This window comes from Chloroflexus islandicus, from assembly GCF_001650695.1.
GTDB lineage: Bacteria > Chloroflexota > Chloroflexia > Chloroflexales > Chloroflexaceae > Chloroflexus > Chloroflexus islandicus.
In genome coordinates, this window is sequence record NZ_LWQS01000032.1 from 57,672 (window position 1) to 112,126 (window position 54,455).

At 60.9% G+C, this 54,455-nt stretch carries 43 protein-coding genes (1 of these 43 only partly in view); 22 read left to right on the forward strand and 21 right to left on the reverse strand.

The window, feature by feature from the left end; translation table 11 throughout:
• The 11 genes from A6A03_RS02035 to A6A03_RS02085 all read right to left on the reverse strand — a co-directional run.
• Positions 1 to 999, reverse strand: the 5' portion of a protein-coding gene (locus A6A03_RS02035; protein ID WP_066783080.1) for an NHL repeat-containing protein. Its footprint begins 105 nt before the window's first position; 999 of the gene's 1,104 nt are visible here — the first part of the coding sequence; it begins with the start codon at positions 997 to 999; its stop codon lies off the left edge, out of view.
• Complete coding sequence (locus tag A6A03_RS02040) at positions 996 to 1,853, reverse strand: NifU family protein (protein WP_066783081.1); 858 nt, start codon at positions 1,851 to 1,853, stop codon at positions 996 to 998. The genes A6A03_RS02035 and A6A03_RS02040 overlap by 4 nt, the downstream gene beginning before the upstream one ends.
• A gap of 29 nt (positions 1,854 to 1,882) precedes the next feature.
• Positions 1,883 to 2,242 carry a hypothetical protein gene (locus A6A03_RS02045; protein ID WP_066783083.1) on the reverse strand — a complete coding sequence of 120 codons (360 nt, stop codon included), beginning with the start codon at positions 2,240 to 2,242 and terminating at the stop codon, positions 1,883 to 1,885.
• 219 nt (positions 2,243 to 2,461) lie between these two features.
• Positions 2,462 to 3,685 (reverse strand): tetratricopeptide repeat protein, encoded by a 1,224-nt coding sequence (locus A6A03_RS02050; RefSeq protein ID WP_066783085.1) that lies wholly within the window; start codon positions 3,683 to 3,685, stop codon positions 2,462 to 2,464.
• Complete coding sequence (locus tag A6A03_RS20720; protein WP_066783087.1) at positions 3,682 to 3,993, reverse strand: hydrogenase maturation protease; 312 nt, start codon at positions 3,991 to 3,993, stop codon at positions 3,682 to 3,684. Before A6A03_RS20720 ends, A6A03_RS02050 begins: the two co-directional genes overlap by 4 nt.
• Positions 3,974 to 4,495 (reverse strand): hydrogenase maturation protease, encoded by a 522-nt coding sequence (locus A6A03_RS20725; protein ID WP_066783089.1) that lies wholly within the window; start codon positions 4,493 to 4,495, stop codon positions 3,974 to 3,976. Before A6A03_RS20725 ends, A6A03_RS20720 begins: the two co-directional genes overlap by 20 nt.
• 172 nt (positions 4,496 to 4,667) lie before the next feature.
• Entirely contained in the window at positions 4,668 to 6,305 is a 1,638-nt protein-coding gene (locus A6A03_RS02065) for a nickel-dependent hydrogenase large subunit (protein WP_082908894.1), read from the reverse strand.
• Positions 6,306 to 6,323: 18 nt separating this feature from the next.
• Positions 6,324 to 7,295 (reverse strand): NADH-quinone oxidoreductase subunit B family protein, encoded by a 972-nt coding sequence (locus tag A6A03_RS02070; RefSeq protein WP_066783091.1) that lies wholly within the window; start codon positions 7,293 to 7,295, stop codon positions 6,324 to 6,326.
• A 59-nt stretch (positions 7,296 to 7,354) separates the two neighbouring features.
• Positions 7,355 to 8,047 carry a hydrogenase nickel incorporation protein HypB gene (gene hypB / locus A6A03_RS02075; RefSeq protein ID WP_066783092.1) on the reverse strand — a complete coding sequence of 231 codons (693 nt, stop codon included), beginning with the start codon at positions 8,045 to 8,047 and terminating at the stop codon, positions 7,355 to 7,357.
• Entirely contained in the window at positions 8,044 to 8,388 is a 345-nt protein-coding gene (gene hypA / locus A6A03_RS02080) for a hydrogenase maturation nickel metallochaperone HypA (RefSeq protein ID WP_066783094.1), read from the reverse strand. Before hypA ends, hypB begins: the two co-directional genes overlap by 4 nt.
• A gap of 205 nt (positions 8,389 to 8,593) precedes the next feature.
• A complete protein-coding gene (locus tag A6A03_RS02085) occupies positions 8,594 to 9,457 on the reverse strand; it encodes a helical membrane plugin domain-containing protein (RefSeq protein WP_066783096.1) in 864 nt (287 codons plus the stop codon).
• A 354-nt stretch (positions 9,458 to 9,811) separates the two neighbouring features.
• Here A6A03_RS02085 and hypF point away from each other — a divergent pair, with 354 nt between their 5' ends.
• The 5 genes from hypF (at position 9,812) to A6A03_RS02110 (ending at position 19,449) form a co-directional block, all read left to right on the forward strand.
• Entirely contained in the window at positions 9,812 to 12,154 is a 2,343-nt protein-coding gene (gene hypF / locus A6A03_RS02090; protein ID WP_245668762.1) for a carbamoyltransferase HypF, read from the forward strand.
• 133 nt (positions 12,155 to 12,287) lie between these two features.
• On the forward strand, positions 12,288 to 12,617 hold the full coding sequence (locus A6A03_RS02095; RefSeq protein WP_066783099.1) for a UPF0175 family protein: 330 nt from the start codon (positions 12,288 to 12,290) through the stop codon (positions 12,615 to 12,617).
• Complete coding sequence (locus A6A03_RS02100; protein WP_066783101.1) at positions 12,610 to 13,107, forward strand: PIN domain-containing protein; 498 nt, start codon at positions 12,610 to 12,612, stop codon at positions 13,105 to 13,107. The genes A6A03_RS02095 and A6A03_RS02100 overlap by 8 nt, the downstream gene beginning before the upstream one ends.
• A gap of 60 nt (positions 13,108 to 13,167) precedes the next feature.
• The gene (locus tag A6A03_RS02105; protein WP_066783102.1) at positions 13,168 to 15,795 is read left to right on the forward strand and encodes an Eco57I restriction-modification methylase domain-containing protein; all 2,628 of its coding nucleotides are present in this window, start codon (positions 13,168 to 13,170) and stop codon (positions 15,793 to 15,795) included.
• A gap of 297 nt (positions 15,796 to 16,092) precedes the next feature.
• Positions 16,093 to 19,449 carry an ExeM/NucH family extracellular endonuclease gene (locus A6A03_RS02110; protein WP_066783104.1) on the forward strand — a complete coding sequence of 1,119 codons (3,357 nt, stop codon included), beginning with the start codon at positions 16,093 to 16,095 and terminating at the stop codon, positions 19,447 to 19,449.
• A gap of 172 nt (positions 19,450 to 19,621) precedes the next feature.
• Here A6A03_RS02110 and A6A03_RS02115 read toward each other — a convergent pair whose 3' ends face one another.
• Complete coding sequence (locus tag A6A03_RS02115; protein WP_066783106.1) at positions 19,622 to 20,095, reverse strand: glutathione peroxidase; 474 nt, start codon at positions 20,093 to 20,095, stop codon at positions 19,622 to 19,624.
• Between the two features lie 386 nt (positions 20,096 to 20,481).
• Between A6A03_RS02115 and A6A03_RS02120 the strand changes: the two genes are divergently transcribed.
• From A6A03_RS02120 to A6A03_RS02150, 7 genes are all read left to right on the forward strand, one after another.
• Positions 20,482 to 22,035: a sensor histidine kinase gene (locus A6A03_RS02120; protein WP_082908896.1), complete on the forward strand. Its 1,554-nt coding sequence runs from the start codon at positions 20,482 to 20,484 to the stop codon at positions 22,033 to 22,035.
• 14 nt (positions 22,036 to 22,049) lie between these two features.
• Positions 22,050 to 22,682 carry a metallophosphoesterase gene (locus tag A6A03_RS02125; protein ID WP_066783108.1) on the forward strand — a complete coding sequence of 211 codons (633 nt, stop codon included), beginning with the start codon at positions 22,050 to 22,052 and terminating at the stop codon, positions 22,680 to 22,682.
• 315 nt (positions 22,683 to 22,997) lie between these two features.
• Positions 22,998 to 23,912 (forward strand): DUF4032 domain-containing protein, encoded by a 915-nt coding sequence (locus A6A03_RS02130; RefSeq protein ID WP_066783111.1) that lies wholly within the window; start codon positions 22,998 to 23,000, stop codon positions 23,910 to 23,912.
• A 60-nt stretch (positions 23,913 to 23,972) separates the two neighbouring features.
• Positions 23,973 to 26,450 carry a glycosyltransferase family 39 protein gene (locus A6A03_RS02135; protein WP_066783112.1) on the forward strand — a complete coding sequence of 826 codons (2,478 nt, stop codon included), beginning with the start codon at positions 23,973 to 23,975 and terminating at the stop codon, positions 26,448 to 26,450.
• On the forward strand, positions 26,447 to 27,565 hold the full coding sequence (locus A6A03_RS02140; protein WP_066783114.1) for a winged helix DNA-binding domain-containing protein: 1,119 nt from the start codon (positions 26,447 to 26,449) through the stop codon (positions 27,563 to 27,565). The genes A6A03_RS02135 and A6A03_RS02140 overlap by 4 nt, the downstream gene beginning before the upstream one ends.
• Positions 27,562 to 28,374 (forward strand): lipoate--protein ligase family protein, encoded by an 813-nt coding sequence (locus tag A6A03_RS02145; RefSeq protein WP_245668770.1) that lies wholly within the window; start codon positions 27,562 to 27,564, stop codon positions 28,372 to 28,374. Before A6A03_RS02140 ends, A6A03_RS02145 begins: the two co-directional genes overlap by 4 nt.
• Before the next feature lie 414 nt (positions 28,375 to 28,788).
• Complete coding sequence (locus A6A03_RS02150) at positions 28,789 to 29,964, forward strand: serine hydrolase domain-containing protein (protein WP_066783118.1); 1,176 nt, start codon at positions 28,789 to 28,791, stop codon at positions 29,962 to 29,964.
• Between the two features lie 6 nt (positions 29,965 to 29,970).
• Here the strand turns inward: A6A03_RS02150 and A6A03_RS02155 are convergent, their stop codons facing one another.
• Positions 29,971 to 31,194 carry an ATP-binding protein gene (locus A6A03_RS02155; protein ID WP_066783120.1) on the reverse strand — a complete coding sequence of 408 codons (1,224 nt, stop codon included), beginning with the start codon at positions 31,192 to 31,194 and terminating at the stop codon, positions 29,971 to 29,973.
• A gap of 429 nt (positions 31,195 to 31,623) precedes the next feature.
• On the opposite strand from A6A03_RS02155, the gene A6A03_RS02160 reads away from it, so the two are divergent.
• On the forward strand, positions 31,624 to 33,021 hold the full coding sequence (locus A6A03_RS02160) for a hypothetical protein (RefSeq protein WP_066783122.1): 1,398 nt from the start codon (positions 31,624 to 31,626) through the stop codon (positions 33,019 to 33,021).
• A 33-nt stretch (positions 33,022 to 33,054) separates the two neighbouring features.
• Here A6A03_RS02160 and A6A03_RS02165 read toward each other — a convergent pair whose 3' ends face one another.
• The 3 genes from A6A03_RS02165 to A6A03_RS02175 form a co-directional block, all read right to left on the reverse strand.
• The gene (locus tag A6A03_RS02165; RefSeq protein WP_066783124.1) at positions 33,055 to 34,350 is read right to left on the reverse strand and encodes a site-specific DNA-methyltransferase; all 1,296 of its coding nucleotides are present in this window, start codon (positions 34,348 to 34,350) and stop codon (positions 33,055 to 33,057) included.
• Positions 34,351 to 34,361: 11 nt separating this feature from the next.
• Positions 34,362 to 35,285, reverse strand: a complete 924-nt coding sequence (locus A6A03_RS02170; protein ID WP_216636336.1) for a bstEII — start codon at positions 35,283 to 35,285, stop codon at positions 34,362 to 34,364.
• 110 nt (positions 35,286 to 35,395) lie between these two features.
• Complete coding sequence (locus A6A03_RS02175) at positions 35,396 to 36,772, reverse strand: NAD(P)/FAD-dependent oxidoreductase (RefSeq protein WP_066783128.1); 1,377 nt, start codon at positions 36,770 to 36,772, stop codon at positions 35,396 to 35,398.
• A gap of 238 nt (positions 36,773 to 37,010) precedes the next feature.
• Between A6A03_RS02175 and fni the strand changes: the two genes are divergently transcribed.
• Entirely contained in the window at positions 37,011 to 38,051 is a 1,041-nt protein-coding gene (gene fni / locus A6A03_RS02180; protein ID WP_066783131.1) for a type 2 isopentenyl-diphosphate Delta-isomerase, read from the forward strand.
• A 13-nt stretch (positions 38,052 to 38,064) separates the two neighbouring features.
• Positions 38,065 to 39,243: a DNA replication/repair protein RecF gene (gene recF, locus A6A03_RS02185; RefSeq protein ID WP_066783133.1), complete on the forward strand. Its 1,179-nt coding sequence runs from the start codon at positions 38,065 to 38,067 to the stop codon at positions 39,241 to 39,243.
• Here the strand turns inward: recF and malQ are convergent.
• Positions 39,225 to 40,739 carry a 4-alpha-glucanotransferase gene (gene malQ / locus A6A03_RS02190; RefSeq protein WP_066783135.1) on the reverse strand — a complete coding sequence of 505 codons (1,515 nt, stop codon included), beginning with the start codon at positions 40,737 to 40,739 and terminating at the stop codon, positions 39,225 to 39,227. The two genes, recF and malQ, sit on opposite strands and share 19 nt — an antisense overlap.
• 69 nt (positions 40,740 to 40,808) lie before the next feature.
• The gene (locus A6A03_RS02195) at positions 40,809 to 41,849 is read right to left on the reverse strand and encodes a hypothetical protein (protein ID WP_066783137.1); all 1,041 of its coding nucleotides are present in this window, start codon (positions 41,847 to 41,849) and stop codon (positions 40,809 to 40,811) included.
• Between the two features lie 301 nt (positions 41,850 to 42,150).
• On the opposite strand from A6A03_RS02195, the gene A6A03_RS02200 reads away from it, so the two are divergent.
• The 4 genes from A6A03_RS02200 to A6A03_RS02215 all read left to right on the forward strand — a co-directional run bounded on the left by A6A03_RS02200 (position 42,151) and on the right by A6A03_RS02215 (position 47,030).
• Positions 42,151 to 43,392 carry a BMP family lipoprotein gene (locus A6A03_RS02200; RefSeq protein WP_066783139.1) on the forward strand — a complete coding sequence of 414 codons (1,242 nt, stop codon included), beginning with the start codon at positions 42,151 to 42,153 and terminating at the stop codon, positions 43,390 to 43,392.
• Positions 43,393 to 43,455: 63 nt separating this feature from the next.
• A complete protein-coding gene (locus A6A03_RS02205) occupies positions 43,456 to 44,955 on the forward strand; it encodes an ABC transporter ATP-binding protein (RefSeq protein WP_066783141.1) in 1,500 nt (499 codons plus the stop codon).
• 41 nt (positions 44,956 to 44,996) lie between these two features.
• Positions 44,997 to 46,019, forward strand: a complete 1,023-nt coding sequence (locus A6A03_RS02210; RefSeq protein WP_066783143.1) for an ABC transporter permease — start codon at positions 44,997 to 44,999, stop codon at positions 46,017 to 46,019.
• Between the two features lie 24 nt (positions 46,020 to 46,043).
• Positions 46,044 to 47,030 (forward strand): ABC transporter permease, encoded by a 987-nt coding sequence (locus A6A03_RS02215; protein ID WP_066783145.1) that lies wholly within the window; start codon positions 46,044 to 46,046, stop codon positions 47,028 to 47,030.
• Between the two features lie 73 nt (positions 47,031 to 47,103).
• Here A6A03_RS02215 and glgA read toward each other — a convergent pair whose 3' ends face one another.
• A complete protein-coding gene (glgA, locus tag A6A03_RS02220; protein ID WP_066783147.1) occupies positions 47,104 to 48,318 on the reverse strand; it encodes a glycogen synthase in 1,215 nt (404 codons plus the stop codon).
• Between the two features lie 110 nt (positions 48,319 to 48,428).
• Here glgA and A6A03_RS02225 point away from each other — a divergent pair, with 110 nt between their 5' ends.
• Together A6A03_RS02225 and A6A03_RS02230 are read left to right on the forward strand one after the other, a co-directional pair.
• Positions 48,429 to 49,043 carry a LysE family translocator gene (locus A6A03_RS02225; RefSeq protein WP_245668764.1) on the forward strand — a complete coding sequence of 205 codons (615 nt, stop codon included), beginning with the start codon at positions 48,429 to 48,431 and terminating at the stop codon, positions 49,041 to 49,043.
• Between the two features lie 64 nt (positions 49,044 to 49,107).
• The gene (locus tag A6A03_RS02230; RefSeq protein ID WP_066783148.1) at positions 49,108 to 49,749 is read left to right on the forward strand and encodes a thiamine diphosphokinase; all 642 of its coding nucleotides are present in this window, start codon (positions 49,108 to 49,110) and stop codon (positions 49,747 to 49,749) included.
• A 139-nt stretch (positions 49,750 to 49,888) separates the two neighbouring features.
• Here A6A03_RS02230 and tyrS read toward each other — a convergent pair whose 3' ends face one another.
• On the reverse strand, positions 49,889 to 51,061 hold the full coding sequence (tyrS, locus tag A6A03_RS02235) for a tyrosine--tRNA ligase (protein WP_066783149.1): 1,173 nt from the start codon (positions 51,059 to 51,061) through the stop codon (positions 49,889 to 49,891).
• Between the two features lie 123 nt (positions 51,062 to 51,184).
• Positions 51,185 to 52,507 (reverse strand): response regulator, encoded by a 1,323-nt coding sequence (locus A6A03_RS02240; RefSeq protein ID WP_066783150.1) that lies wholly within the window; start codon positions 52,505 to 52,507, stop codon positions 51,185 to 51,187.
• A 240-nt stretch (positions 52,508 to 52,747) separates the two neighbouring features.
• On the opposite strand from A6A03_RS02240, the gene A6A03_RS02245 reads away from it, so the two are divergent.
• A complete protein-coding gene (locus tag A6A03_RS02245) occupies positions 52,748 to 54,409 on the forward strand; it encodes a DEAD/DEAH box helicase (protein ID WP_066783151.1) in 1,662 nt (553 codons plus the stop codon).
• Positions 54,410 to 54,455: the final 46 nt, after the last annotated feature.

Sequence of the window (54,455 nt, forward strand, 5' to 3'; positions counted from 1 at the left end):
GGCTTGCCAGCGATTTTCGCCGCTATCGGCAAAATTGTACTGGCCGTAGACCGCTTGCGCCGGCAGGCCGGCCCCCACGCGCGGGATGGGTTGCCAAAGCAGCACGCGATTGTTGGCGGTGTCGGCCACAAACAACCGGTCGCCGGCGCAGGCTGCCGCATACGGAAAGCGGAGCCGGTGCGCTCCCTGCGGCACGTGCGGTTGTTCAAACGCACTCTGCAGATCTGCTTGTCCCAGCACCAGATCGGCGGGCCGATCAGTTGTTGGCGGCGGCGTCCATCCCAACACACGATGGTTGCCGGCATCAACGACGTACAACGTTGCGCCATCGCCGGCGACAGCGTACGGCCAACGAAAACTGTTGGCTGCCGGCGGGCCGCCGCGATTTTCGGCGTTGCTGCACGGATCGGGCTGGCCGAGGATGAGGTCGGGCGGCTGGTCGCGTTCCGGCAACCCATGCCAACCCAGCACCCGCCGGTTGCCGGTATCAGCAATATACAACCAGCCATTGATCCACGCCACGCCATACGGCCAGTAGAGCGTTTGCGGGCTAGCCGCGCCGCCGCGGTTCGGCTCGATATCAAGCAACGAGTCTTGCCCGATTACACTATCAGGCGGCGTGCCAGATCGATCGGGAATGCGATGCCAACATAATACCCGATGATGCCACGCATCGGCAAGGTAGATTCTTCCTTCCGCAACGGTCACGCCGGTCGGCAAATGGAAGCCGTTAGCGGGGCCGTGACCGGCAGCGCGCGGCCCTTCGTGGAAGAAATCGGGCTGGCCGAGCACCACATCAGCCGGTTGGTGATCATGGGTTGGAAAGCCGTGCCAGATCAAGACGCGATGGTTGCCCGAATCAACCACAATCAGCCGCTCGTCATCGAGATAGACGCCGCGCGGCGCATAGAGATGGGTAGGGGTCGGATTGGCCGCCGGTAGCGCCAACCCACCCGGCGCTGGCGCACCCAGCCAGCGAACTGTTTTGCTTGCCATCATTGCGGTCGCACCCAAATGATGCCATCAACAACCCGGAGCGGGAACGGCTCAAGCTGCGCTTGCGGCGCAGTTAGGCATTCGCCGCTCTGGACATCGAAACAGAAGCCGTGCCATGGACAGGTCAGCGTGCCAGCGTCAGGGTCAAGCATCCCGCCATCGAGCGGGCGGCCTTGATGGGCGCAGGCGTTGCGGTAGGCGCTCAGCCGGTTGGCCAGATTGACGATCAGCACGCTGCCGCGTTCGGTGGCGAAACTCACCATTTGGCCGGGCGGCACCTCGGCGACGGCAGGGCCGCGCAGCCATCCCTTCTCGATGGCCGGCGCTTCCTGCGCTTCGGTGCGGAGAATGGCCGGGGTCGCTTGATCGTTGATCACTTCGAGGCGGGTGATTTCCGGCACCTCGCGCAACAGCGCCTCTTCGACATGCTTGCGCAAGGTAAAGGCTGAGAGCGAACAGCCGTTGCACGAGCCATGCAAGCGCACATACGCCACGCCGTCGCGCACATCAACCAACTCGGCATCGCCGCCGTGCGACTGCATATAGGGGCGCGCGCCGTCGAGCACGCGGCGGGCGCGGGTGAGCGGGTCGGCGCGCACAATGCCGTGCATCACCAGCAGCGCGTAAACAGCGGGGTCTTCGACCAATTCGAGCAACAACTCTTTGCCGCGCGGGTCTTGCTTGAGCCGGCGAACAATCGTGGTGAGAGCCAGTTTATGAAAGGCCTCAATGGCCTGTTTCAACTCGGTAGCGGCGGTCTGGGCCGCCGGTTCGAGCTTGGCGACGGCAGCCACCGCCGCATCAACCCGCGCAGCGGCTTGTTCGAGTTCATCGGCAACGGTGAGTGATTGGGTCATAAGTATCTCGATATCTCGTCATCGTACCATCAACTGTATCCAATCATCTGCTCAAGCGCCTCTTCGCTGCGCAGCAGCAACAGCTCGGCGAACGCTTGGCGCGCCATCGTTTGCAGCATCGCCTCAATCTTGCCGGCCGGCGGTGACGGCAGCGCGCGTCCGCTCAACGCTTGCAGGACAAAACACGCCCCTGCCGGATTGTCGAGCAAAAAATCTTGGAAGATCGCCGTAACGAACCGATCAAGCCAGATCCCCTCGCCTTGCGGATCGGCGCGCAAGCGGGTCAAGGCCGATTCGGGGCCGGCGCAGCGCTCGACGATCCGCTCGACGAACCGTTCGGTTGCCATCATCAGCAGCAAATCAAATTGTTGGCGTTGGAATGCTTCCATACCCTTCTCAACATAAAGACGCAAAGAGAGCAGAGACGCAGAGATTCTAGAACGCAGAGGCGCAAAGGTGCGCGAAGGTGCGCAAAGGTTTTGGTTTTGGATGTTGGTCAATCAGTACGGCTTGTAGTAAAACTATAAAAAATCTTTGCGATCTTCGCGCCTTTGCGTTAACCACCTTTGCGTTCTTTGCGCCTAATGGAGCCGGACAGCCGTCCGGCTCTACTTTCCGACGGCTTCGTGTTGATCGATATTCGCCAACAACTCGCGCACCGTCATGATCGCCGGCTCATCACCGATCTGGGCAAAGAGTTGCTCGGCTTGCAGCAACCGTTCGCGGGCTTCGGCGAAGATGCCGAGATGAGCGAGGGCATTGCCCAGATTGGCCAAAATGCGGGCATAGCCAGCCGGATCGGCAGCCGGATCGCGCCGCTGCAACAGGTCTTCGTAAATCGCCACCGCTTCGAGCAGATGCTCGGCTGGACGGGCCGAGTGAACGTATTGCAGCGCGTTCGCCAAATTGAGGCGGGCGCTCGTCCACTCGTGCGGATGCTGGTCGGGATCGTAGACGCTGAGCGCCGCGCGCAGCGCCTGCACCGCAATCGCGCCGCGCAACCGGTCGCCGGCTTCGGTCATCGGCATGGCGAGGTAGGCTAGCGCCAGATTGTTCTGGATGAAAGCAAACTCCAGCGGATGGGTCTCGCGCCGGTAGAAACGGAGCGCCTCTTGGTAGCAGCGCACGGCAGCTTGCAATGGCCCGCGCTGGCCATTGGCATGCTCTTGCAGCAGTTGGCCCAGTTGCGCCGCCGCGCGGGCGCGCACTTCCGAGAGGTTTTCAGGCGGAATGTAGTCGATCGCTTGCTGCAACCAGCGTGTGATCAGCGCCAGCTCGCCGCCATGTTGCATCGCTAGCTCGGCCCGGTTGAGCGCGATCTGGCCGGCCAGCGCCGGCGAGACGGGAGCGGCAGCCGCAATCGCCTCGGCAAAATGCCGGTCAGCGGCGGGAATGTCACCCTGCTCGATCGCCGCTGCGGCGTGGGCAACCAGCACCAGCGCACGCACCTCACCGGTCGCGCCAGCGAGCGGCGGCGGTTCGCGGCGATGGCCCATCGTAAAGGCCGCCACCCCTTGCAAGCACGCCAATTCGCCATCGAGCAGGGTATGGAGCATCAAGTCATCAGCGTGGGAGCCGGCCAACACATAGCGGTTGTAGCGAGTCACGAGATCAGTGCTCGGCGGTAATGCCGCTAGCGCCGCCGTGACCTCGCCGGCCAGCGCGTGAGCGTAGAAGCGCCATTCCGGCGGCCATTCAGCCGGGATTTCGCCGCGCAGCAGAGCGGCTAAGGCCGGGCCGGCGGCGGGCTTGTCGCTCGGCGGCAAGACTAAATAGCCGGCAGGAAGGGCGAAAATGCCTAACGGTTGTGGACGCACAGCAAGATGATTCATAGAGTATGCTCCGGTTCTGGCGACAATGCCATCCGCAACACGCCGTGATCGTCATCCCACACGGCGCGGCGCGGGCCGGGCGGCGTTGCCGGCGGCAAAACTTCCCAAATCAAGACACTCCGGTCGCCGCGGGCATTGCGTTGCTTCAACAACAAGCCGCCGGCTGCCGGCCCGCGCAACGGCGCTAGCCAAATTTCGCCATCACGCGGCAACGCCACCAGCAAATCGGCGGGAAAGTAGCGTTGCGCCAACGCCGCCGGCAGATGCAAATAGCCTTGCGCCGTCAATTCAAGCAGCCAGCTCTCCATTGTCTCTGTCTTCATCAACAATGCGATGGCCAAGGTACGGCTGCCACGGGTTGCGGCTCAAGTGCTGGGCCAAATCCTCCATCCGCGCGGCAACCGCTGGGCTCAGCGGCGCGCCGATGGTAAAGTCGGTACCCTCGATTAAATACACCTGCACTGAGCGCGGATACGCATCTTTGAGCAGCCAGCGGCCAAACGCCAGCGCGTGATCCCAGCGGAAAGCGTGCAGGTTAATGCCGGTCAGCGGCGGTAACTGCTCAACAACCGAACCCGGCACCGCATAGATGGTGCCGGGTTCGGCGCCGGTGCAAGCGGCGTCAACCAAAATCACGTTCTCGATCCCGCGCATACGGAAAGCGACATCCATCCCGCTGGTGCCGGCATCGGCTACGCCAACGCCGGGCGGCAGGCCGAGTTCGAGCAAGCGCCGCACCAATACCGGCCCGACCGCATCGTCGCCACGTAACAGGTTGCCACAGCCGATGATCAGGAGTTGTTCATGCATGACATCATGATCTAGCGATAAAGACGAGAGATTTGTCTTTTTGGAGTGCGGCAGTCTAACTGCCGCACTCCATAATCAGCATGTCTATCACTCCAGCCTGAGCAACGCGGGTTCGTCTGCGCCGGCGATTGCCCCAACCACCGGCGCAGACGTCCTTGCGCGCTTGCCCCTGCTACGCGCCTTCACCAATGCGGAACCGTGCCAACTCTTTGCCGGTCTTTTCGTCGTAGGCATGCACCGTACAGACGAGGCACGAGTCGTAGCTCCGCGCCACATGGCCGAGTTCGACCGGATCATTGGGATCGGCAATCGGCGCGCCGAGGAACGATTGCTCCATCGGCCCGTTGACATCGCGGCCATCGCGTGGCCCGATGTTCCACGCTGTCGGCGTCACCACCTGATAATTCTCGATCTTGCCGTCCTTGAGCACGATCCAGTCTGAAAGACTGCCGCGAGCGGCTTCGGTCGAACCAAACCCGCGCCCTTCGGGCAGTTCCTTCGGCTTGATATAAAACTTCTCGTGCAGATTGATCTGGTCAAGCCACTTGCGCACCAGCTTGTAATACTTGGGCGCTTCGTGCATCCGGGCCATCACCCGCACCAACACACTCGGCCCAACCGTCGTCACCGCATCGAGGAAGAGCGGATCGTAGTCTTGCCAATCAGCGGCGCCGGGGCGGCCTGCAATCACCTGCCGGGCCAGCGGGCCGGCCTCGACCGGGTGGCTGCCGACGCCGGGGATGAGGTAGCGCGGCGCTTTGGCCCACGTATACTTACCCTGCCGGCGGCCAACATCGGGGTCGATCGGCTCGGTGCGCCCTTCAAACGGGTGCAGGGCGTGGCTGCCCTCGTAGAACGAGTGGGTCACGTCTTCGCGCACGTTGGCCTGATCGAAATCGTAGAACTGGCCGTTGACATACACGCCGGAGCGCGCGATCAGGGCCGCGTTGCGCCCCTCGATCGTCGGACGGGCATAGATTTCGGGGTGGAAATAGGTGCCGGTGGCAATGTAGTTATTCCAGCCAGCACCATACTTGTCAAGACCAGCGGCCATCGCAAAGCGGATGAAGAAGCCGCAGTCCGAGTTGTAGTGGCGCTCGTTCTCGTGCATCCACTCCATCACATCGGCCCAACTCTTGTTCTGCAGCCAGCGATCGACTGAGCAACCGAGCCACTTCTTCTCCAGCCACTCATCCTTCCAGTATTCGAGGATGGCGATGGCGCGGGTGACATCAGCCAGCGTCGGCGCGCACATCACGCCGCCGGGGATCATGAAGCTGGAGTGGGGCCACTGGCCGCCGAAGATAGCGTAAATCTCGACCGGCTTATTCGAGAGCGTCACACCGTGCTCATAACTGGTGCCGACAAAGGGGGCGAACCGGCGCACCGCCTCATCGTATTCGGGCAGATGGGCGTACTTCTTGTTGGTCAGGTCAATCGCAAACAGGGCGTAGAACCAGCGCGGAATGCTTTGCAGCGTCTCGCAGGCTTGCGCAATATTGCGAATCAGGGTCGCATTGGGCGGCAATTCAGTGTGCCATGCCGTATCGAGGGCATAGACCGCCTTGGTCAAGTGGCTGCCGCCGCAGATGCCGCAGATGCGCGGCGTAACGATCAAGCCGGCCTGCGGATCCTTCCCCTTCAGAATGATCTCAAAGCCGCGAAACATCGAGGCCTCAGTCCATGCGCTGGTCACCACCCCATCGCGGATCGTGACCCGCAAGTCGAGGTCTCCCTCGACGCGGCCAAGCGGGCTGATGCGCAGATCGCGCCCGGTGATCGTTGCCGGATTCTCGATAATATTGACCATTGCCAGCTTCTCCCTAGCTTATACAACAAACATATCCTCTTTTGCCCACTTTGGCGCTGCCACCCGCGCCGCCGCCGCTAGTGCCATATAGCTGACCGGATCGGTGCCGGTTGGCACTTCCTTCGGAATCGCGCCGCTGATCTTTTGGGTCTTGAAGACGGTACCGGGGGCCAGATCGAAGAAGGGGAACTCTGGCTCGGTGCAGCCGGTGCAGGGCATACCGGCGCGGGTCTTCGATGACTGCCGATTCCAAAGGATACGGTTGCAGGGCGAGCGGGTCATTGGGCCGCGGCAGCCAAACTCGTAGAAGAGGCAGCCGGTGCGAGTGCCCTGCCCGAATTCGAGCGTCGATTGCTTGTACTCAAAGAACTGCACGCGGGTGCAGCCAGTTTGGGTGAAGCTGGTGAAGAAAGTCTGCGGACGTTGCAAGTCATCGAGCGCGATGTCGGCAGCGCGGCCACTGGCAACGGCGACCAGAATCTGCGTCACCCAGTCGGGATGGGCAGGGCAGCCGGGAATGTTGATCACCGGCAAGCCGGCCTTCGAGCGCCAGTTCGGGCCAAGGAAGCCGCCGAGTTCGCGCTTGTGGAACTGGAGACCGGTGGACTGGCTAGGGTTGGGAGCCATGGCCGGGATGCCGCCCCAGCAGGCGCAATCGCCGATCGCGACCACAATGCTGGCCTGCGCAGCCAACTCGCGCACCCACTCTTGCATCGGGCGATCAGCGAACATGTTGTAGCGGCCAGTGCCGTTCGGCGCCTGTATCACCGACCCTTCAAAGACAAAGATATCGAGCGGGCGCGTGCCGTTGGCGCAATCGTGGAAAATCCGCTTCGCGTTTTCGCCCAACTCCATGCCCAACGAAGGGTGCCAGAGGATCTCGATGCCGAAATCGGTCACGAGATCGCAGGCGCTGGGTTCCTCGGCGTTCAGGAACGACATCGTGTTGCCGCTACAGGCGCCACCCTGCAGCCAGAGCAATGTTGCCATCGAATCGCCTCCTTATGGTCTTCCTCACTCACAACCAACCACTACGCTTTTCCCCGATATCAACCACTGCTACGCCTCTGCTCCTTTTGCATCGTGACGCGCTCACGCAGCCATGCTAGCCACTCGTCGAGACCACCCTCGCGGCGGGCCGAGGTAGCGATGATCGGCGCGAGCGGGTTGACCGCGCGGATGTTTGCTTCGGCTTGGGCGCGATCAAACCCCACCGGCTCGGCCAGATCCATCTTGGTCAGCAGCACCGCATCAGCGGTCGCAAAGGTAGACGGATACTTCAGCGGTTTATCTTCGCCCTCGGTAGTTGACAGCAACACCACCCGCGTCGCCTCGCCGAGGTCGTAGCCTGATGGGCAGACCAAATTGCCGACATTCTCGATAAACAGGAGATCAAGCTCGTGCAAGTCCCAGCCTTCGAGGTGACGGGCCACAATATCGGCCTCAAGATGGCACATATCGCCGGTCTGAATCTGGCGCACCAAACCGCCGCTGCGCGCCAGCCGGCGGGCATCGTTATCGGTGGCAAGGTCGCCGACCAACGCCGCTACCCGGTACTCGGCCAGCAGTGCGCGCATCGTCGCCTCGAGCAGGCTGGTCTTGCCAGCGCCGGGGCTCGAGAGCAGATTGACCACAAACACACCGGCGGCGTGAAAGCGGCTGCGCAGCTCGGCGGCGAGTTGATCGTTCTTGCTCAATACACCTTGTCGAATTTCGATTAACCGTTTGGCTTCGTAACTCATGGCGTCTCCAATGCCACCAATTCCAATTCACGCCCGTGAACGATCTGGCCGGAGGGTTGGCCACACTGCGGGCAACGGAACAAGCGCGGGTTCGGTAAGGTTACTTCGGTGTTGCAGGTGGGGCAAAAGACCGTCACCGGCACCTCTTCGATGATCAATTCGGCATTCGCCAGCGGAGTGCCTTCGGCGGCAATCGCAAAACTGAACCGAAGCGCATCGGCGACTACACCGGCTAGCGCGCCAATCCGCAAGTGAACAACGCTAATCTCCTCGGCGCCGGCTTCGGCAGCGGCAGTGCTGGCGATATTGACAATGTTGTGCGCAATCGATAACTCGTGCATAGGGTTTGAACGTACAGGCGCAGAGTGAGCAAATGGTTTAACGCAAAGGCGCAGAGCGAGCAAAGGCGCGAAGTTTTTAACGCAAAGGCGCGAAGATCGCAGAGATTTTTTTGGGTTTTGGCTTAAGCATAGCAGTACTCTTACTCAACAAACCCTTTGCGTCTTAGCGTCTTGGCGTTTGATTCCTTAGCGTCTTGGCGTTCCTTCACTTCAACGAACTGCCGAACCGGCGGCCAAATTCGACAATCAGGCCGGCGGCGCGCTGCACATCGGGATCGCGCAAGGCGCGGAGCAGGCCAAACAGACCAACCGGCTTGGGAGATTGGCGCAGCGCCTCGCGGCTGGCGACGAAAGCGTCGCCGGCTTCGCCGACCAGTTGGACGGTATCGGGATGGAAAACGCCGGAGTCGAGCAGCGCATCGAACTCTTCGGAAGCGATAAACGGTTCGATCTTCTCGATCACGCGGATAAAGTTGGGCGCCACTGCCACGAGGCGCGGGAAGTAGGGCAAGAAGGTGATCAGTGCATCGACCAGCTTATCGGGCGTAATTGCGCTGGCAGCCATCACCGCGCGCAACTCTTCGACCGAACTACGGACATTCTCGGTCAACTCATCGCCGCGCGCCAACAGGTGATCGAGCGCGCTGACGAGGAAGGCGAGCAACTCGCTCTGGCCGAGCAACCGGTCAAGCGCCGCGAGGGTTTGCGGTTTGCTGAGGGTGACGAGCAAGCGTTGAAAGGCCGGCTGGCCGGTGAGCGTGGCGAGTTGCTCGACCGTATCGGTCAACTGCGGCAGCGTGCGCGCTAGCCGCACCAATTGGCCGGCCAATTCGCCGCTCTCCGCCGGCAGCGCCGCGCGCAGTTCTTGCACGCTGGCTGCTACATTATCAGCGATCACTTCACCGCGTTGCAACAGGCTGTCAACCGCGCCGGCGGAAAAAGCCAACAACTCGGCGTGGTCAAGCAAGCGGTGTAACGCGGCAGCCGTCTGCGGTTCGTTGAGCCGGTCGAGTAACGCGGCGGCGTTCAGCGGACGGTCGGCATACGTGGCGGCGCCATTGCTGCTCATTGCGCTCCTCATACAAGGGTGACAGTAGCGAAACCAAATTCACAAACACATTGTGGCAAGCAGAGAAACCCGAAGTGTGGCGGCTTGGCCGATGGTGATGCGTAAAACGTGATTGTTGGTACGAATTATAGCGGTCGCGAATCATTAACGTCAAGTGATAACTTCATAACCTTTGGTTATGATAGCGGTGCAAGTGTTCGGAATTATCTTGTGCAAAATGGGGATGCGTGCTACAGTGATAGCGCAAGTGACGTTGCATCAAAATGTTGGGATCGGAGCGATAGCCGGTAGGGCGGGTAGACGGCTGGCAGTTGTGCCCTTGTGTTTTGACTAAACATAACAATGATGGAGCAAATGATAACCAACCCCCAGCAGCGGCGCTGGCGGGTGAATGTACGCGGGATTGTGCAGGGGGTCGGCTTCCGGCCCTTTGTGTTTGGCTTGGCGGAACGTTGGGGGCTGGCCGGGTTTGTGCGTAATGATAGCGCCGGGGTGACGATTGAGATCGAGGGTGAGGAGCGCGCGCTGCACGAGTTTGTGACGGCATTGCAACGCGAAGCGCCGCCGTTGGCCCGCATCGAGCAGGTGAGTATCGAGCCGTTGGCGTTAGCAGGCGAGCGCGCGTTTGTAATTGCAGCTAGCCAAGCGCAGGCCCAGCGCCGCACCCTGATCGCACCCGATACCGCCACCTGCGCCGATTGCCTGCGTGAGATCACTGATCCCGCCGACCGGCGCTACCGTTACGCCTTCACCAACTGCACCAACTGCGGCCCCCGCTTTACGATTGTGCTCGATGTGCCCTACGACCGCGCCAATACCACGATGCGCAGCTTTCCGCTCTGCGAACAGTGCCGGGCCGAGTACGACGATCCGCGCGATCGCCGGTTTCATGCCCAGCCAACCGCGTGCCCGGCGTGTGGGCCGCAGGTGCGGTTTGCGCGGGGAGTAGGGAGTGGGGAGATAGGGAGTGAGACGAGTGATCGTCTTGATCCGTTGGTAGCAGCGGCGACGGCTTTGGCCCAAGGTCAAATCGTAGCGATCAAGGGGTTGGGTGGCTACCATCTGGCGTGCGCCGCCGATGACGAAGCGGCGGTGAGCCGGTTGCGCCAGCGCAAGCAGCGCGAGGCGCGGCCATTGGCGTTGATGGCCCGTAATGAGGCAGCGGCTGCGCAATTGTGTATCATCGATCCGGCAGCGCATGCGTTGCTGACCAGTCCGGCCCGTCCGATCGTGCTGATGCCGCGCCGGCCTGCCGCGCCGGTGGCGCCATCGGTTGCGCCGGGGATGCAGACGCTGGGAGTGATGTTGCCGTACACGCCGTTGCACCATCTGCTGCTGGCCGAGTATGCGGCGGCGGTTGGGCCAGCGCGGGTGGCGGCCATCGTACTGACCAGCGGTAATCTGAGCGATGAACCAATTGCGTACGAGGATGATGACGCGGCCCAGCGCTTGGAGCCGATTGCCGATGCTTTCGTAACCCACAACCGGCCGATTCACATGCGCTGTGACGATAGCGTGGCGCGGGTGGCCGCCGGCGGGCCGCTGCTCATTCGCCGCTCGCGCGGGTATGCACCGGCGCCGATCACGCTCGCGCGCGAACTGCCCGGCCCGATCCTCGCCTGTGGCGGTCATCTCAAGAACACCTTCGCGCTCGCCCGCGGGCGCGAGGTCTTTCTGAGCCATCACATCGGCGATCTTGAGAATCTGCCCACCCTGCGCTCATTCCACGAGGGGATTGCCCATTTTGAGCGGTTGTTTGACATCACGCCGGAGGTAGTGGCGTACGATCTCCACCCCGGCTATCTCGCCACCCAAGCAGCGCTGGCGATGCCGATCGAGCGCAAAATCGGCGTGCAGCACCACCATGCCCATATCGCGGCGGTGCTGGCCGAATACGGCCACACCGGGCCGGTGATCGGGATTGCCGCCGATGGTAGCGGCTATGGGCCGGACGGCACGGTGTGGGGTGGTGAGGTGCTGGTAGCGACCTGCGCTGCCTACGAACGGGTGGGCCATCTGGGGTGGCTGGTCTTGCCCGGCGGTGAACAGGCGGTGCGCCAGCCGTGGCGGGTGGCGGCAGCGGCGCTGGCCCAGCTCTACGGCCCCGATTTCTGGCGGCTGGCGCTGCCGTTTACCCACCAGCTCGATCAGGCGGCTTGGCAGGTGCTGGCCCGTATGATCGAACGGAACCTCAATAGTCCGCGCACCTCAAGCCTTGGCCGGCTGTTCGATGCCGCCGCTGCGCTGGCCGGGATGGGCCAGATTGCCCGCTACGAAGGCGAATTGGCCATTCTCTTCGAGCAGATCGCCGATCCGTGGCAACCACCCTACCCGATGCCGCTGCGCGAGCCGGCCATTGCCGGCGGGCCGTTCACGCTCGACGGGTTGGCGTTGCTGGCGGCGCTGGTCGCTGATCTGCGGGCCGGGATTGCACCGGCAGCGATTGCAGGCCGGGTGCATCACGGCGTGGCGCAGGCGCTCGTGGCGGCGTGCCGGCGGGTGCGCGACGAGCGCGGTCTTACGACCGTCGCTCTCAGCGGCGGCGTGTTTCAAAATGTCTTGCTGCTCGAGACGCTGGCCAGTGCGTTGCAAGCCGATGGCTTCACGGTGCTGATCCCGCGCCTTGCCCCGCCGAACGATGGCGGGTTGGCGTTGGGGCAGGTGGCGGTGGCTGGGGCGATTTGTAGTATGGAATAGCCACAAAAAGACACAAACAACACAAATGGGGTGAGGATTAAGCATTTGAGTTGCCTTCTTTCCTCTGCGACTCTGCGGTCAACCACACCGCCGTGCGCTACAATACTGGCATCTCGCTGAAAGGAGCACGCCGATGCCTGTGACCCTCGCTGAAGTGCAGCAACTAGCCGAACAGCTCACTCCCGCCGAACAGGCCCAGCTCATTGCGCATCTGGCCCGGCGGTTAGCTGAGACGACGCTCATTGAGTTTCCACCCATTCCCGGTTATTCAACGGAAGACGTGCGATCATTGGCTCGCGAGGCGCTAGCCGTGAAATTGTACGCGCAAGGGTCAGTGAGCGCCGGTTGGGCAGCTCAAACGCTTGGTATCTCGCGCCGGGCATTCCTCGATCTCTTAGGTGCGTATCGTGTACCTGAATTTGACGATCAGATTGACGTAGCCGCCGAGGCCCGGCATGAATGATGCGCCGGTCGTTTGCAATACCAGCCCGTTGATTAAGCTGGCCGGTGTAGGTTTGTTGCATTTGTTGCCGCAACTCTACGGTACCATTTTGGTACCTGAACAGGTGCTTCACGAGTATACAGCCGGTATTGAGCCGGATAGTCCAGATCTTCAGGCTTTCCCATGGCTTGTAACCAAACACGTCGCGATTACCCCGTCGTTGCAAACATTGGCAGGTTTGGGATTAGGCGAAGCTGCTGCGATAAGTTTGGCACTTGCCCAGCGTGCGCGTCTGATTCTGCTTGACGATAAACGTGCCCGGCGGATCGCCGTTCAGCAGGGATTGGTCGTTGTTGGAACACTTGGCGTACTGGTGCGCGCTCGTTGGCAAGGTCAGCTTGCTGCGGTACGCCCGGTGTTAGATCTGATGATCGCGCAAGGCCGCTATATCAGTCCGGCCCTGCGCGCACAGGTCTTGCAGGCTGCCGGTGAGAGCGACGTCGATCAGTAATTGCTCGCGTACAGTACCGGTAACTATATCATGCATCGCCCTTCATCCGACAAAAACATCATGCGCATCGCCATTACTCCCTCAGCGCAGATCACGCACCACCTGCAGGTTGAGCAGATTACCAAACGCTTCTACGCTGAATGCAAGCAGCACCACGACGCCTTGCAGGCCCTTGTGCGCGGCATTCCCGCCGAAAGCGACCGGCGCTGGTATGCCTCGGTGATGTTGAATCGCTTGCTGTTTATCGCTTTTCTGCAAGCGAAAGGCTGTTTGAACCAGAACCGCGATTATCTGCGCGAGCGGCTGGCGTGGAGTAAGGAGCATCTGGGGCCGGATCGCTACTATCGCGACGTGTTACGTCCGCTCTTGTTCGAGGGCTTTGCTCGCCCGCCGGCCCAGCGCACTCCGGAAGTTCACCAGCGGCTGGGTACGATCCCTTATCTCAATGGCAGCTTGTTTGCGCCGCATCCGCTGGAAGAGCAGTATGGCGCTGCGCTGGATATTCCCGACAGTGCGTTTGAGCGGTTGTTTGTGTTTTTCAGCAGTTGGCGGTGGCATCTGAGCGAGCGGCCCGGCACGAGCGACCGCGCGATCGACCCCGATGTGTTGGGGTATATCTTTGAGCAGTACATTAATCAAAAGCAGATGGGGGCCTACTATACCTGCGCTGACATCACCGGCTACATCTGCCGCGCGACCATCATCCCAGCGCTGTTCGACAAAGCTGGTCTCTCGCTCGCACCGCTCCGGTTGGCGCAGACGATCACAACCTACCTCTACCCGGCGCTGAAACAGGCCGAGCCGTTGCCAACCGAAACTGCCCGCGAGCAGGCGCAGCGGCGCGCGCAGGTGGCGGCGATTGAAGCCGCGGCGGCGGCGGGCCAGATCGCGACGATCAACGACGCGGTGACGGCGAATCTCGACCTTGAAGCGTTGCTGCTCGACCTCATCCGGCTGCTCGATGCGCCCAAGGTGTACGCGCTCTACACCGCGTTAGCCGGCGATCCGGCACAGGGCCGGTTGCCGCTCAGCGTGCTCGACCCGACCGCCGGTTCCGGCGCGTTTCTGTTAGCGGCGCTGCGGGTGCTCAAGCCGATCTATGCCGCCGTGCTCGACCGGATGGACGAACTGGTTGAGGTGAAGCAGACGGCGGGCTTGCCGTTGCGCACAGTGGTAGCGGAAGCGGATGGGCATGCGAACCGGGACTACTTCATCACCAAGAGCATCGTTGTGCGCAACCTCTACGGCGTTGATCTGATGGCTGAAGCGATTGAAATCTGCAAGTGGCGGCTGTTGCTCCGCATGGTGGCTGACCTTGACGATGCGAACCAGATCGAACCGTTGCCGGATATCGATTGCAACCTGCGGGCCGGCAATGCGCTGGTGGGGTATGCGCAGCCGGAGGAGATTGGCTCGGCTGCGCCTGAGCTGCTGAACGAGCTACAGGCCGTGCAGCGCGAGGTGGCGGCGTATCGCGACGCGCAGCTTCGCTTTAACCTCGATCCGGCGGATGGGAGTGCCACGCGCCGGCGCCTGCGCGAACGGCTCGACCAACTCAATGCCCAGCTCGACCACAGCTTGGAACAGACGGGACTGCTTTGGCGGTTGCCTGCCGGCGGCTACAACACCCAACCGCTGCACTGGTTTACCACGTTTTACGACATCCTCGCCGGCGGCGGGTTTGAGGCAATTGTGGGCAATCCGCCGTATGTCGCCTATAGCAAGGTGCGGCATGAGTATCGGGTGGCGGGGTACACCACCGAAGATGGTGGCAATCTCTATGCGTTAGTGATCGAACGCGCGTTGAGGTTGTTAGCGAAACGAGGCCGCTGTGGCATGATCGTGCCCATCGCTGCTATTTCGACGGATGGCATGCGGTCGTTACAGCGCCTCTACCGCGCCTACACCCAATGGCACAGCAACTACGCGGTGCGGCCCGGCAAACTCTTTGCCGGGGTTGATATGAACCTGACGATAACCCTGCTCACGTCTCCTGAAACCGAACCAACCGTCTACACCACGTCCTACTACCGCTGGTTGAGCGGCGCGCATAGCGACCGGCCCTTCTTGTTTGAAAAGCTGGCGTATTGCCGGTGGGACGGCATCGCGGGCCATGCAAATCCGTTGCCAAAGATAGGCTCGCAGATCGAGGTAGATATTCTGACCAAAATGCATGCGCACCAGCGCAAACTGAAAGATTTCGTGGTGGAAGATGGCGTAACAGTCTATTATCATTCCGGCGGGAGATACTGGCGCAAAGCGTTGTTGGAAAAACTATCGTCCCACTACAAACCGATTGTGATACCCGCGCACCTTCGTCCGGTAGTGGTGGCGTTATTGAACAGCCAACTCTTTTATTGGTATTGGATTATCAATTCAAATTGTATGGATGTGGTCGCGCGCGAAGTGTGGGAACTGCCGGTATTTGATTTGCATCAAATTGACATAAGTATATATCGAGAACTCGAACACGCCTTACTGGCAGCGTACGCCGCACACCGCACCACCCGGCTGCGGCGCGGGACGATCATTCAGACGAGCGAGATCAATGTGGATGTAGCGCAGGCGAAGCCGATCCTCGACCGGATTGACCGCGCACTGGCGACGCATTACGGCTTCACCGATGCAGAGCTGGACTTTATCATCCATTACGACATCAAATACCGTATGGGTGGTGATAACCAGTAACGCCGCACGGCGGTGCGGCGTTACAGTTTATTCATCGTGATAGTGACAAAACTGTCATCGTATTTCTTGCTTGACCCAACATTGCCTTAACACCGATTTCACGTTTTGCGTCTATTATTAGAGACATCTGATTGTTCAACCATTGCGACGTGGTGTACCTCGCTCGTATCCTCGCCTGCCCGCCGCATGGCCGTGTCGCCGTTGAAGTGTCGCCTTCCGATAACGTAGTTCCGCCGGCAACTACGCGCCGGTGCGTTTGCCTGCGGAACAGCGCGCTGAAGCAACGAGGTGGAGGGTATGCGTTCTGCGTTTGGCGGGATTCGCCGTTGGGTAGTGTTGGTACTCGTCGTGGCGTTTGCCTTTGCGCCGCTGGGGGCCGGGTTACCGGTGGCGCGCGCGGTGAGCGCCGATCTGGTGATTAGCCAAGTGTATGGTGGTGGCGGGAATAGCGGCGCGCCGTACACGAACGATTTTGTCGAGATTTTCAATCGCGGGACAACGACGGTTTCGCTGAGCGGGTTGTCGATCCAGTATGCCAGTGCGACCGGCACCGGCAATTTTGGCAGCAACCCGGTAGTGCTCTTGAGCGGTTCGCTCGCTCCCGGCCAGTATTATCTGGTGCAATTGGCCGGCGGCGCGACTGGCGCACCGTTGCCGCCGCCTGACGCGACCGGTGCGATCAACGCCAGTGCTAGCGCCGGCAAGTTCGCCTTGGTCAATAGCACCAGCGGTCTCGCCTGTAACGGCGGTTCGACGCCGTGTACGCCGGCACAGTTGGCGCTGATTATCGATCTGGTCGGTTACGGTAATGCGAACTTCTTTGAAGGTGCGCCGGCGCCAACCCTGAGCAATACCACCGCTGCGCTGCGCAACGGCAATGGCTGTATCGAGACCGATAACAACGCGAACGATTTCAGCGCCGGGCCACCCAATCCGCGCAATACCAGCAGTCCGGCAAACCCATGCAGTGCGCCGCCACCGCCGCCGCCGATGATGGGCAATTGTCCCGATGTGCCGAATCTGAGCCTGATCAGCCAGATTCAGGGCACCACCGACATTTCGCCTTGCGCCACTGAAGAGGTGCTGATCGAAGGTGTGGTGGTGGGTGATTTTGAAGGGCCTTCGCCCAATCTGCGCGGGTTTTATGTGCAAGAAGAGGCTGCCGATTGGGACGCCGACCCGCTGACGTCAGAGGGTATCTTTGTCTTCAACGGCAACAACAATAACGTGAGCCTTGGCGATCTGGTGCGGGTGCGCGGGACAGTCAGCGAGTTTCAGGGCCAGACCCAGATCAGCGCTGCGCAGATCACGATCGTTGGCAGCGGTACGGCTGATCCGGTTGATGTGACGATGCCCTTCTCCAGCGCCGATTACCTCGAACGCTACGAGGGCATGCTGGTGCGCTTCCCGATGAAGCTGGTCGTTACCGAGCACTTCCAGCTTGGCCGGTTTGGGCAAGTCGTGATGTCGGCGGAAGATCGCCTCTACCAGCCGACCAGTCTCTATCCGCCGGGGCCGTTGGCAAATGCGTTACAGGCAGCCAACGACTTGAACCGGATTATCGTGGATGATAATTTGCAAAACCAAAACCCCGACCCGATCCTGTTTGGCCGCGGCGGCAATCCGCTCAGCGCGAGCAATACGCTGCGCGGCGGCGATAGCGTGACCGGGTTGATCGGGGTGATGACCTACACGTGGGCCGGGAATGCGGCCAGCGGCAATGCCTACCGGGTGCGCCCGGTCGGCGATCTGAGCGATCTGTGGCCGGGGGGCGGCGTGCCGGCCTTCGTGGCTGAGAATCCGCGCCCAACTGCCCCGCCGAACGTTGGCGGCAGCATCACCGTGGTTGGGATGAATCTGCTCAACTACTTCAACACCTTCAGCGGCTGCACCAACGGCCTGACTGGCGGCGCGACCGATTGCCGCGGGGCCGAGAATGCGACCGAGTTTGCCCGTCAAACCGCCAAGACAGTCGCCGCGATCGTGGCCCTTAACCCGACCGTGCTGGGTGTGATCGAGATGGAGAATGACGGCTACGGCCCGAATAGCGCCATCGCCGATCTGGTCAACCGGCTCAACGCGGCTACTGCACCGGGAACGTATGCGTTTATCGATGTGGACGCGGCGACCGGTCAGGTGGATGCGTTAGGCAACGACGCGATCAAGGTCGGCATTATCTACCAGCCGGCGCTGGTCACGCCGGTCGGCCAGACCGCGGCGCTCAACACGCCGGCGTTTATCACCGGCGGCGATAGCGCGCCGCGCAACCGGGCGGCGCTGGCGCAAGCGTTTGCCGAAAACGCCAGTGGCGGGCGGTTTGTGGTGACGGTCAACCACTTTAAGAGCAAGGGCAGCGCCTGCGATGCTCCCGATGCCGGCGATGGTCAGGGCAACTGCAACATCGTGCGTACCAATGCGGCCAATACACTAGCGGCATGGCTAGCGACCGACCCGACCGGCGTAAACGACCCGGATGTGCTGATCATCGGCGATCTCAACAGCTACGCCAAAGAAGATCCCATCCGGGCGTTGGAAGCCCAAGGCTACGAGAACTTGATCGAGCGGTTCGGCGGCCCGAACGCCTACTCGTATGTCTTCAACGGCCAGTGGGGCTACCTCGACTACGCGCTAGCCAACGCCAGTCTCGGCGCGCAGATCACGGGAGTAGCTGAATGGCACATCAACGCCGACGAGCCGACGGTGCTCGATTACAACACCAACTTCAAGTCGGCGGGCCAGATCAGCAGCCTGTACGCACCTGACTTCTACCGCACCTCGGATCACGATCCGGTAGTGGTTGGTCTCAACCTCGATGGCGCACCGCCGGTCACGGTAGCTAGCGTCAGCGGCCCGGTCAACCCGCTCTGCCCGGCTGACTGCTACGCTGGTAGTGCGACGGTGACGCTCAGCGCGAGCGATGATCGGTCGGGAGTGGTGGCGATTGCCTATCGCGTGGATGGCGGCGCCTTCCAGCCCTACACTGCGCCCTTCACCCTCAGCGGCGAGGGCAATTATACGGTTGAGTTCTTTGCCCGCGATGGCGCCGGCAACACCGAACCGGTGCAGAGCTTGATCGTGAAGGTGAGTCCCTTTCCGGCTCTACCTACCCTTGATACGTTCAACCGGGCCAACGGTCGCTTGGGAGCCAACTGGAGCGGCACGACCCAGCTTGACCAGTACCGGATCGCCGGCAATGCGGTGACGGTCGAGAAGGGCGGGTTGGCGCTGTGGCGGCCAACCGTGTTTGGGCCGGATCAAGAAGCCTTCATGCGGTTGACCGCAATCAACCCGAATGGCCAGCACCACGCGCTAGCGTTGAAGGTACGGGGGAGCGGCGGGCGGAACGGTGCGCTGCTGGTGAGCTACGACGCGGTGAACCAACAGGTGGTAGTTGAGGCGTTCGTGCCCGGCCAAGGTTTCGTGACCGTTGCCACCTATGCCGCCACCCTTGCCGCCGGCGACACTCTCGGCGCGTGGGCGCGGGCCGACGGCACGGTCGAAGTCTTCGTGCGCTGCGAGCGGATCGGCATCGCCGACACCCGGCCTGCTGCCGGCAACCGCTACGTTGGCACTGGCGGCCAGATCGGCGTCTGGTTCCACAGCACGGCTGGCGCCGGGTTTGACGACTTCGGCGGCGGCGATCTCACGCCGTAAGGTTGGCAACATGATGGAATGCGGCAGTCAACCTGCCGCATTCCCCAATGTATAGTATATGGAGTGCGGCTGTTGGACTGCCGCACTCCATAACGTAATCCAGCCGAACGTGGCGTGCAGTAGCCAAACTGCCACATTCCACAGAAGCAAACCCAACCTGCCCATCATTTCATCACAGCAACTCCACCATCTGGCGCTCAACCGCGCCGACCGTATCGGTTGGTGCAAAACGGCGTACCACGCGCCCGTTGCGATCAACCAGAAACTTCGTGAAATTCCACTTGATCTCACCATCGGGACTTAAACCCGGTTGTTGCTCTTTGAGATACGCAAAGAGCGGATGGGTGTCTGGCCCATTCACATGGATCTTGGCAAACAATGGAAACGTCACGGCATAATTGCGGGCGCAGAAGGATTTGATCGTCGCTTCATCATCCGGTTCTTGGTTGAAATCGTTGCTCGGAAAGCCGAGCACCACCAACCCGCGCTCGCGATAGCGCCGGTAGAGCGATTCGAGGTCACCGTACTGCGGCGTAAGCCCACAGTGGCTGGCAACGTTGACGATCAACAACACCTTGCCGCGATACGTGGAGAATGGTTGAAGTTCACCGTCAATAGTGTGGGCAGAAAATTCGTAGATGCTCATCGGCGTTGGTTAGAATGTTTGAAATTTCAAAAAAGTGAACCTTAGGTAGTATGATCTGATTTCATTGAATTGTCAACCCGTCATGCCAACGGGCAATGTGGTATGCTGATGGCAATAGGGTATTGCTCCCGCTGCCGGGTGAGATAGCTTCGCCGCTCGGGTCAGGGCATCGCGCTGCCCCTCCGCGGCGCGCAAGGACACGGTTTGGCTGTCATTGCGAGGGCGTGCAGCTCCTGAAGCAATCTCCTGCTGCAGCTGGCAGAATGCCTGAGCGGGTGCAACCCGTGCTCAGAGGAGCTGGCTTCGCCGCTCGGGTCAGGGCATCGCGCTGCCCCTCCGCGGCGCACAAGGACAACAGATGTACTCATATTCCGTATCATAGATGTATGACTAATATCAACGACAAACTGGCGCAAACCAATCTTGCCTCTTCCCCTGACCAACCGCCGGCGGCGCCACTGCGCTGGCTGTGGTGGCAGGGTTTGCGCCAGAACTTGATCGCCGTCCCGTTTCGGGTGCGGTTGACCCTGCTCTACACCAGCCTCTTCTCGGTTGCATTGCTGGTTATCGGCATCGGTGTCCATTTCGCCGTCGCGCAAGCGCTCTACGCTGGCGTGCAAAGCGATTTGACCTCAGCAACGCAGCAGGTGCGGGCAATTCTCAATGCCGTTGGCTTGCAAAGCATCCGGACACCGAGCGGGCAACTGCAACTCTATCTGGACCGTGATTTCATTCAACTGTTCACCAATCGCAATATCGGCGCCCAATTCTTTCGTCCTGATGGCACCTTGGTGAGTAATACCCCGAATCTCGAACCGTATATGCTGCCGTTGCCGCCAGAAGCGCTGCAATTAACCTCAACCGATACGAATGGGATCACGCTTGTCCGCGACGTCAACGGCGTGCCGGTCAAGTCATTGATTACGCCGGTTGTCTTGCGTGATGGTCAATTGCTGGGTTTCTTGCAAGTCTCCCGTCCGCTTGATGATGTGGTTGACACATTGACGCTCTTGCAACAAATTCTGCTTGGCGGCGGGATGATTGCCTTGATCGTGACCGGTCTCGGCGCAATGTATCTGTCGAAGCGGGCATTGCGCCCAATTGAGCAGATCACCTCGACCGCGCAGGGTATCGTGCGGGCCGAGGATCTTGGTCGCCGGATTCCCGAACCGGCTCAGCGCGATGAGCTGCACCAATTGACTGTGACGATCAATGAGTTGTTATCGCGGCTCGAACGGCTCTTTTCCACGCAGCAGCGGTTTGTAGCCGATGTCAGCCACGAGTTGCGCACACCGTTGACGGCAATGCAGGGCAATCTCGAAGTGCTCGATCGCGGCGCTAGCGCCGATCCGGCGTTGCTCAAAGAGGTGATCGGTGATATGCGGCGCGAAACGGCGCGCTTGATCCGGATGGTGAATGATTTGTTGCTGCTTGCCCAAAGTGAGACCCATATCGCGTTGCGCCATGAACCGGTTGAGCTGGATACGCTGTTGCTTGAGGTGTTTCGCGAGCTGCGTCCGCTGGCCGGCCAAGTACGGTTACGGATCGGCGCAGAGGATCAAATCCTAGTTTATGGCGATCGTGATCGGATTAAGCAGGCGTTGTTGAATCTAGGGGTGAATGCGCTGCAATACACACCGCCGGGTGGGTTGGTGGTGTTAGGTCTCGAACGCTACGAGCAGTTTGCCTGTCTGAGTGTGGCTGATACCGGTGTCGGCATCAGCGAAGCTGAACTTGCCCATATTTTTGACCGCTTCTACCGGGTGGATCGCTCGCGTTCGCGCCATAGCGGCGGCGCTGGGTTGGGATTGTCGATCGTGAAATGGGTGTCCGAAGCGCACGGCGGCTATGTGACAGTGGCGAGTGAAGTGGGGCGCGGCAGTACCTTCGCCATCTATTTGCCGTTGCCCGAACCGGCTGTTTCAGCGGGTGCAGAATAGAGTACAATAGCGGCATGCGCACGCTTACGATCAGCGACGAAATCGTCCCAGCCGTCTACAGTCTGAATATCAAACAACGCTTTGCCGATGTCCGATTAGTGCTGGCCTGCGGTGATCTGCCGATCTATTACCTTGAGTTTGTAGTGACCATGCTTGGCCAGCCCTGTTTCTATGTTTGGGGCAACCACGATTCGCCAGAAGTGCAAGCCGATGGGCAAGTGGTCAGCTATGCTCGTGGCGCGGTCTGTGTCGAAGATCGGGTGGTATGCCATCACGGTCTCTTAATCGGTGGTTTAGGCGGTTCGATCCGCTACAAGCCCGATGGCCATCACCAGTACACCGAGACGCAGATGCTGCTGCGGGTGTGGCGGATGGCGCCGCGCCTGTTGCTCAACCGGCTGCGCTATGGCCGGTATCTTGATGTGTTGTTGACCCATGCACCGCCGCTCGGCATTCACAACGGCCCCGATTACCCCCATCGCGGCTTTCGCGCTCTGCTATTGATGATGCAGTGGTTTCGCCCGCGCTATCTCATCCACGGCCATATCCATCTCTCGTATGGCTTTGGCCATACTACCGAGACGCAGGTGGGTGATACGCTCGTTATCAACACCGCCGGCTATCGAGTGCTGGATCTGGTGGTGTGAGATGGTCATTGGCTAGGTACTTGAGGTTTAACGTCACTGCTTTAGGCGCAGTGCATAGCGTCGTGATGCTGCACACGCACAGCAAGCTCTTCCCCTCGTCGACAACGGTGCTCCATAGGCTGTGAGACCGCTTGAGCGTCTTGTTGTGGCTATCTCACAACTTTTCGATATAGTTCTTTGTGCAACTTTTTACGTTGCAATCGCGTCTGAGTCATGGTACGCTACCCGCGACAACGGCCGCCGGCGTCGCCGGTCGCTTGCCGAGCGCGGTGTGTGCGCTGACCATCACTATGATGAGGCCGAAAGGAGTGGCCGATGTCAGCCATTCAAGCAATCGTCCATGATGAATTTACCCGCATTCGCCGCGACCAGATGCTGCGCGAGCTGCTGGCGCTGATTACGCGCCGCCCCAACGAATTGTTGCCGTTCGATGAGGTGCGGGCGCGGCTGAATGTGCGCGGGCAACATTACCTTGGCCATCAGACGGTTCCGCTCGATAAGATCATCGGCAGCGAGGGCCGTTACAGCGATTTCGACCGCCAGTTTGCGCCGCGGCATAACGCCAATCGCTTTCGCTGGATGAGCATCGATCGCGCCCATCACGAAGGCACGCCTTTGCCTTCAGTTGAGTTGTACAAACTGGGTGATATCTATTTTGTCAAAGACGGCCATCATCGTATTTCGGTCGCTCGCTTTCAAGGCCAGCGCGAGATTGACGCGATTGTGACCGAGTTGGTGGTTGATGTGCCGCTCGATACCAATCTCAGCGTGCGCGATCTGCTCTTGAAAGAGGAGTATAGCGACTTTCTCGAGTGGACTGGCCTTGCCGATCTGCGTCCCGATCAGCGAATCGAGTTTAGCGAACCCGGCGGCTATCTCGATCTGGTACGGCATATCAATGCCCATCGCTACTATCTGGGCCAAGAGTTGGGCCGGCCAGTGTCACGCGAGGAGGCGGTAGCGAGCTGGTACGATAATGTGTATATGCCGGTGATCGAGGTCATCCGGTCTCAAAATGCGCTGCGCTACTTCCCCGGACGCACCGAGGCCGACCTCTACCGCTGGATCATGGATCATCGCTGGTATCTGCGTGAACGCAACGGCGGCGCCGATCCCGGGCCGCTCGTGGCGGCGTCGGATTATGTGCGGCTCTTTGGCCGGCGCAGCTTGGCGGCGATTACCGATTGGCTGCTTGGCGCGTTGCGTGGCAAGCAAGCCGGCGCCGTCTAAGCGATCAACCACGCTCCGCCACGGTTGCGCCGTTCCCGATCTGAAGCTATAATACGCGGCGTGATTAGAACACTTGCGCGCCCAACCTTCTCGTTCCAACCAGCCTTGTTGCTGCCGGTGGCGTTGATGCTCATCGCCATCGGTTTGTTATGGTTCTCACCGGTGCGTTCACCGCACACTTGGCGCGTTGGTGAAGATCACGAACCGGTGCTGGTTGGTTTCCACGGTAACGAACAAAACGAAACCGATCTGTTTCGCTGGTCGCAGCCGCAGGCGGGGTTGTTTCTCTATGGCTATCGCGGCGCGCCAGCCGTGGTTGAATTGCGCTTGGCTGCACCGCGCCAGCCGGGCATGGCGCCGGCTCAAGCGGCGTTTGCCTATCAAGATGGCGACGTGGGTACGGTGACGGTGGCCGGATATTGGCGTCGCTACCGTTTGTTAGTGCCTACCACTGCTACTGGTGAGACGGTGCTGCGCTGGTCTACCGAACCATACATCGCGCTGCCCGATGTGCGCGAGTTAGGTGTTGCCTTGAGCGGTGTTAGGCAGTGGTCGCTGGCCGATCGTCCAACCTTGAGCGCCCAAACCATCGCGTGGAGCGTCTTGCCGCTGCTGGTGTGGATGGCAGGCGTTGTATGGCGGTGGCCCGTGTTTTGGCGCGATGCAGGGGCGCTGTTGGCGCTCGCGCCGGCGCTCGGTTTGGCGCTGGTTCCGGCAACGGCTGAGTACTGGCTGCCTACCGTGCCATGGCCATGGTGGCCGGTGTTGCCGGCGCTCGCGTTGGTAATATGGCCAGCGCTTGCGGCTGGCTGGCGTTCGGCAACCCAATGGGCGGCTGCCCGGCCAATCGTGGGTTGGATGGGGCTGGCCGTAGCATTAGCCAGCCTGCTAGCCTTGCGGGCTGGCGTTCCGGCATGGGTGGCGTTGCTGCTGGTGATTGGCGGGGTTGGCTTGGCATGGCCGCTGCTGGCCGCTGCTGAAGAGCGTTCGGCATGGCCAATCGGCGGCTTGCTCGCAGCAATGACGGTTGTGGCTCTGGCGGTACGCTTGGTTGCGCTGGATCAGATGCCGCCGGCATTGTGGCGCGACGAGGCGCGCCATGGTTTGCTCGCCTTGCAGATCTGGTCAGATCCGAGCTTTCGCCCGATCTATGTGCCAGTGTTTGCCGATCTGCCGGCGCTGCTCTTTTACCTGATGGCGCCGGTCGTAGGTCTATTAGGCCCGGCAGCGTGGAGCGCGCGGCTGGTGAGCGCAGTGGCTGGCGCGCTGACGCCGCTGGCGCTCTATTGGTTTGTTGCGCCGGTGATCGGACGGCGAGCGGCTGTGTTGGGCGCAGCGTTACTGGCGTGGGCGTCGTGGTCGTTGAGTATGAGCCGCTGGGCCTTTCCGGCCACGCTCGATCATCTGCTGGTACTGACGGCGGCTGGGTTGCTGTGGCGCGGCCTCGATCCGGCTCGGCGCGGCTGGTGGTGGTATGTGGCCGGCGCAGCAGCGTTAGGGGGGCTGGCGGTCTATACCTACCACACCGGGCGGCTAGCGCCGTTGGCTTTGTTGGTGGTGGCGCTGGTGTGCTTGGGGCGTGATCCGGCTCGCTGGCGGGTCGCTTGGCCGCGGGTGGTGCTGGCTGCACTCGTTGGCGCGATCGTGGTTGCTCCGCTCGTGTGGTATATCCTTACCGATAGCGCCGGCTTTAACCGGCGGGTCGGTTTTGTCTCCATCTTTCAACCTGATAATCTCTACCGTCACCGTCCGCTCGATTTTCTTGCTGAGAACATTGTACGCTACGGCTTGATGTGGCATGTGCAGGGTGAAGCGAATGGTCGCCACCATTTGCCACTGGCGCCGATGGTTGATCCAGTGGTTGGCCTGCTCTTGCTGATCGGCGCGGGGTTGGCGTGGCGCGCGCGGCGCACGGCAGCGGTTGTCGTATTGGCGCTGTGGTTGCTTTATTACCTGCCGGGATTGCTGAGTTTCAACGCGCCGCATGCTATGCGCTCACTCGGCACGCTTGCGCCGGCTTGCGCGCTGGCGGGATGGGGATTGAGCCGGTTGGCGTCCGGTGCGCGCTGGCGGCGTTGGTTGATCCCTGCTGCGCTTGCCGGCAGCTTAGCTGTGAACCTGTGGGTCTATTTCGGCCTGATGTGGCATGATCCACGGGTGTATGGCGAGTTTGATCGGGTTGAGACGGTGATGGCCCAGATTGTGCGCCGGGCTGCTGTGCCTAATGATGCCGCTCAGGCTGTGCCCGTCTATCTGCCGCGTGAGTGGGCGCTCAGTGATACCGTGCGGTTTCTCACGTCAGATTTGCCGCTAGAACAACAGCCACAAATCTGGCGCGGCACGCTTGATCCTGATAGCGATGCGTTAGTGGTCTTGCCCGCCTTTACCGATCCTCGTGAGGTTACTGCCGTTGTGAACACGCTTGGTTCCGCTGCCGTTGAAATCGTGCCTACACCAACCATTCCTGCCGGCAGCGAGCCGCTCGTGCGGGTCTTTGCCCGTGGCCCGGCGGCGCTGGCCGTGATGAGGTCGCCATGAAAGCGGCGCTCGATGTGACGGTTGAACAGGCGACTGTGGCACGCTTTGCCCAGAACGGCTTGCTGGCGCCGTTTGCCGATGCGGTGTCGGCGGCCACGCATCTGGCCGGTGTGCAGGCGCAGATGTTGCCCGCCGCCGGATTGGCGCTCTGGAATCGTGTGCCGGATTTTACGGCGGCCCAACTGGATCACTTGCTCTACCACGAACGTTCGCTAGTGCGGTTGTGGGGCCAGCGCGGGACGTTGCATCTTTATGCTGCGACCGATTGGCCGCTGATCTACGCGGCGCAGGCTGGCCGCGCCACCTATTGGGAGCAAGAGGCGCTGCGTGAGGGCTGGGAGCCGGCAGCGTATGAGGCGTTTATCGCGCGCGCTGCGCGCTGGCTGGCCGAGCACGAGACGATGGGTCGCAGCGATTTGCGCCGTCTTGCCCCTGAGATTGATGATCGCCACTTGTCGGGTTGGGGCGGTATCTTTGCCATTCTGACCCGGCGCGGTTTGGCTTGCCACGCCGCCCCCAACGGCGGCGAAGCCCGCATGGCCCACCGCTTGCGCTGGCGGCCTGATTTGGTATGGGATCCGCCGCCGTCTGAGGAAGCGAATGCCGAGTTGATCCGACGCTATCTGGCCGCCTTTGGCCCGGCAACTCTTGCCGATCTGACTGCGTGGCGCGGGCGCACGCAGGTTGAGATCAAGCGCTGGTTGGCGCAGTTGGGTGATGAGGTGGTGAAGGTGACGGTTGCCGGTAAGCCGGCGTGGTGGTTGCAAAGCCAATTAGCGCGTTTGCCAGCATTGCCGGAACCGGGTGATGTACCGCCGCGCTTGTTGGGCCGGTTTGATCCGCTCTTGCTGGGCACTCGCGACCGGAGCTGGTTGGTTGATGCGGTTGGCTATAAGCAGGTCTGGCGACCCGCCGGCCATGTCGAGGCGACGATCGTGGTGGCAGGGCGGATCGCGGGGACGTGGCGGTACGATTGGCGTGGTTCGGCGCTTGTGGTGACGTTGCGCCCGTTTGGATCGTTGCCGCTGGCAACGCGAACGCAGCTTGAGACGTTGGCTGCCGGTATCGCTGCTCACTTCGCCGCACCGTTGGGGGAATGCCGATGGGAGGAATGAACGTGTGGCGGTTATTACCGCCGGCGCAGGGCGATCCGGCCAGCGAGCTGGCTGCTGGCGCGGCGATGCTGGCTGGCTTGGCAACCACATCCCAACCGGCGATCCGCTGGTATGCCGCTGCCCCCCAACCGGCGTTGGTGATCGGTTCGGGCCAAAAGTTGAGCGAGGTTGATCAGGCGGCCTTGGCGAACGCTGGCATCACACTGCACCGGCGGGCCAGCGGTGGCACCGCGGTGCTTTTCGTGCCCGGCTTCTTGATGCAAGACATTGCGCTGCCGGCGGATCATCCGCTGGCCCATCCCGATGTCAGCGAGTCGTACCGCTGGTTGGGCGAAGTATGGCAAGCGACCTTGGCCCAGTTTGGCGTCGCAACCACGCTGATCGAGATCGCTGCCGCACGCGCTGACCGGGCAACGCTCGATCCGCTGGTGGCGCGGGCATGTTTTGGCGGCCAATCGCCGTATGAAGTGCTGGCAGGCGGGCGCAAGCTGGTGGGTTTCGCCCAGATCCGCCGGCGCGAAGGGATGTTGTTTCAAGTCGGCCTCTATACCCATTGGCCGGGGAAGCAATTGGCGGCGCTGTTGGCTATCACTGAGCCTGAACGCCGCCTCTTGGTGGAACGGCTGGCAGAACGGGTGACCGATCTCGCCACTGTCTGCCCTAACCCGCCCGATCTCGCCTCTTTGGCAACCGCATTTGCCGCCGCGCTCTATCAGCGGTACGATGTAACCATCACGCCTGCCGATTGGACGGCGGCGGAATTGGCGGCGATGGCGGCGGCGCAGAACCGGTTTGCGCCGTTGGGATGAGGATTTACCACAGAGGTCGCAGCGTGCGCATCTGACTCCCTCCCCCAGCAGGGATTGAGGGGCGAACAGAACTTGTGATTGAGTACAACTGTTGATCGCTTTGCAATGACTCCAAGTTCGGCTCTCCGCTCCCCTCTCCCGCGCCAGTGGGAGAGGGGCCGGGGGTGAGGGCCAGCAGCCCGCGCAGCGGGCTTCGTAAGCCAAGCCCGGCCCTTCAGGGCCGGGTGTCAGACAGATGTTCTGTCCGCCCTTGAACTTCCGGGGGAGGGTTGGGGTGGGGGAATAATGAACATTTACCGCTGAGGCCGCAGAGTACGCAGAGGGTTATTCTAATCCTTTGCGTCCCTTGGTGCTCTTTGCGTCTTTGCGTTTAACGTCTCTGCGCCGTTGCGCGCTTTGCGTCTTGATATGTCTATGCGCTTGACGATTGCTGTCTCTATCCTCGCCATCATCGCGCTGACCGCCTGCGGCCAGCGTGATCCGGTCATCTCGGCGTGGGCGCCGGTGGGGCCGCAGCCGACCATCTTGCCCAGCGTTACCCCCGACCGGCCATTGCCGGCCAGCACCCCCTTAGTGGCGGTCATGGAACCAGTGCGCCCGACGCCAACGCCGAGCTTGGTTGATATCGCCACCCAAATCGACCTCTACCTGCGCGATCTGACCGACAAAGGCCAATTTCGCGGCTCGGTGCTGGTGGCGACGCAAGGGCGCATCTTGGTAGCGCGCGGCTACGGGCAGGCCAACGTCGAGCGCGATCTGCCCAACACGGCTCAGACCCGCTTCCGCCTCGCTTCGATCACCAAGCCGTTCACGGCGCTGGCGATTATGCAATTGCAAGCAGCGGGCAAACTCAACGTCAACGAATCGGTCTGCCGCTACCTGCCCGACTGCCCGCCGGCATGGCAGCCGATCACGCTCCACCATCTCCTCACCCATACCGCTGGCATTCCGAACTACACCGACTTCCGCGACTTCGAGCAACTCGAACGTTCGCCGGTCACGCCAACCCAGCTCGCGGCCCGGTTCCGCAACCTGCCGCTCGACTTCGCGCCGGGCAGCGCCTTTCGCTACGGCAATTCCAACTATGTGGTGCTTGGGTTAGTGATCGAAGCAGTGAGCGGCCAATCCTACGCTGATTACATCCGCACCAACATCTTCGCGCCAGCGGGCATGCCCAACAGCGGCTACGACAGCGGCGACGCCTCGGCGCTCAACGGTACGGTTGGCTATCTGGGGCCGGGGGCGGAACGGGCGATTCCGATTGACACCAGCAATCTCTACAGCGCCGGCGGCCTTTATTCAACGGTTGAAGACCTCTACCGGTTTGTCACTGCACTCAACGGCGGGCAACTGTTACCCGCCGCCGAACTCTCCCAGATGTACACCCCCGTCCGCAACAATTTCGGCTACGGCTGGAAGATCGAAGATCGCAACGGGCGCAAGGTGATCTACCACCCCGGCTTTATGTCGGGGGCCGTCACCCACCTCGCTTACTATCCCGACACCCAGAGCGTGGTGATTGTTTTGAGCAATATGGAACGCACCAACGCCGACGCGATTGCCGCGACCATCGGCGCGATGCTGCCGTAAGCGTGGCTACACCACCCATGCCGGAATGACCCAGACCGTTTCGGTGAGGGGCAAGCATTGCTCGGCAAGGCAAATAATCCCTCCCGTTCCCACTGGCATACCCAAGCTGTTCAACACCCTGAAATGCTGGGCATCACGCGCATGAGGGGAAGCCGTCTTCTTAATCTCGATTGGATAAATCGTCCCATCTTGCACGATCATCAGATCAATTTCACGCTGGTCTTTATCGCGATAGTAATACAACGGCGCCCGCCGGGCGGAATGCCAATAGCTCTTCAATATCTCGGCAACGATCCACGTTTCAAAGATAGCGTCGCCCATCGCGCCGGCTTCAAGCGTTTCCGGACTGGCCCATTCGGTGAGATAGGCGGCAAGGCCGGTGTCGAGCAGATAGAGTTTGGGAGTTTTAACCAACCGTTTGGTCACGTTTTGATGATACGGTTCGAGTAGATAGACAATCCCCGCCGCTTGCAGGATCGAGAGCCAATGTTTAGCGGTATTCGGGGCGATATCAGCATCGCGCGCCAATGCGGTCAGATTCAGCAATTGGGCTGTGCGCGCAGCCACCGCGCGCACAAATCGCAAAAAGGCCAGCTCATCCCCAACGCGCGCCAGATCGCGCACGTCGCGCTGGAGATAGGTTTGGACGTATGAGCCATAGAAGAGATCGCGTTCGACCGCATCATGCAGCGCAATCGCCGGTAATGAGCCACGCCAGATCAGACGATACAGTTCTTTGAGATTCAACGGCGACGAGAGGCGCGCACGCCGCAACAACTCGGCAGGCGCCGGCACAAAGGGCGTTGACTCCAAGCCGCGCCCTTGCCGTTCCCAACGCGAAAGGCCAAGCAAATGCAGCACCGCTGCACGTCCCGCCAGCGACTCGGATACGCCTTGCATAAGGTGAAACTGTTGTGAACCGGTCAGCCAAAACAGTCCGTTTGCACCGGCGCGATCGACAGCGAGTTTGATCAAGGGGAGCAAACCGGGGGCATATTGGATCTCATCGATCAACACTGGCGGCGGAAAACGCTGCAAAAACAGCGCCGGATCACTGCGCGCTAATTGCAAGACAAGGGGGTCATCAAGCGTCACGTACCCACGATCTGGTTGGCTTGCGTGGCGCAGCAGCGTCGTCTTGCCCACCTGTCGCGCACCGGTCAGCAACACCACAGGAAAGTGTTGGCTAGCTGCCGCTAGATGCACTTCGAGCGTGCGGGGAATGTACATGTGACATTTTCGGCTAATCTGCATCCTAATTGCATGATAGCCGGAGAGGAGTGTGTTCGTCAAGAGAACGGGGTATCATGAAGCAGAGTTAAAGCCATCCCCTGCGCGAGCGGGAGCTGTTTAAACAACGTAACAATATCGAACGACGTTGTGAGCCATCCCCTGCGCGAGCGGGAGCTGTGCCTACAGAGGTTGCTTTCGCTGAAGCGGGAGCTTGCTTCGGGCGCTGCGCGCCCTCGCAATGACAGAGGGTACGCCCCGCTTTCCGCCTGTCATTGCGAGCCGCGTAGGGGCAATGCGTTGCATTGCCCCGCGCGGCGAAGCAATCCCCTACGAGAGCGGGAGCGATGCCTGTCCGCACAGTTCTCACCGAAGTAGGCGCTTGCTTCGGGCGCTGCGCGCCCTCGCAAGGACAAACAGAGGTAAACCATGAAGCGGCTCGCAAGTGCGGTGGAACTGCTCGCCGGTGTGGTGATCGTGGGTGTGCTCACTGTGATCCTGTTTGTGACCTTTGGCGGTGCGCCGGCAACGATCCAACTCTCGCCGGGAGCAGCAACAGCGTATCCGGTTGTTGAGCCATCGCCCGCCAAGCCTTATCCATCACCACTTGAGTCTGCACCCACGAGTGAGTCGTCGTATCCGCCGTTCACGGCGACACCAATCGCACGACCGTCGCTCCCGGTGTGCGATTTTACCGAACGCGCACCAGATACCGCCGGCATAGCCAGCAGCGTGATCGATCGCTTTGGCCCGTCCCAAGCGGTGCAAGCGCCGGTCAGCGGCATTGCCGGCTGGCTCGATGCCCAGCAACTGCTCGTTTCCCGCGAACCGCCTGCGTCTGCCCAGATGTCGTTTTATGCCTTGAACCTTTTCACCGGTGATATGCACTTATATGTTGCGCAGAGCGCCTTAACCCAGCCGGTGTGGCTAGCTAGCGCGCGCGCGATCGCCTATGCCGTATCTGTGCCGCAAGGGACTGATAGCGCGGGTGTGATTCGCAATCGCACCGATCTCTACGTCACCTTTATCGATTCGGCCCAGACACTGGTTGTCGCCTCAGATATCCTCGCCACCGAACGCACCTTCGCGGCAGAACCGGATGGACAGCGCTTGTGGTACTTCTTGCGCACCGATCCGTTGCAACCCTACATCTACGATGCGCACCTGAATGCCAGCCAACCAGCATCGTTCCACCTTTCGTCATTCATATCGTCTAAGCCTGATCTTGAATGGGCTATCCGCAGCGAAGCGCCGCTCTTTAAGCTGGCATGGCATCCTGATGGGGTGAAACTGCTCATCTATTCCCAATACTGGACATTCTTGTTGAACACCCAAACCGGCCAAGCATGTGAAGTTGAATTGATCGATAGCGAAGACTATAAAGCTGAAGCGATGCTTGTGCCGCCATGGCCGTTTATGGCCCAGTGGAGTCCGGATGGGAACTATGTGGCGATCATTTCAACCACTGATTTCCAATTGCCGTATCACCATACCGATCTGATCGTGCTGAATATTGTTGCCCGTGAGCGATATACGCTCAGCTTAGGCGATGCAGTGCCGCCGTATTACCGGCAGAGCGTGACCGATCTGGCATGGTCGCCGGATAGCCGTTACGTCACTGCGCTGGCGTTTGTTAACCACACTGGCGATAGGCCAGCCACCGGCCTGTTTGTCGTCGAGGCGGCAACCGGCGCATCAGCGCGGATCTTGCCCAGTGACGTGTTCGGGCTAGGCTCGTGGGGTGCGCGACTCGCATGGAATCCAACCGGTGAGTGGCTAGCCGCAATGGGTTGGGATGGTTTGAGTCTGATACCGGTTTACCCGTAGTGTTGCCGTTGACGCTACGGTCGTGTTCAGCATCTATTGAAGCCAGCCTTGCCACTGAACAATCAGCTCATCGATGTCGCCGCTATACGGTTCGCTAACGTGCAGCGCAAAATCAGTAATGCGAAAGAGACCTAAGTTCGGCTGGTTTTGCTGTGTGGTCGAGTTCTTAACAAAATCTCCCATTGGTTTTGTGCCATGAGCGAAGCGATATAAGGTGGTGCGAATCGCTTCTGGACTATTGTCGATCCCGATCCACGACCGTCCTAGTTGGGATGCAACTTCGAGTGTCGTGCCTGATCCGGCAAAACAATCGAACACAATATCTCCCGGATGAGACGAAGCGCGGATAATAAGGTTGAGCATATCCGCATTCTTTTCAGTAGGATAACCGGTTATTTTGATATTCTGGTTATGTGCGTCTTTGAAATCGAGCCAAATATCTTGCACTGGTATTCCCGCACTTTCATCTAAATACACCTTTCGACGGGGGTTGCCATTTGGCGACCAATAAATTTCACCTCGTGCATCCATTTCATCGAGCGTTTGCGGTGTAAACTGCCAATGTTTGCCGGGTGGCGGCAACATACCACGCCATGGTTTGCCGGTCTCGCCGTGGCGCACGCCGGGAGCATGCAGCGGAACCTTTTTGTACCGGCGTCCGGTCGCTTCTTCGATGTACTGGTATTCTCGTTGCGCCGCCTCGTCTGTCCACGGTTGAACTGGACGATTCCAGACATAATGGTCTGATTTCGTGTAGAACAGGATGTAATCAGAGATATTGCCGTACGTTTTGCGAGTGTAATTCTTAGGATTACATTTTTTACGAGTTATCCAATTGCGGAAGTTGCTTTTTCCAAAGATTTCATCCATGATCACTTTGACATGGAAAGCCATATTTTCATCAAGATGAACATAAATAGAACCATCATCGGCAAGGAGTTCACGGAGGAATATCAAACGTTGGCGTAAGAATTCAATATAATGTGCGCCGGCTAGCAAATCTTGGTATGCATCGCGTTGCGAGCGGGATTTAAAGACGCTCTTGGTTGCGAATGGCGGGTCAATGTAGATGAGGCGCACTTTGCCACACAATGATGGGTTCTGTAGGAATTGGGCAAGAATTGGCAAATTATCACCGTAGTACAGGTGATTACATGCCTGCTCATCACCCCAAATTGGACGAGTGAGCGCTGGGGGCGTACTTAAAATTTCGGCTTCATCACGTTTGCCTTCATAGCACAGAGTTACGTCGGGTGATGTGGATGGCGTTTCCGGGTGAAATGAAGAGCCGTTTCCATGCCATTTTGTTTTTGAAACACCGGGAGCCATAATGCGATCCTCTACGATGTACGTGTATGCAGCCATGCAAGCTGTAGCCGTTCAGGAACCATGCGCAAGGTTAAAACCATGACTTTATTAGGGTAACTATCTTCAAGCTTGCTGTAATCATCCCACATTGATCCTAATAATAAACCCGGCCCATCATTCAACAGAATGACTTTTATATTTAATTGGTGTGAATGTGCATAATTGAGCACTTCATCAATTGTGCTGCGATATTGGCCGGGCCGATCATCTTCCTGCGCCCCTCCCCGATCAGAGTCATAACGAGCTAGCCCAATTGCTAAAATTGATGTCTTCCCTTGTTCGTATATCACAAAATCGATTGGGCGGGTAGGATTAGGATAGTTAGGAAAGATTTCACCCATCAGAGTATCGCGCCCTGCTCGGATTGGGCCTTCGATGATCAGGTCGGGAAAACGTGCGCGGAATAGCTCGAAAAATCGTTCGGTTAAATCGTATCCCTTCTTTCCGCGATCCTTGTATTCCCATAGTAATGCACATAGCGCTTCATCGGGAGTCGGGCGTGAGTTGTATGCTTTTTGCACTTCTGGAATTGGGCGAAACTGTGAGCCAAAGGTTTGAATTATTTGTAGTATACCTGATTTTCGTTTCGTCATTTCAACTGGAACAGAAGGGCTAACATATTTTCGGAAGACTCTGAGAAGCTGAATACGCATCCAAGTTTGGCTAATCTCACTAATTCTTAGGAGCAGCTCTTGCGATGAAGCGGATTGTTTGAGAAGTTGTCCAAATAGTTGAATAACTGGACTGTAGAGATTGCGTGCGTCTTGTAATATGTCTGGATAATAATCTCCGGTCGCTAGTGTTATCCAGAGACTTGCTTCTGATTTATAATCTGCGAAGCGCTTAGCGCGTTGAGATGTGTCTGGCTCGGTAGGATATTCCATATTGATTGACATAATATATTTTTGAACCTATGTTCTACATCTGTAGAACAATCATAGCCGAAAGGGGGCGACAATGTCAAATGTTGCTCTGATATATCGGCAATAGGCGCTATTGCCTTATCTCACAACTGCCCGGTCTCGCCCCAGTGCGCCAGTTGCGCCCGGTAGGCTGGGTCGGCGTAGCGGGCCGGGTGGAAGGCGGCGGCGTAAGCGGGTAGCGGCGCGCCGGTCATGTGCGCTGCGAGGAGTTCGGCGGCAGCAGCGGCAGCCATAATCCCGTAGCCGGCTAGCGCCCCAATGACGAAGGCCCCTTCGACCGGCAGCGGCCCGATCAGGGGCCGGTTTTCCGGTGTGCAGGTGTAGTAGCCGCCGTCGAGATAGGCCCGCGGCAGCCGGTCGCGGTAGGCGCGCAAGCCGGGCAGCATCGTTGCCATGCCGCGCAGCGCGATCTCGAAGAAGCTGTCGTCGAGCGGTAGGGGGAAGCGCGCCGCGCGCAGATCCGGATCGTGCGGGTGGTAGTCCCAGAGCACCAGCACCTGTTGGCTGTTGCCTTCGCCTTCGGGCCGGCAATGCACCCCCGCCGGCAGCGGGCCGGCCAGCCACGCCGTCGCCGGATCGGCCAGCAGTTCGTCCCGTTCGTCCGCACTCCAGTCGAGTTGCACCGGATCGGCCCAGATCAGCAGCGGCGCGGTGCGCGGTACGACCCCCAACGGGTCAGCGAAGGCGGCTTTGAGGTGAAGCTGATTATGCACTGGTAGTTCAACGCCAAGCAGTTCACCAACGGCGGCTAGGTGCGGGCCGGCGGCGTTCACGAAGCGCGGGGTGGCGATCTGCTGGGTGCCGCCGGCAGTGGCGATAGTGACGCCGTTAACCCGTCCGCCGGTCTGTGCCACCGCCGTCACCTGCCCGCGCACGAGCGTCACCCCGGCGGCGCGCGCCTCTTCCAGCAACATCGTCCCAAGTTGTTGCGCACTCAGCCAGCCGCAGCGCCGGGTATGCAATACGGCCACCGTGGCCGGATTGAGGGAGGGGAAATGCCGCCGGATCAGCTCAGGATCGAGCAGCAAATCAGCGCCATCCGGCGCGGCGCGCCAGTCGTGCCCACTGGCGGGTTGGTAATCGGCATCGGCGCGATCGTGGATGCGGAATGGGCCAGCTCCATGGCGTGCTGCCTGCTCGGCTTGAGCTTGCCACTGCGCGACTCGCCGCTCATCGGCCGTTGCGTAGAGGTAGCCGCGCCGGTTGAGCCGGATGCGGTTCGCGCTCGCGAGCGCCCACTCCTCGATCCGGTCGATGCTGCGGTTCATCAACCCCACCATTGCCGCATCCGGCCACCAGTTGCGGTAACATTCGGTCGATTTATCGCTGGTCAGCGCCAGCGGATCGCCGGCTTCCACCAGTACCACATCGCGCCAGCCATGCGTCACCGCTAACTGATGGGCCAGCGCAACCCCGGCAATCCCCGCCCCACAGATGACAACGGTGGCTGTAGCCGCCATATTCCCCTCACGATGATGACGTAACGATAGCAAGACACTGATGCTATTGTAGCCGAAATAACGCCATGGCCAACCTGAGCGTCTTCACCTAAACCGTACTCATCCGTACCCTACTCCCAACTCCCTACTCCCAACTCCCCACTCCCTCGTTTGACGCACCTCTTGTTTGTTGGTATGATCGATCTAAAGGGGTGAAATTGCCGGTTTCCTTCCCCCTTGTTTGCCTCAGGAGTTCCCTATGCCCGGTGATGACAAAACCGAATCGCGCAAAGTTGATCACATTTGGATTGTGCTAAACGAAGATGTCGCTGCCAAGGGTGTCGTCACCGGTTTCGCCGCCTATCGCCTGCCTCACCGCGCGCTGCCCGAACTCGATCTCAACGAGGTTGACACTCGCACCATCTTTCTCGGCAAGCCGATCGCTGCGCCGTTGCTGATCAGCTCAATGACTGGCGGCACCTCCAGCGCCGAGAAGATCAACCTTGCGCTAGCCGAAGCCGCCGAGCATCTCGGTCTGCCGATGGGAGTCGGCTCGCAACGCGCCGCGGTGATGGATCCGCGTCTCGCCAGCACCTATCAGGTGCGCCGGGTCGCGCCGCGCATCCCGCTGCTAGCCAATGTCGGCGCCGTGCAGCTCAACTACGGCTTTACCGTCGATCATTGCCGCCGCGCGGTCGAAATGATCGAGGCTGACGCGCTGATTTTGCACCTCAATCCGCTGCAAGAAGCGGTGCAGCCGGAAGGTGACGTCAATTTCAAAGGGTTGCTGGCCAAGATCGAAGAGGTCTGCCGCCGGCTGGAAGTGCCGGTAATCGTGAAAGAGGTCGGCAACGGGATCGGCGCAGCCGACGCGATCCGGCTCTACGAGGTTGGCGTGCGGATTATCGATGTGGCTGGCGCTGGTGGCACCAGTTGGAGCGAGGTGGAACGCTTCCGCCAACCCAACGATACTGGCCGCCGGGTGGCGGGTGCGTTTGCCGACTGGGGGTTGCCCACCACCGAGTGCGTGCGCGAGGTGCGCGCGGCCCTGCCCGATGTGACCCTGATCGCTTCTGGCGGGGTGCGCAGCGGCGTTGATGTCGCCAAAGCGATTGCGTTAGGGGCCGATCTGGCCGGCACTGCCCGTCCGGCCCTGTTCGATGCGATCAACGAGCGCGGCGCTGAAGCGGTGGTCGAAGGTCTGAGCGCATTTATTCGCGAGCTGCGGGTCGCGATGTTCTGTAGCGGCTGCGCCAATCTGCGCGCTCTGCGCGATTTGCGCCTCGGTGCGCGGGTGTAGCCCGCTTCTGCGTATGTACGTCCATCATCTGGCTTTGCGCGATTTCCGCAACTACCGGCGGCAAGATTTGGCCTTGCCGCCGGCGACGATTCTCTTGTACGGCCCCAACGCTGCCGGCAAGACCAGCCTGCTCGAAGCGATCTTTTATCTCGCCACGACTCGTTCGCCCCGGCTCAGCAGCGATCGGGAATTGGTACGGTGGGATGCGGTCGGCGAAGCGGGGACGCCGCCGTTTGCCCGGATTGCCGCCGAGGTGGAACGCCGGATCGGGCCGGTGCGGCTGGAGGTGCTGGTGCAGCGCCGCACCGATGATGAGGGCCAGCCGGTCAATGGCGCGCAGAAGTTGGTGCGGATCGATAAGCGCCCGGCGCGGGCGCTTGATCTGATTGGCCAGTTGCGGGTGGTGCTGTTTACTCCCGCCGATCTGACGCTGGTTGACGGCCCGCCCGCCGAACGGCGGCGTTATCTTGACATAACTCTCTCGCAGCTCGATCCGCACTATGTGCGCACCTTGGCCCACTACCAAAAGATTCTGCTCCAGCGCAACAGTCTGCTGCGCGCATGGCGCGAACAACGCCGGCTGCCGCGCAATGTTGATGCCGAATTAGCCTTTTGGGATCAGGAACTGGCCGCGGCTGGCGGCTATCTGTTAGCCGAGCGGTTGCGGGCCGTGGTTGAATTGGGCGCCTTGGCCGGCCCGCTCTACCGCGCGATCAGCGGCGGCGAGCACGAGGTGCAGATCGAATATGAAGCGAGTTGCGATCTGGGGGAGGCGCGTGATGCCGGCGGCTTGGCCGAGCGGCTGCGGCGCGCGTTCACAGCTCAGCGCGCCGATGAGATTGCTCGTGGCCAGACCCTCTGCGGCCCGCACCGCGACGATCTGATCTTCCGTGTCGCCGGGATCGATCTAGGCCGGTATGGATCGCGCGGCCAGCAACGCTCGATCGCGCTGGCGCTCAAGATCGGTGAGGCCGAGTTGATGCGCCAGCGCGGCGGCGATGCGCCGGTGTTGCTACTCGATGATGTGTTGAGCGAACTCGATGCCCAACGCCGCGCGCATCTCCTCGACCTGATCCAGCGTCCCGGCCAGCAGACCTTGCTCACCGCCACCGATCTGAGCGATTTCAGCGCCGATTTTCTCGCCGCTGCCCGCCGCTTTCGCATCGAAGACGGTCAGGTCTTTGCCGGCTGAAGCCTCCCGTAGGCGCGGGTGAGCTGGCGCAATTGGCGGGCTAACTCCTCGCTCAAGGCTTCTGCCGGGCAGCGCCATGCCCAATTACCGCCTAACCGGCCGGGAGTATTCATGCGCGCCTCTGAGCCGAGCCGCAACACATCTTGCAGCGGCGTAATCGCGTAGTTGGCGACCGACATCAACCCCAGCCGCATCAGATCCCACGCAATATCCACCGTCTGCTCATCGCGGCCAAGGTAGGTCAGCACGGCGGCGCGAGTGTTGGCATCGAGCGTGGCAAACCAACCCACACTGGTATCGTTATCGTGGGTGCCGGTATAGACGACATAATTCGCGGTGTAGTTATGCGGCAAGTACGGATTGGTCGCGTCATCGCCGAACGCAAATTGCAAGACCTTCATACCGGGCAGATCAAAAGCGAGTCGCAGCTCGTCAACTTCCGGCGTAATCAGGCCAAGATCTTCGGCAATGATTGGCAGATCCCCCAATTCAGCCTGTAAGGTCTTGAACAGGTCAGCTCCCGGCCCCGGCGCCCAGCGGCCTTCGACCGCCGTCGGCGCGCTGGCCGGCACCTCCCAGTAGGCTTCAAAGCCGCGAAAATGGTCGAGGCGCAGCACGTCATACAGCGTGAAGGACTGCCGCATGCGCGCCACCCACCAGCGATACCCGGTTGCGGCCATCTTCTCCCAGCGGTAGAGCGGATTGCCCCAACGTTGGCCGGTGGCGCTGAAATAATCCGGCGGCACACCGGCCACCACGGTTGGCATCCCGCTGCTATCGACAAAAAAGAGCTCGCGGTTGGCCCACACATCGGCGCTATCGTCGGCGACGAAGATCGGTGCATCGCCGATAATCAGCACCTCGCGCTGATTGGCATACTCCTTCAGCGCCTGCCATTGGCGAAAGAAGAGAAACTGCACGTACTGATGATACTCAATCGCGCCGGCCAGCTCGCGGCGCATACACTCCAGCGCCGCTGGATGCCGGTCGCGTAGTTCGGGTCGCCAGTCGTGCCAGCTCCCACCACCCTGCGCCTCTTTGATCGCCATAAACAGAGCGTAATCGTCCAGCCATTCGCCATTCGCGGCGCAGAAGGCGGTGTATGCTTGGTGGAAGCGGGTGCCTTGCCCGCTGCGGAACCGCTCGAAGCTGCTGCGCAATAACGCTTGCTTGGCCGGGATCAGCGCGCCGAAATCCACCCGATCGCCCGGCAAGCCGCCGAGCGCCGCGCGCGCTTCGGCTGAGGTCAGCAAACCGTGATCGATCAGGTCATCGATGTTAATCAGCAATGGATTGCCGGCAAAGGCCGAAAAGCACTGATAGGGCGAATCACCGTAACCGGTCGGGCCGAGCGGCAACACCTGCCAGAGGGTTTGCCCCGCTGCCGCCAAAAAATCGACAAACCGGTACGCCATCGGTCCCAGATCGCCGATACCCCATGGGCCGGGGAGCGATGAGGGATGGAGCAAAATGCCGCTTGCGCGTGGCAGTTGCATAACGGTACCCCAATACCTGAAGAACGAACTAGCCGGTATTGTAGCATACCGTTGCAGATGCAATCAATATCACCTGCTGCGCGGCACGGGCGTGATCAGCTCAGGACAGGCACGGTTTGGTTCACCGGTTGCCACCACGCGGAAAAAGCCGATGGTGCGCCGTCCGCTATCAACGCCATCAAAGGCAATTGCCCAAATGCCGGGCATCGCATCGGCTGGCGTGAGGTAACAGTAGGTCTCGGTGAAGCCGCCATTTGTCAGATCGACCCGCTCAGCAACCAGTACACTACTGCCGTCAGCACGAAACACGGTGACGCTGACCCAGCGGTCGTGGCTATAGCCGCTGCCGCGCGCAGCAAGCGCGCTTCCCGCAGTGAGCGTTGCCGGATTGACTATCACCCCCAGATTGCGCGGCAACGGCGGCGGATTGGCGCGATTACTCGTGACCTCACGGCCTAATGGCGTTACAATGATTTGTCGGGTCACACCGTCGATTTGTAAGCGGGCGCGCTCGAACCATTGGGTAAGGTAGCGGTTCGTGCTGCCATCAGCCGCCGGTTCGCGACTAACGTCGCTGATCGGCAACCCAAACAGTGCGATCCGTTCGGCATCCGTGTATCCTCGTTTGTTGTCAAGATTGAGACCATTGCTTTCCCAAAAGGTACGGAAATCGCCGCAGAGGGTAAAACCGGTCTCAGCAAAGAGCCGGCAATCCGGCGGTACGAACTTTGGCGGTTTAACTGGCAGGGTAGGGACGCGGTTCAGTTGAGTGAGCCGTTCCCAGCCGGTCGTTTGGAGCGTGATGTTGGCCGGATCGGTATTTCCCAACGGCTGCTGCATAATGACGCGCTCGAAGGGTTGGGCTAAGACGGCGACGCCATCAACTGCCTCGATCCGCGCCGGCCCGATCGGGTAGCCAAAGATGCGCGCGGCATTGCCGCTCTGCCCACTGATCGCATGGCGATCGTTGCGCTGCCAAAAATCGACAAAGCGCGCATCGACACACTCCGCAACATCCTCGAAACAAATTGGGCCGGCTGCATGCACAGGCGTTGATGGGATACGAAAGATGCACAGCAGGACCGCAAGAATCAGCAAGCGGCTATTCATAAGCGGCCCTTTCTTCGTGAAGGGTTGCAGATAGCGCTAGTATAGCACAGGCTTCACGGTTCGCCTAGAGATGGCATGCTGGCTCAAATTGACAGCCACGGCTATCTCGGCTATACTCGCCCCGTAATCGGGCGCTCCAGATAGCGTCCTGATCGGCAACGCAGCCGGCAGGGAGCCCTCCCCGTCTGAGGTGCGAATCTGCGCAAAACCGTCTCGGCGCAGCGATGACCGCTACTGTCATCAGTTGCGCCGCTTCGTTGTTATGGTGCAAGGTTTGCAGATGCTACCAAGGAGTCGACCGATGAGAAACCGTTCTGTCCGTTGGCTGGTGTTGGTCCTCACGCTGATCAGCCTGATCCTGACGGCATGCGGCACGCAGCCGGCTGCTCAGCCGACTGCTGCCCCCGCTGCTGAACCAACGACGGCGCCGGCAGCACCCGCCGAAGAGTTTACCTTCGGTATGGTGCTGGTGGGGCCGATCAATGACGGCGGCTGGAATCAGGCCCATTACGAGGGCGCGCAGTATGTGGTCGAGCACGTCCCCGGCGTCAAGTTCATCTACATTGACAAGGTCAATCCGGCTGATCGTCCGAATGTCAAGGTCGAGCAGGCAATCGAAGAACTGATCGGGCAAGGGGCGAAGTTGATCATCACCAACTCGGCTGAGTTCGCCGATGGCACCAATATCGCGGCGGCGGCGCATCCTGATGTGTTCTTTATCCATGCCTCCGGCGATAAGGTGCTGACCGGCGAAGCGCCGCCGAACGTGCGCAATCTGATGGGCCGTATGGAGTATGGCAAGATGATCGCCGGTTGCGCAGCAGCTCTGACCACCGAAGCCGGCAAGCTGGCGTACCTCGGCCCGCTGATCGACCCTGAAACCCGCCGCTTGGTCAACTCGACCTACCTCGGTGCGCGCTATTGCTGGGAAACCTACCGTGGCCGCCCGGCCAGCGAGCTGGCGTTTAAGGTGACGTGGATCGGTTTCTGGTTCAACATCCCCGGCGTGACCCTCGACCCCACCAAGGTGGCGAACGATTTCATCAACGAGGGCTATGATGTGATCCTCTCTGGCATCGACACCACCGAGGGGATTGTCGAAGCGAATAAGGCGACTCAAGCCGGCAAGCGGGTGTTTGCCGTTCCGTACGATTTTGCCGGCGCCTGTGCGCAAGGTGAGGCGGTGTGTCTCGGTGTGCCCTATTTCAACTGGGGGCCTGACTACAAGCGGCTGGTCGAGCTGGCCCGCGCCGGCAAGTGGGAACCGGCATGGGAGTGGACGGGGCCGAATTGGAGCAATATCAACGATCCTGATACCAGCATGATCGGGTTTGTCAAAGGCCCTGCCCTCAGCGCCGAGAATGCGGCCAAGCTCGACGAGTTTATCGCCAAGCTGGCTGACGGCAGCCTGAACCTGTTCACCGGCCCGCTGTTCTATCAGGATGGCACCGTGTTCGTGCCGGAAGGGCAGGTCGCCGACGACAAAACGATTTGGTATACCCAGCAGTTGCTGGCCGGGATCGAGGGTCAAAGCGCGCCGTAAAAACAAATAATAATTGGTAGAGACGGACGGCCGTCCGTCTCTACCAATTATTTTGACGAAATCATGCATATCGCGGTTGAAAACCTGACCAAACGGTTTGGCCCGGTTTGCGCAAACGACCGGTTGACGGTTTCCTTCGCCGCCGGCCAGATCCACGGCGTGCTAGGCGAGAATGGCGCCGGCAAGAGCACGCTGATGAAGCTGTTGTCTGGCTACATTCAGCCTGACGAAGGGCGGATCGTGTTTAACGATGCTCCCCGCCGTCTGCGCGGGCCGGGTGATGCGCTGGCAGCCGGTGTGGGCATGGTGCAGCAAGAGCCGCTCGATATTCCGGCATTCACCGTGCTGGAAAATCTGCTCTGCGCGGCGCCGCCGGGGGTGTTTCGTTCGCGCCGCGCCGCGCAGACGGCGCTGCTTGAGCTGGCCGGACGGTTGGGGTTTCCGGTTGATCCGGCGGCGCGGCTCGACCAGTTGACGATTGGCCAGCGCCAACAAGTTGAAATTATGCGCCTGCTGTTGTGCGGTGCGCAGGTGTTGATTCTCGATGAGCCAACCACCGGCATTACAGCAGCGCAGGCGCGGGCCTTGTTTGCGGCGTTGCGCCAGATCGCCGCTGAAGGCCGCACCGTGCTGTTTGTGTCGCATAAGCTGGAAGAGGTGGCAGAGCTGTGCCATACCGTGACCGTCTTGCGTAACGGTCACGTCGTGCCTCCCGGCCAGTTGCCGATGCCGCAACCCCAAGAGTATCTGCTGTCGTTGATGTTTGGCGAGTCTGGCGCTGCGCCGCCGATCTATCGCCCCTTGCCGGCCATTGATGCGCCGCCAGTCTGGGAGTTGCGCCACGTCACGGCCCGTAGCGGCGCTTTGCACTTGGTCGATCTGAACCACCGCTTTGCCGCCGGGCGGATTATCGGCTTAGCCGGTCTCGATGGCAGCGGCCAGCAAGTGTTGCTGCGCCTGCTGGCCGGCCAGCAAGCGCCCGATCATGGGCAAGTGTTGGTGAATGGACGTGATCTAACCGGCGCAGGATCGATCGCGTTTCGCCAAGCTGGGGTCGAATATCTGCCGGCTGACCGGTTGCACGATGGCATGATCGGGGCCTTGTCGTTGGCTGATCACTTCGCCTTGTTGCAACGCAACGGGTTGCTGGTCGATCGCCGCCGCGCCGAAGAGCTGGCCCGGCAGGCGATTGCCGAGTATCAGATCAAGGCGACGCCGGTGACACCAATTGCCTCCCTTTCTGGCGGTAATCAGCAGCGGGCGATGCTCGCCCTCATTCCGTCCACTGCGCGCGGCATTCTGGCCGAGCAACCGACTCGCGGTCTTGATGTCGCCTCGGCGCGCGCGATTTGGAGCCGGTTGCAGGCGCGCCGTGATGATGGCTGTTGTATCATCTTCTCTTCGCCCGATCTCGATGAGATTATGGAATACAGCGACGAGGTGATCGTCTGTTTTGCCGGCCGGATCGGGCCGCCGATACCGCGCGCGCTGCTCTCGGCGAGCCGCTTGGCCGAGTTGATCGGCGGGGTTGGCTTTGATGCGCTGGTGGATGTGGTGCGATAGCTGTGCGGTAAGCAGGCATACATTGCTACGGACGTGACGACATGCGGACAGATCGGTTGAAATTGGCGGCTAACCTCACCCGGCCCTTGCTAGCCTTGGTTGCCGCCTTTGCCCTCACCACGCTAGCCTTGCTCAGCACCGGCGTCTCGCCGTTAGAGGCGTATCGCCTCGTGTTGTTTGGCGCATTCAGCACACCGGTGCGGCTGAGCGATATGATCATGCTGGCTGCGCCGCTGTTGTTGTGCGCGGTTGGGCTGAGCATCACCTTTGCCGGCGGCCTGTACAATCTCGGCGTCGAGGGGCAGATGATCGCCGGCGCGATTGCGGCGATGGTGCCGTTGCGCCTCTGGCCTGATTGGCCGCCATTGCTGCTCTGGCTGCTGGCTGGCCTGAGCGGCGCCGCTGGCGGCGCGTTGTGGGCTTTGCTGATCGGCGCCTTGCGCCGGTATGCCAACGTTAGCGAGATTTTTGCCGGCTTGGGTATGAATTTTCTCGCCAGCGGGCTGGCGCTCTATATGGTGTTGGGGCCATGGCGACGGCAGACCTCGGCCTCGTTGTCGGGCACCGATCTGCTGCCGCGCGACCTCTGGCTGCCGACGATCGACCGGCTGCGCTTGGCGCCTGCTGCGCCAGTGATTGCACTGCTGGCATTGGCGATCGTTTGGTGGGCATTGACCAAAACGCGCTGGGGGTTAGAGGTGCGCGCGGTGGGCCTCAATCCGGCGGCGGCTGGGAGGTTGGGGGTGGCTGCCTTCCGCCGCATGGCCGAAACGTTGGCCGCTTGCGGCGCCTTGGCCGGCATCGCTGGAATGTTGCAGGTCGTGGCCGTGCATCACGCGCTGATCCCCAATATTTCGAGCGGAATTGGGTTGCTGGGCTTGCTGGTGGCGCTGTTGGCGCGGGCCGATCCGCGCTGGCTGTTGCCGATTGCAGTCGCCTTCGCTTCCTTTACCGTCGGCAGCATTCAATTGCCGTTGACGTTAGGGATTGATAGCGCAATTGCCGGGGTCTTGCAAGGGGCGCTGGTGCTGTTTGCGTTGGTTGCCCGCGCGCGGGTGCGTTAACCGTCACATCATCGTAGGTTCGCTATGGATCAACTCTGGATCGATCTCGCCGCTGTGCTAGCCGCTGCCTCGCCGCTGGTCATCGCCGCGATGGGTGAGACGCTCAGCGAGCGGGCTGGTGTGATTAACCTCTCGCTCGATGGGACGATGCTGTTAGCCGCGATGACTGGTTTTGCGGTGGCGCTGACCACCGGCAATCTGCTGTTGGGGTTTGCGGCGGCGGCGCTGGTCGGCGCTGCGGTTGCCGCGGTGCTCGGCCTCTTCAGTCTGACCCTCGGCCAGTCACAGACGGCGGTCGGCTTTGTGTTGGCGCTGCTCTGCACCGATCTCTCGTCGTTTCTCGGAGCGCCGTTCGTGCGCGTGCCCGGCCCGGCAGTGCCCTTTACGCCCATCCCGGTTTTGGCCGATGTGCCGGTGGTTGGGACGCTCTTCTTTCGCCACGATCCGGTGATCTACGCCAGTTTTCTGATCATTCCGGCTACGGCGTATCTGCTCTACGGCACCCGGCTCGGCTTGATCGTGCGCGCGCTCGGCGAGCGGCCAGCGGCAGTGTATGCCCGTGGCGTGGATGTGACCCGCTGGCGTTATGCGCTATTGATCGCCGGCGGCGCCTTAGTGGGCATTGCCGGCGCGGCCTTTTCGCTCGATCTCAAGCAAGGCTGGAGCTACCGCCATACCTTTGGCGCCGGCTGGATCGTGCTGGCGATCGTGATCTTCGGCGGCTGGCGACCGTGGCGGGTGGCGTTGGGATGCTATCTCTTCGCGGCGCTCGAGATTGTCGCCACCCGCTCGCAGAGCGCATTGCCGAACATCCCTACCCAAATCGTGCAGGTGGCTCCGTTTGTGTTGATGATCTTCGTGCTGGCCTTGGTCAATCTGGCCTCGTCACCGGCAGCGATGCGCCGGGTAGCGACCTTGCCGCAGATCTGGCAACGGCCATTGCTCGGCGCGATCAACCGGCTGCGCGCCACTGCCCCCGCCGCCCTCGGCCAACCGTTTGAACGGCCATAATGGGAGCCGCACGGCCGTGCGGCTCTACATAATGTTCATTCACCCAATTGGTACAGCCGCAGGCCGTGCGGCGTTACGATAACAACGACCGGTACAGCGCCACCGTCTGCTGCGCGATGGCATCCCAACTAAAGACCTGCTCGACCCGCCGCCGGCCGGCTTGGCCGAATCGTTCGCGCAACGCCGGATCGGCCAGCAACCGGTTGATCGCCGCCGCCAGCTCGGACGAAAACGCTGCCGGATCGACCGGATCGAAGCTGCCCGGTTTGAGGTTGGGGTCAACTAGCAAGCCAGTCTCTTCCGGTACCACCACCTCTTTGATCCCGCCGACCGCCGAAGCGACTACCGCTGTCTCGCATGCCATCGCTTCCAGATTGATAATCCCAAACGGCTCGTACACGCTGGGGCAGCAGAAGACCGCGGCGTGCGAATAGAACTGGATCACGTCTTGGCGCGGCAGCATCTCGCGGATCCAGATCACGCCGGGCCGCTGCGCGCTCACCGCCGCCACCCGCTCCTCCATCTCAATCCCGATCTCTTTAGTGTCGGGTGCGCCGGCGCAGAGCACCACCTGCGCCGCCGGATCGATCTGCGGGATAGCGTTGACCAGATGGATAATCCCCTTCTGGCGCGTAATCCGCCCCACAAACAGCACGAACGGGCGGCCCGGATCGACCCCGTACCGTTCGAGTGCATCAGTCGCGCTCGTTTTGCGGTATTCGTGCAGATCGATCCCGTTGTAGATAACATGCACGCGGGCCGGATCGACGTTAAACAGCCGCAGAATATCATTCCGCGTCTCTTGCGAGACGGCCACCACCGCGTTGGCCTGCTCGATCGCGGTGCGCTCGATCCACGAACTGAGGTGGTAGGCGTTGCCCAATTGCTCAACCTTCCACGGGCGCAGCGGTTCGAGCGAGTGAATCGTCAGCACATACGGAATGCCCCACAGCTTGCTGGCGAAAAGACCGGCCAGATCGGTATACCACGTGTGGCAATGCACCACGCTCGCATCAAGGGTGTCTTTCGCCATCGCCAGCGAACGGGCCACCGCATCGACCGCGCTGGCGAAACGCGGGTCGGTGTTCTGGCGCGACTCTTCCCAGCGCGGATAGCCACGCACAGTCAGATTCGGATCATCAACCCGCTGATCGCCGAAACAGCGCACCTCAACCGGCACAATTCGCGCAAGGGCTTGGCTCAGATATTCGACATGAACTCCGGCCCCGCCGTAGATGTACGGCGGGTATTCGTTGGTAAAGATCGCCACGCGGCGCAGTTCAGGCATAGCGAGCCTCTTGAACTAGTGCAAAGGTGAACCAGTGTCTTCAGTATACATCCTTTTGCCGCGAGCGAATCAGGCCTGATCGCGTATAATGCGCCAAAAAAGAAGGGAAGATGATGATCGAACTGTTCATTCGCGGAGTGCTGTTTGGGTTGGCGATCGCGGCGCCGGTCGGCCCCATCGGTCTGCTGTGTATTAGACGGACGATAACCGATGGCCGGATCGCCGGGTTTATCAGCGGGTTGGGTGCGGCGACGGCTGATGCGCTCTATGGTTCGATCGCGGCGTTGGGTTTGCAGGCGCTCAGTCTGTGGCTGCTTGGCATCAGCCCGATCTTGCGTATCGTGGGTGGCGTAGCGCTGCTCTGGATCGGTCTGACCACGATGCTGGCGCGACCGCAGCCGATTGTCGCCCAACCCGAACCGACCAAACGAGGACTGCTCGGCGCGTATGTCTCTACCCTCTTCTTGACCCTCACCAACCCGGCGACGATCCTAATCTTTACCGTGATCTTCGCCGGTCTTGGGCTGAGCGCCGGCGCCGGCGGCTTGGCTGGCTTGGCTTTGGTGGCCGGGGTGGCAATTGGCTCGGCGCTCTGGTGGACGATTCTGAGCGGCGGGGTGGGGTTCGTGCGTGGGCGCGTCACGCCGCCGATGTTGCGGGTGATCAATGTGGTGTCGGGGTTGATTATTGGCGGGTTTGGGGTGGCGGCGTTGTTTGTTGGATAACGGGGCGCAGCGCCGCTGCGGGGGCACAGCGGCGCTGTGCCCATACGAGGCAAGGTTGAGAGCGATGTACGTTGTGATTGTTGCGAATGCGCCGGGACTTGATCTGTCGCCGTACCGGCATCTGCTAGCGGCTGCCGATCGGGTGATCGCCGCTGATGGCGGCGGCACGGCGCTCTTTGCCCACGGCTATACGCCGTACCTGCTGATCGGCGACCTCGATTCGATCGCTGCCGAGGCCTTAGCGGCGTATCAAGCGCAGGGGGTGGCAATTGAGCGCCACCGTCCTGACAAAGATGAGACCGATTTAGAATTGGCGTTACTCGCAGCGGTGAACCTCGGCGCGAGCCGGATCGACATCATCGGCGCGCTCGGCGGGAGGTGGGATCAGTCGTTGGCCAATGTGTCGTTGTTAGGGATGGCTGAGCTGCGTGAGCGGCAGGTGCGGCTGATCGATCATCCGCAACAGATCTGGCTCGTGCGCGACGAGAGTTTCATTCCCGGCGCGATTGGCGATACCGTCTCGCTGCTGCCGTTCGGCGGCGATGCGCACGGCATCACCACCGAAGGCTTAGCGTACCCTCTACGCAACGGCTCGTTGCTGCACGATCGGGCGCGCGGCGTCAGTAACGTGATCACCGCGACTCCGGCGCGGGTGCAGGTGGGTGATGGGGCGCTGCTGATCGTGTGGACGGCGCGCGCACTTTGAAGACGAACCATTGGGCGCGATAGCCGCACCGCCGTGCGGGGTAGGCGGCGCACTTTCCTGCGCTGCCAACAATGCGTTGCACCGTTGGGTAGGCTGGAAGCCGCACCGCCGTGCGGAGCCGCACCGCCGTGCGGCACTCCTACACCACGCGCACAAACTTGCGCCGGCCCACCTGCACCACCACGTTCGCGCCGGGGTTGAGGGTCAGCGTATACCCATCCACCCGCTCGCCATCGACCCGCACGCCGCCGCCGTCGATCAAGCGGCGCGCTTCGCTCTTGCTCGGCGCAAGGCCGGCAGCAACCAGCACCTCGACGATTCCGGCGGGCGCTTCAAGGGCAAAGTTCGGAATATCTTCCGGCAACTCGCGTTCGACAAACTGGCGGATGAACGCCGCTTCGGCTGCCGCTGCCGCCGCCGGGTCGTGGAACTGGGCCACAATCTCGCGCGCCAGCCGCATCTTGAGATCGCGGGGATTGACCTGCCCGGCTGCCATGGCCGTCTTCATCTCGTGAACCTCGGCCATCGGCACGTCGGTCAGCACTTCAAAATAGAGTGGCAACACCTCGTCACTCATTGACATAATACGACCGTACATCTCGGCGGGCGGCATGCGAATATCGACGGTATTGTTAAACGTCTTCGACATCTTGCGCCCGTCGGTGCCGGGAATGAGCGGCACGAGGAAGACCTGCTGCGGCGTCATGCCCAACTGCGCCATCAGTTCGCGCCCGGCCAGAATGTTAAACTTCTGGTCAGTGCCGCCAAACTCGACATCGGCCTTAATCGCGACCGAGTCGTAGGCTTGCAGCATCGGGTACATCAGTTCGAGAATCGTCAGCGGCGCGCCGGTCTCGTAGCGTTTGCGGAAGGTCTCGTGTGACAGCATCTGGGCCAGCGTGAAGCGTCCGGCCAAATCGAGCGCGTTTTCCAGCGTAAACTGGCCAAACCATTCGCTCTGCCAGCGCACCTCGGTGCGTTGGCGGTCAACCACCCGGAAAAACTGCTCCATGTAGGTCTCGGCGTTGGCGCGCACCTCAGCCGCCGATAAGCGGGTGCGCGTTTCATCACGCCCGCTCGGATCGCCAATCTGCGCCGTCCAGTCGCCGACGATCAACACCACCTGATGGCCCAACTCTTGAAAGGCGCGTAATTTGCGCAGACCCACCGCGTGCCCGATGTGCATATCGGGCTTGGTCGGATCGAACCCTTGTTTCAGGCGCAGCGGCGTCCCGCTTTGCAGGCGAGCGCGTAATTCGCTTTCGACAATGACTTCGGCAACGCCGCGACTCAGCAGTTCGGACACATCCATGCTCAACGCTCCCAATGGCAGCGACATTGCCCGGCAACGTCGCTGCGAGGATACAACGATACGCGCTTCCAGTCGCTCAAACGCCGTGCATGCTAACAGGCGAGCGGACTAGTGTCAAGCGCGTCATTCCGGATCGCTGGCTAAGGCGGTCAATGCAGTTTGCAACTGATCGGAGAGATCAAGTGGATTATTGCCCAACCATACGACCGCCACAGCGCCGGCGGCACGGGCCGCGGCAGCAGCAGCTTGATCATGCACGAGTGCGATCAGCGGGGCGCTATGGTTGAGTTGTTGCCAGAGGGCGAGGGAGGCCGCATCAATCACTTCGGCCACCACGAGACAAGGATGCGGATGATGGGCCAGCAAGCCTTGGGCCGCAACCTCAGTATCGGCGATCAGCAACCGGTAGCCGCGCACATTCAGCGTAGCGACAATCGCGGCCCGCGCAACTTCATTCCGGCACACAATCAGGGCATCGGGCGAATTGCCGCTGCGCCGATCGGTAAGCGGACTGGCCGGGGTGATGTCGCTCCGCCGGTCGATCTTGTAACTGCTGCCAGAAACCTGCTTGGCCGCCTGCTTGAGTTCAGCCGCAACCCGGCTCATCTCATCAACCGTGGCAAACGAACGCAGATAGGTCGTCACGACGGCGATTGACAGGCTGATAATGCCAAACTGGCGCGGCACGCCGTAGCGATCGGTCGCGATCAGATACCCGCGCTGCAAGTCGGCTTCATCGTAAAGGGAACGGATTCGTTCATCAAAGACCCGGATGATGCGCTGGCACAACGCTTCGGGATCAGCGCCGAAATGCAGGATGACAAAGTCATCGCCGCCGATGTGGCCAAGAAAATCACCGGGATCAATCTGCTCTTGCAAGACGCTGGCTAACAGATGGATCGCCCGATCACCGCGGGCAAACCCGTAGACATCGTTGAACGCTTTGAAATTGTCGAGATCGACATACATCAAGGCAAATACGCTCTGCTGTTCGAGTTGGCGGCTGATCTCGGCCTGAATTGCGACATTGCCGGGCAGGCCGGTCAGCGGATTGCGGGTCGGCAATTGCGCTGCCCGGCGAAGGTGCGAACGCACCCGCGCCAGTAACACCTCACGGTCATACGGCTTGACAATGTAGTCGTCAGCGCCGGTTTCCAACCCTTCCACAACGCGCGCCGACTCGCCAACCGCCGTCAGGATGAGCATCGGCAGGTGGGCAGTGCGGGTATCATTGCGCAACTGGCGAATCGCTTCCAGCCCATCCATCAGGGGCATGAGCAAGTCGGCGATGATCAGATCCGGCGGTTGCTCCTGCGCACGCCGCACCAATTGGTCGCCGTTCGTGACAAGCTGCACATCGTAACCCTCACCAGCCAGCATCTCCTGCAGGAGCATGCCGACATCCGGTTCGTCTTCGGCAACGAGGATTCGGGCCGGTGCTGTCATGTCACGCCCCCACTGCATTGCTCGCAAAAGCATCTACCGGAAGATGCTTGAAAAATAATTCCTCGTTCAGCGTTTATAGCATACCACACTCAGCCAAGCGGCGTGAAGATCTTATCTTTGCGATATGCACCTTATCTTGCACCGAAAGGGGCTTCTCAAGAACGAGATTTATGCTATAATATTAATCTTGTGCGGCGTATTTTATGCCGCAACATGATTGTATTTGTGAAACGGAACACCATGACGACGTTTGCTGAGTTGGGCCTGAGCGATGCGCTGATCGCTACCTTGAGCGGGTTGGGCTATGACGAACCGACCCCCATTCAGGCACAGACCATTCCACTGTTACTTGCCGGTCGCGATGTGATCGCTCAGGCCCAGACCGGCACTGGGAAGACGGCAGCGTTTGCGCTGCCTATGATTGAACGGGTGACTGATGATCTCGCCGTGCAGGCGCTGGTATTAGCGCCGACGCGCGAGCTGGCCGTACAGGTGGCCGAGGCGATCCATCGCTATGGCCGCCATCGGGCGCTGCGGGTATTGCCGATTTACGGCGGCCAGCCGATCGAACGGCAGTTGCGCGGGTTGGCGCAAGGGGTGCAAATTGTGGTCGGTACGCCGGGCCGGGTGCTCGATCATCTCCGCCGCGGCTCGCTCCGCTTTGACCAGCTCCGGATGGTCGTGCTCGACGAGGCCGACGAGATGCTCGATATGGGTTTCGCCGAGGAGCTTGAGGCGATCCTGCAACTGGTTCCCGCCGAGCGGCAGACGGCGCTCTTCTCGGCGACCTTGCCCCCCGCCGTGCAGAATCTGACCTTGCGCTACACGCGCCAGCCGGTACGGGTGAGCATTGCGGCTGAGCAATTGGCGGCGCCGCGCATTCGCCAGCTCTATTACGAGGTGCTGGCCCGCGATAAGCTCGATGCGCTGTGCCGGGTGCTCGACGCCGAGATGCCGCAGTTGGCGATCGTCTTCTGCCGCACCCGCCAAGAGGCCGACGATATTGGCGAACGGCTGCAAGGGCGCGGCTATGCCGCCGAGTCGCTCCACGGCGATCTCAGCCAAGCGGTGCGCGATCGGGTGATGCGCCGGTTTCGCGAGGGCCAGCTCGATGTGCTGGTCGCGACCGATGTCGCTGCGCGCGGCCTTGATATCGCCGAAGTGAGCCACGTTATCAATTACGATGTGCCGACCGATCCCGAAAGTTACGTCCACCGGATTGGCCGCACGGGCCGGGCCGGGCGCGATGGGGTGGCGATCACCTTTATTACGCCGCGTGAGCGCCGGATGCTGCAAACCATCGAGCGGTTAACGCGCACGCGCATTGAGCGGCGCGCTATGCCGACCCTCGCCGATGTGGCTGCCCGCCGCCGCGCTGCCCTCCGCGATCAGTTGCGCGAGGCGATGGCAACCCCCGGTCTTGACAGCTATACGGCGCTGGTTGATGAGCTGGCCGCTACCCACGATCTGCGCGCCATAGCTGCCGCAGCGATCAAATTGCTGCTCAACGAAGCTGAGACTGAGCAGGTTGATACCATTACCCGCCTCGAGCCTGCCCGGCCTGAGCGGGCCGAACGTTCCGAACGCACCGAACGCGCGCCGCGGGCCAAGCGCGGCGAAGCCGCTGAGCGGTCTAGTCGCGGTGAGCAGGGGATGGCGCGCATTCAGATCAACCTTGGCCGCAACGATCAGGTGCGCCCCGCCGATATTGTCGGCGCGATTGCAAACGAGGCGGGGGTGCCCGGTCGCAGCATTGGCGCGATCGAGGTGCGCGCGCGCGCGAGCTTCGTCGAAGTGCCGCGCCGCGCTGTCCGGCACGTATTGCAGGCCCTCAACCGCACGAGCCTGCGTGGCCAGCGCGTCCGCGCGACCTTGGCCGATGAAACGCCGGTCGCGGCATAAGAGCGCGGTAGAAGTGGGGTAGGGGCGGGGTAGGGGCATAGCGATG

What these genes read in the sequence shown, in the direction of transcription:
- A6A03_RS02040 (WP_066783081.1), bottom strand. Translation starts at nt 1,853, where the DNA reads ATGACCCAATCACTCACCGTTGCCGATGAACTCGAACAAGCCGCTGCG.
- A6A03_RS02045 (WP_066783083.1), bottom strand. Translation starts at nt 2,242, where the DNA reads ATGGAAGCATTCCAACGCCAACAATTTGATTTGCTGCTGATGATGGCA.
- A6A03_RS02050 (WP_066783085.1), bottom strand. Translation starts at nt 3,685, where the DNA reads ATGAATCATCTTGCTGTGCGTCCACAACCGTTAGGCATTTTCGCCCTT.
- A6A03_RS20720 (WP_066783087.1), bottom strand. Translation starts at nt 3,993, where the DNA reads ATGGAGAGCTGGCTGCTTGAATTGACGGCGCAAGGCTATTTGCATCTG.
- A6A03_RS20725 (WP_066783089.1), bottom strand. Translation starts at nt 4,495, where the DNA reads ATGCATGAACAACTCCTGATCATCGGCTGTGGCAACCTGTTACGTGGC.
- A6A03_RS02065 (WP_082908894.1), bottom strand. Translation starts at nt 6,305, where the DNA reads ATGGTCAATATTATCGAGAATCCGGCAACGATCACCGGGCGCGATCTG.
- A6A03_RS02070 (WP_066783091.1), bottom strand. Translation starts at nt 7,295, where the DNA reads ATGGCAACATTGCTCTGGCTGCAGGGTGGCGCCTGTAGCGGCAACACG.
- hypB (WP_066783092.1), bottom strand. Translation starts at nt 8,047, where the DNA reads ATGAGTTACGAAGCCAAACGGTTAATCGAAATTCGACAAGGTGTATTG.
- hypA (WP_066783094.1), bottom strand. Translation starts at nt 8,388, where the DNA reads ATGCACGAGTTATCGATTGCGCACAACATTGTCAATATCGCCAGCACT.
- A6A03_RS02085 (WP_066783096.1), bottom strand. Translation starts at nt 9,457, where the DNA reads ATGAGCAGCAATGGCGCCGCCACGTATGCCGACCGTCCGCTGAACGCC.
- hypF (WP_245668762.1), top strand. Translation starts at nt 9,812, where the DNA reads ATGATAACCAACCCCCAGCAGCGGCGCTGGCGGGTGAATGTACGCGGG.
- A6A03_RS02095 (WP_066783099.1), top strand. Translation starts at nt 12,288, where the DNA reads ATGCCTGTGACCCTCGCTGAAGTGCAGCAACTAGCCGAACAGCTCACT.
- A6A03_RS02100 (WP_066783101.1), top strand. Translation starts at nt 12,610, where the DNA reads ATGAATGATGCGCCGGTCGTTTGCAATACCAGCCCGTTGATTAAGCTG.
- A6A03_RS02105 (WP_066783102.1), top strand. Translation starts at nt 13,168, where the DNA reads ATGCGCATCGCCATTACTCCCTCAGCGCAGATCACGCACCACCTGCAG.
- A6A03_RS02110 (WP_066783104.1), top strand. Translation starts at nt 16,093, where the DNA reads ATGCGTTCTGCGTTTGGCGGGATTCGCCGTTGGGTAGTGTTGGTACTC.
- A6A03_RS02115 (WP_066783106.1), bottom strand. Translation starts at nt 20,095, where the DNA reads ATGAGCATCTACGAATTTTCTGCCCACACTATTGACGGTGAACTTCAA.
- A6A03_RS02120 (WP_082908896.1), top strand. Translation starts at nt 20,482, where the DNA reads ATGACTAATATCAACGACAAACTGGCGCAAACCAATCTTGCCTCTTCC.
- A6A03_RS02125 (WP_066783108.1), top strand. Translation starts at nt 22,050, where the DNA reads ATGCGCACGCTTACGATCAGCGACGAAATCGTCCCAGCCGTCTACAGT.
- A6A03_RS02130 (WP_066783111.1), top strand. Translation starts at nt 22,998, where the DNA reads ATGTCAGCCATTCAAGCAATCGTCCATGATGAATTTACCCGCATTCGC.
- A6A03_RS02140 (WP_066783114.1), top strand. Translation starts at nt 26,447, where the DNA reads ATGAAAGCGGCGCTCGATGTGACGGTTGAACAGGCGACTGTGGCACGC.
- A6A03_RS02145 (WP_245668770.1), top strand. Translation starts at nt 27,562, where the DNA reads ATGAACGTGTGGCGGTTATTACCGCCGGCGCAGGGCGATCCGGCCAGC.
- A6A03_RS02150 (WP_066783118.1), top strand. Translation starts at nt 28,789, where the DNA reads ATGCGCTTGACGATTGCTGTCTCTATCCTCGCCATCATCGCGCTGACC.
- A6A03_RS02155 (WP_066783120.1), bottom strand. Translation starts at nt 31,194, where the DNA reads ATGTACATTCCCCGCACGCTCGAAGTGCATCTAGCGGCAGCTAGCCAA.
- A6A03_RS02160 (WP_066783122.1), top strand. Translation starts at nt 31,624, where the DNA reads ATGAAGCGGCTCGCAAGTGCGGTGGAACTGCTCGCCGGTGTGGTGATC.
- A6A03_RS02165 (WP_066783124.1), bottom strand. Translation starts at nt 34,350, where the DNA reads ATGGCTCCCGGTGTTTCAAAAACAAAATGGCATGGAAACGGCTCTTCA.
- A6A03_RS02170 (WP_216636336.1), bottom strand. Translation starts at nt 35,285, where the DNA reads ATGTCAATCAATATGGAATATCCTACCGAGCCAGACACATCTCAACGC.
- A6A03_RS02175 (WP_066783128.1), bottom strand. Translation starts at nt 36,772, where the DNA reads ATGGCGGCTACAGCCACCGTTGTCATCTGTGGGGCGGGGATTGCCGGG.
- fni (WP_066783131.1), top strand. Translation starts at nt 37,011, where the DNA reads ATGCCCGGTGATGACAAAACCGAATCGCGCAAAGTTGATCACATTTGG.
- recF (WP_066783133.1), top strand. Translation starts at nt 38,065, where the DNA reads ATGTACGTCCATCATCTGGCTTTGCGCGATTTCCGCAACTACCGGCGG.
- malQ (WP_066783135.1), bottom strand. Translation starts at nt 40,739, where the DNA reads ATGCAACTGCCACGCGCAAGCGGCATTTTGCTCCATCCCTCATCGCTC.
- A6A03_RS02195 (WP_066783137.1), bottom strand. Translation starts at nt 41,849, where the DNA reads ATGAATAGCCGCTTGCTGATTCTTGCGGTCCTGCTGTGCATCTTTCGT.
- A6A03_RS02200 (WP_066783139.1), top strand. Translation starts at nt 42,151, where the DNA reads ATGAGAAACCGTTCTGTCCGTTGGCTGGTGTTGGTCCTCACGCTGATC.
- A6A03_RS02205 (WP_066783141.1), top strand. Translation starts at nt 43,456, where the DNA reads ATGCATATCGCGGTTGAAAACCTGACCAAACGGTTTGGCCCGGTTTGC.
- A6A03_RS02210 (WP_066783143.1), top strand. Translation starts at nt 44,997, where the DNA reads ATGCGGACAGATCGGTTGAAATTGGCGGCTAACCTCACCCGGCCCTTG.
- A6A03_RS02215 (WP_066783145.1), top strand. Translation starts at nt 46,044, where the DNA reads ATGGATCAACTCTGGATCGATCTCGCCGCTGTGCTAGCCGCTGCCTCG.
- glgA (WP_066783147.1), bottom strand. Translation starts at nt 48,318, where the DNA reads ATGCCTGAACTGCGCCGCGTGGCGATCTTTACCAACGAATACCCGCCG.
- A6A03_RS02225 (WP_245668764.1), top strand. Translation starts at nt 48,429, where the DNA reads ATGATGATCGAACTGTTCATTCGCGGAGTGCTGTTTGGGTTGGCGATC.
- A6A03_RS02230 (WP_066783148.1), top strand. Translation starts at nt 49,108, where the DNA reads ATGTACGTTGTGATTGTTGCGAATGCGCCGGGACTTGATCTGTCGCCG.
- tyrS (WP_066783149.1), bottom strand. Translation starts at nt 51,061, where the DNA reads ATGGATGTGTCCGAACTGCTGAGTCGCGGCGTTGCCGAAGTCATTGTC.
- A6A03_RS02240 (WP_066783150.1), bottom strand. Translation starts at nt 52,507, where the DNA reads ATGACAGCACCGGCCCGAATCCTCGTTGCCGAAGACGAACCGGATGTC.
- A6A03_RS02245 (WP_066783151.1), top strand. Translation starts at nt 52,748, where the DNA reads ATGACGACGTTTGCTGAGTTGGGCCTGAGCGATGCGCTGATCGCTACC.